Origin of the sequence: Pseudomonas sp. 5P_3.1_Bac2 (genome assembly GCF_025465995.1) — a bacterium.
GTDB lineage: Bacteria > Pseudomonadota > Gammaproteobacteria > Pseudomonadales > Pseudomonadaceae > Aquipseudomonas.
This window is the reverse complement of the sequence record NZ_JANLNY010000022.1, coordinates 1-57671: the sequence shown is the minus strand read 5'-3', so window position 1 is coordinate 57671 and position 57671 is coordinate 1. Positions and strand designations below refer to the sequence as shown.

The following is a 57671-nucleotide window of genomic DNA, read 5'->3' as shown; positions in this document are numbered from 1 at the left end:
TGCCGGAATCTTGCGAGTGCAGGTGGCGCAGGCCAAGCAAAGCCAGTTGCTCGCCGCCCTCACGGCATTGCAAGAGCAGGGCCTGCGCATTCAATTGGCGCCGGCGGGTACTGCCCCCGTAAGCGCCTGCCGCAGCATTCGTCTGGAGCTGGTGGGCAATGATCGGCCTGGCATCGTGCGCGACATCACCCGTTTGCTCAGCAGTCAGGGCGTCAACCTGGAAAGCCTGACCACCGAGGTGATTCCTGCGCCCATGAGTGGTGAGTTGTTGTTCCAAGCTCAGGCCCTGTTGGCCGTACCCGAGAGCCTGGCGTTGGAGCAGTTGCAAAGCCATCTGGAAACCCTGGCCGATGACCTGATGGTGGAGCTCAAGCTGCAAGTGGATGACTGACCCCGCTGCGTGCTTGGTCACGGCGGCGCCGCGTGCTTGGATAAGCCCCGGCGGTTATCCCAGTTATATGTGGATAAGACTGTGCGCGGTATGGGGAGCTACAGCTACAGCCCTAGAGCCCCAAGGCTTAGGCGGGGTTGATTAAAAAACCAGCAGCGCCCAGCGGGTTACGCACAAAGGCCGGGGATGCTTCTGTGGATAAACCCTGAGCATATGCCTGGAGCCCATGAACACTGGCCTCTGCCGCCTGTTGTGCAATAAATGAGCAGTTGCCGGGCGTTCGCCGGCAGTTTGGCGCTGCCATCCGCTCACCTTGGAGCTGGCCTGTAACGCAGCGCAGTTATCCCCCTCTGGTGTGGATAATCCTGTGCGCAGGATGGGGAGCTAGTATTCACACCTTAGTGCGGCGTGGCTTAGCGGGCTTTGGTTAAAAAACCAGCAGTGTCTGCAGCGTTACGCACAAACGGCGGGGATGCCTCTGTGGATAAGCCTTGAGCAAGTCGCCGCAGGCCAGTGCCTGCAAGCGCTGGGTAAAGTTGGTTGTTTTTTGTGCAGTGTTGCCAGGGGAGTGCTTGTGCTTTGTCTTGTTGTTTGGTTGTCGACTTAGGCGGAGGCGCACGCCCCAGGGTTTATCCACGCCCGGTGTGGATAATGCTGTGCGCAATCTGCGCAGTGATTAAGCCAGCCTTAGTCTGCCGTGCGCTGCAGGATATCGTTTAAAAAACAAACAGTTGCGTGAGATTACGCACAATGGCCGGGGATGCCTCTGTGGATAAGCCTTGGGCAACTGGCTACAGGCCAGTGACCGCAAGGCTTGCGTAAGGTTGGCTAATTTTTAAGCAGTTTTTTGCTTGCTCAGCGAACGCCAGGCATCGACGCTATAAATCAGCAAACCAGCCCAAATGCAGATAAAGGCCGCCAGCTTGCTGGGGTCAAAGTGCTCGTTAAACAGGAAGATTGCCTGGAGCAGCACTAAGGTCGGCGCCAGGTACTGCAAAAAGCCTAGCGTGGTGTAGGGCAGGTGGCGCGCGGCGGTGTTAAAACACACCAACGGGATCAGCGTGATCGGCCCGGCCGCGATCAACCATAGCGCTTGTGGCGTCTGCCAGAAATCCGCCTGCACGCTCTGTGCGGCCGGATGCCAGAGCAGCCAGCCGATGGCTATTGGCAGCAGTAACCAAGTCTCCACCACCAAGCCCGGCAGCGCCGCCACTGGTGCTTGTTTGCGGATAATGCCGTAGAAGCCAAAGGTCAGCGCCAGGGTCAGTGAGACCCAGGGCAGGCTGCCCATCTGCCACACCTGTTGCAGCACCCCTAGCGCTGCCAGCAACACCGCCAGCCACTGCAAGCGGCGCAGACGCTCGCCGAGCAGCAACATGCCGAGCAGCACATTGACCAGCGGGTTGATGTAGTAACCCAGGCTCGCCTCCAACATGCGTCCGCTGTTCACCGCCCACACATAGATCAGCCAGTTACTGGCGATCAGTGCGCCGCTTAGGCTCAAAATGGCCAGGCGTTTGGGATTGGCGCGCAGCTGCGTCCACCAGCCGGGATGCTTCCACACCAGCAACAGCAGGCCACCGAACAACGCCGCCCAGAACACGCGATGGACGACGATCTCCAGTGCCGGTACGGCGGTGAGCAACTTAAAGTAGAGGGGGAACAAGCCCCAAAGGATGTAGGCGGTTAAGCCCAACAGATACCCGCGACGCGGGTTAACAGTGGTCATGAAAATCCTTGCAGCCAGTAGATTCAAGTTCGACCGCCAACAGACACCCGCGTCGGCGGCTAAGGCACAGTGGATAACGCTGTCGGAGCAGATTTACGACCGGTGCGCGTTGCACGAGTTGCGTCCAGCGCGGCAGCGGCTGCTTTAGCTGAATAAGCGCAGCGGCTCTTCATCGAGGGCGGCCAGTTGTTCGCGCAGAATCAAAATCTGCTCACCCCAATAACGCTCACTGCCAAACCAAGGGAAGCTCATGGGAAACGCCGGATCGTCCCAGCGTCGTGCCAGCCAGGCGCTGTAGTGGAGCAGGCGCAGGCTGCGCAGGCCTTCGATCAGCACCAGCTCGCGCGGGTTAAAGTCGTGGAACTCCTGATAGCCCTCGATCAGTTCGGCCAACTGGCTCATGCGCTCATGCCGCTCGCCGGCCAACATCATCCACAGGTCTTGCACCGCCGGGCCCATGCGGCAGTCGTCGAGGTCGACCATATGGAAGCTGTCATCGCGACACAGCAAGTTGCCCGGATGGCAGTCGCCGTGCAGGCGAATGGGCGTAACCGGATTGGCGGCAAACAGGCTGTTGAGGCGCGCGAGCAAGTCCCGGGCGACCGACTCATAGGCCGGCAACAGGCTCTGCGGAATAAACTTGCCATCGAGCAGCGTGGCCAGGGATTGCTCGCCGAAGTTGCTGACTTGCAGGGTCTCGCGATGGGCGAAGGGCTTTAGCGAGCCGACCCCATGCAAGCGCCCCAGCAACTGGCCGAGGCGATACAGCTGATCAAAGTTGCCCGGCTCCGGCGCCCGTCCACCGCGGCGTGGGAACAGGGCAAAGCGAAAGCCCTGGTACTCGAACAGCGTCTCGCCATCGCGACTCAGTGGCGCCACCACCGGCACCTCACATTCGGCCAGCTCCGCGCTGAAGCTATGTTCTTCGCGAATCGCCGCATCGCTCCAACGCTGTGGCCGGTAGAACTTAGCAATCAGTGGTGTTTCATCTTCGATACCGACTTGATACACGCGGTTTTCGTAGCTGTTCAGCGCAAGCACACGAGCATCGCTCAGGTAGCCGAGGCTCTCGACAGCATCCAGCACGAGGTCTGGGGTGAGGGCGGCAAAGGGATGAGACATGCGAGTGCTCCAATCAATTAGCGACACAGTGTAGCGCTTAGGCTGTGGACAAATCTGGCGGCTGCGCGCACAGGGCCATTTTCCTAGCGCCCAGGCCGGCGTCAAACTCCGCGCGGGTTGTCTTTGCCGGCTGCGTTGACGGTTGATTAAGCGCCCGGTGAGGGGGTGCGCGCCAGGCAATAGACATCCACCCGCGCGGCACCGCTGCGCTTAAGCAGCAAGGCCAAGCTCTGCGCGGTGGCGCCGGTGGTCAGCACATCATCGAGCAGGGCGATATGGCGGTTCTTCACCTGGCTGGCGGCGCTCAGGGCAAAGGCGCCGCGTAGGTTGCGTTTGCGCGTGGCCGCATCCAGTTGCTGCTGCGCCGGGGTTTCCACCAGCCGCGTTAGCCAGTGCTGATGCAGGGTGATGCCGAGCTGGGGAGCCAGCCAGCGCCCCAGCAACTCGGCCTGGTTAAAACCGCGCTGGCGCTGACGTAGTGGGGCCAGGGGCACGGGCAGCAGAGTATCGGGCTTGCTTAAGCCCTGACTGAACCGCTGGTGCAGGTGCTCGCGCAACAACTGCGCCAGTAAATGGCCCAGCGGCAGTTTGGCCTGATGCTTAAAGCGGCTGATCAAGCTGTCCACTGGAAAGGCATAACGCCACGGCGCGATTACCTGATCGAAACTCGGTGGCTGTTTCTGGCAGGTGCCGCAGCGGAGTCCCGGACGGCTCAAGGGCAGGGCGCACTGCACGCAGTGTGGGCCGAGCCACGGCAATTCGGCGAAGCAGGCCGGGCAAATGGCGGCGCCATCCACCGCGCAGCTTTGCCCGCAAAGCAAACAATGCACAGGCAACTGGAGCCACTGCGGCAGGCGAGGCAGGGCAAATAGCGACATAACGGCTCATCCATGAGGCGTGTAGTGCGCAGAGCCTAGGCTAATCTGCGTCATAAATCAGTTGATCAATAAATGATCAGATGTAAACCTTAAATAAAAATAGGGTTGACAGTGGGGTTGGCCTGCTTATGATTTGCCCAGCCTGAAGGCCCAGCGAGTGCTGGGTTAATCACGATAAAAACACGCCCCCCGAGCGTTGAAGGAATCCGCCATGAGCGCCACCGCCAATCTGCAAACCCGCCACGACTGGTCCCTCGCCGAGGTCAAAGCGCTCTTTGAGCAACCCTTCAACGATCTGCTGTTTCAAGCGCAGACCGTGCATCGCAGTCACTTCGATGCCAATCGCGTGCAGGTCTCGACCTTGCTCTCGATCAAAACCGGGGCCTGCCCGGAAGATTGCAAATACTGCCCGCAGTCCGGCCACTACAACACCGGCCTGGATAAGCAAAAACTGCTGGAAGTGCAGAAGGTTCTCGACGCTGCCGCCGAAGCCAAGGCTATCGGCTCCACACGTTTCTGCATGGGCGCGGCGTGGAAGCATCCTTCCGCCAAGGACATGCCTTACGTGCTGAAAATGGTCGAGGGCGTCAAAGCCTTGGGCCTGGAAACCTGCATGACTCTGGGCAAGCTCGATCAAGAGCAAACCCGCGCCTTGGCTGAAGCGGGTCTGGACTACTACAACCACAACCTGGACACCTCGCCGGAGTTTTACGGCAGCATCATCACCACCCGCACCTATGCCGAGCGTCTGCAAACCTTGGCCTATGTGCGCGATGCCGGGATGAAGATTTGCTCCGGCGGCATTCTCGGTATGGGCGAGTCGCTGGACGACCGCGCCGGCCTGTTGATTCAACTGGCTAACCTGCCGGAGCACCCGGAGTCAGTGCCGATCAACATGCTGGTCAAGGTGCAGGGCACGCCTTTGGCGAATGCCGAGGATGTCGATCCGTTCGACTTTATCCGCATGCTCGCCGTGGCGCGGATCATGATGCCCAAGTCGCACGTACGCCTGTCCGCTGGCCGCGAGGCAATGAACGAGCAGATGCAGGCACTGGCGTTTTTTGCCGGCGCCAACTCGATCTTCTACGGCGAGAAATTGCTGACCACGGTTAACCCGCAAGCCAGCAAAGACATGCAGCTGTTCGCGCGCCTCGGCATCAAGCCCGAAGAGCGCCAGGAGCATGCCGATGAAGTGCATCAGGCCGCCATCGAGCAAGCCTTGGTCGAGCAGCGCGACTCCAAGCTGTTCTACAACGCTGCGCAGTGAGGGCGGCCGCGCCGCTCTAGTCAGGTTCTTGAGGCTGGCCAACCCTAGGTTGCGCCAGCGGGTTATCCGATGAGTTTTGATCTTGCCAGCCGCTTGGCCGAACGCCGCGCCGCCCAGCTGTATCGTCAGCGCCCGCTGCTGCAAAGCGCTCAGGGCGCTGAGGTGGTGGTGGATGGCAAGCGCCTCACGGCGTTCTGTTCCAACGACTATTTAGGTTTGGCCAATCACCCCCAGGTGATCGAAGCCTGGCAGGCCGGCGCGGCACGTTGGGGCGTCGGTGGTGGCGCGTCGCACTTGGTGATCGGCCATAGCCAGCCCCATCACGAATTAGAAGAAGCGCTGGCGCAGTTCACCGGCCGCCCCCGGGCGCTGCTGTTTACCACCGGTTATATGGCCAATATGGGCGTGGTCACGGCGCTAGTCGGCCAGGGCGACAGCGTGCTGCAAGACCGCCTTAACCACGCCTCCTTATTGGATGCCGGTCTGCTCAGCGGCGCGCGCTTCTCGCGCTATCTGCATAACGATGCCAGCAGCCTCAATAACCGATTAAGCAAGGCCTCAGGCAATCGCCTGGTGGTGACTGATGGCGTATTTAGCATGGACGGCGACCTCGCCGACTTGCCCGCTCTGTGCGCGGAAGCCAAGCGCGCCGACGCCTGGGTGATGGTCGATGACGCCCATGGCTTTGGCACCTTGGGCGCGACTGGCGCAGGTATCGTCGAGCACTATGGCCTTGGTCAGGATGAGGTGCAGGTGTTGGTCGGCACCCTTGGCAAAGCCTTCGGCACCGCCGGCGCTTTTGTCGCCGGCAGCGAGGAGTTGATCGAGACGCTGGTGCAGTTCGCCCGGCCTTATATCTACACCACCAGCCAACCGCCGGCGCTAGCCTGCGCCACGCTGAAAAGCTTGCAGTTGTTGCGCACTGAGCACTGGCGCCGCGAGCATCTGGCCCAGTTGATTGCGCGCTTTCGCCAAGGCGCGGCGGAGATTGGCTTGCAGTTAATGGACAGCCCAACGCCGATCCAGCCGATTTTAATTGGCGACAGTGGCCGCGCCTTGCGCCTGTCGCAGCTGCTGCGTGAGCGCGGCTTGCTGGTCACCGCGATTCGCCCGCCTACCGTGCCAGCTGGCACCGCGCGCCTGCGCGTGACCTTATCTGCGGCCCATAGTCTGGAACAGCTCGAGCGGCTGCTGAGTGCCTTGGCCGAATGCTGGGCGTTGTTGGCTCGGGAGCGCGATCAGCATGACTAAGCTGGTTGTACTACCCGGTTGGGGCTTGGCCACCGCGCCGCTGCAACCCTTAGCTGCGGCGCTGCTGGCGCGAGGCATTGAGGTGCAGGTGGCGGCACTGCCATTAGTTGCTGAACACTCGCTTGAGGGCTATCTCGGCGCGCTGGATCAGCAGCTCCCGGACGACGTCTGGCTGGCCGGTTGGTCCTTGGGCGGTATGCTCGCCACGGCTTTGGCGGCGCGTCGTGGTGCGCGCTGCGCCGGGCTGATCAGCTTGGCCAGCAACCTGCGCTTTGTCGCCAGCCAAGATTGGCCCAGCGCCATGCCGGCCAGCACCTTCGCCGCCTTTGTTGAAGGCTGCGCAGCAGATCCTGGCGCCACCTTAAAACGCTTCGCCTTACTCTGTGCCCAAGGCGCGGCTAATGCTCGGCAACTGTCGCGCGAGTTACTGGCAAACGTGGCGGCCACGTCTGCGCCAGAACTGTTGGCGGGCTTGGAACTGTTGGCGGCGCTGGATAATCGCGAGGCATTAGCCTCATTTAGCGGGGCGCAGCTGCATCTGCTGGCGGGCGCTGACGGCTTAGTTCCCGCCGCTGCCTGGGCAGCGATTCAGCACCTGGCAGCGCAAGCACCGGGGCAGACGCAGGTGGAGTTGATCGAGTCGCTCAGCCATGCCTTGTGCCTTGAGCAGCCACAGTTAATCGCCCAGCGGATGGCGCAGTTTATCGATGAGGTCGGCCATGACTGATCTGAGCCACGGCCACAGCCCTCTGCCGAATAAACGCGATGTGGCGGCGTCGTTTTCCCGCGCAGCCGGCAGTTACGACAGCGTCGCAGCGTTTCAGCGTGATGTCGGCCAGCAACTGCTGACGCGCTTGCCGGCGCAACTGCAAGCGCCGCGTTGGCTTGATCTGGGCTGCGGCACCGGCCATTTCAGCCGTGCCTTGGCGGAGCGATTCCCCGGCAGCAGGGGCGTGGCCGTGGATATCGCCGAAGGTATGCTGCGCCACGCCCGACCTCTGGCCGGCGCTGAATATTTTGTCGCCGGCGATGCCGAGCGTTTACCGCTGCGGGAGCAGTCCTGCGACCTGCTGTTTTCCAGCCTGGCGCTGCAATGGTGTGGCGACTTTGCCGCGGTGTTGCGCGAGGCTAAGCGTGTTCTGCGCCCGGGTGGAGTCATGGCGTTCAGCAGTCTATGTGTCGGCACCTTGCAGGAGCTGCGCGACAGTTGGCAGGCCGTGGATGGCTTGGTCCACGTTAATCGCTTCCGTGAATTCGCCCGTTACCAGCAACTCTGCGCGGCCAGCGGCTTGCGCACGCACAGTCTGGAGCAGCAGGCCCATGCCCTGCATTATGCGGATCTGCGCAGCCTGACCCATGAGCTAAAAGCCTTGGGGGCGCACAACCTCAATCCTGGACGCCCCGGAGGCCTGACCGGACGGGCGCGGATGCAGGCGTTGCTGGCGGCTTACGAACAATTTCGCCAACCGGCCGGCCTGCCTGCGACCTATCAGGTGGTCTACGGCGTACTGGTTAAGGACTGATTATGCGCGCAGCGTTTTTTCTCACCGGCACCGACACCGAAATCGGCAAAACCACCATCGCCGCCGGCCTCCTGCATGCGGCGCGGCAAGCCGGGTTATCCACTGCTGCGGCTAAGCCCGTGGCATCCGGTTGCCAACTGACGGCGCAAGGCTTGCGCAACGATGATGCCCTGGCGCTGTTGGGCGAGTGCACGCTGGCGTTGCGCTACGAAGAGGTCAACCCGGTGGCCTTTGCTCCGCCCATCGCCCCCCATTTGGCGGCAAGGGATATAGGGGTAAACCTTGACGTGGCCAGCCTGCTGGCGCCAGTCCAGGCGATAGTGGCTAAACAGGCGGATTTCACCCTCGTCGAGGGCGCCGGTGGTTGGCGTGTGCCGCTAGCCGGGCAGCAGACGCTGGCCGACTTGGCCATCGCCTTAAAGCTGCCGGTGATTCTGGTGGTGGGGGTGCGTTTAGGTTGCATCAATCATGCACTGCTGAGCGCCGAAGCCATTGCCCGCGATGGTCTGCACTTGGCGGGCTGGGTGGCTAACCTGGTCGATCCGCACAGCTCGCGGGTGGAGGATAACCTCGCCACGTTAGGCGAACGTTTGCCTGCTCTTTGCTTGGGTTTTGTACCGCACTTGGCTTCGCCCAGCCCGGCTGAAGTGGCCGGGTATTTGGATCTGACCCCTCTGCTTAGTCGCTAATAGCTATAAGTAGCGCCTCTCAAATCGCCTTTGCTTCGTACGTGGTGCGGCTAATATCTGCTTAAATGAGTTTAAGTTGCCTTCATTTTTCTCGGTGTCTGGCCATGCAAATTACACCTAGTGCATTCAACTCAGGTCTTAGCGCGCTGCAATCGGGCCAGCGCCAGGTGGATCAGGCGGCCTCGGCGATTGCCGCTAGCAGCCTCTCTGGGGGCAATCCAGTAACTGCGGCGGCGCAACCGGCCACTCCCGCCACGGCCAGTCAGAGCAGTGCCAGCCCAAGTGCAGATCGTCCTAGCTTGAGTGAAAGCTTGCTGGCTTTGCGGGTTGGCCAACATGAAGCGCAAGCCGGCGCCAAACTGGTCAAAACTGCTGACGAAGCCCTCGGCACCTTGATCGATACGCGCGCCTGAGCACCTGTAGCGCGCGAACTCAGAGTGGCCGCAGGCCGTTTGAGACGCGGGGCAGGTTGTTATGCAAATCACCAGTACTAATGCTTACTTCAGTCTTCCCGCTAACGGCCAGCGTGCTGCGCGCGCGGGGGAGCAGTCGTCAGCATCGCCGTCCACCGCGTCTAACTCCGTAGACGACTCCTCCGCATCTGCTGCTAAGTATGATCAGCGCCGACTTAGCGCTTCTGATGCCGAGCAACGCATCGTGCAAGCCGAGCAGGAGGAAATCCGCCACCTCAGCCGGCGTGATCAAGAAGTGCGTGCCCACGAGCAGGCCCATGCCGCAGTCGGTGCTAATCACGCCGGCGCACCCAGCTATAGCTACACCTATGGCCCAGACGGTAAGCGCTATGCCACTGAGGGCGAAGTCAGCATCAGCACTGCGAAAGTAGCCGGTGACCCGGCCGCCACCTTGCGCAAAATGGCCAAGGTATTGGCGGCGGCCTTAGCGCCGGCAGAGCCTTCCGCGCAAGACCGGCAAGTCGCCGCCCAAGCACAACTGCTGATGAGTCAGGCCCAGTTGGAGGTGCTGCAATTGCAGCGCGAACAGCGGCCAAACGGCGCCGCCGAGCAGACCGCCAAGGCACCTGAACGCGGCGCGGCACGCGCTGCGCCGCTCGAAACTTATCAATCCCTGAGTCGGCTTGCGCCACCGGAGCAGACGATTAATTTGCAGGTCTAGGTGGCATTGTCGGCGCTTGACAAGGAATGGCCATAAACGTATGTTTCAAACGCCTGTTTGACTGCCTCAAGCGTTTAACGGCGCTTGAGTATCGGGACTCAACCCGAATAACGGCCGGACTCCCGGCCACTTACATTCCAAGAATTCACCGCAGAGGTTAACCGCTATGCCTGATTACAAGGCCCCCTTGCGCGATATCCGTTTCGTTCGTGACGAGCTGCTTGGCTACCCAGAGCATTATCAGAGCCTGCCGGGTTGCCAAGATGCGACGCCGGACATGGTTGATGCCATCCTTGAGGAAGGCGCGAAGTTCTGCGAGCAAGTCATTGCTCCGCTGAACCGTGTTGGTGATCTGGAAGGTTGTAAGTGGTCGCCTGAAGGGGTAACAACTCCGACTGGCTTTAAAGCAGCCTACGACAAGTTCGTTGAAGGCGGCTGGCCGAGCCTGGCCCACGACGTTGATCACGGCGGCCAAGGCCTGCCGGAGTCCCTCGGCATCGCCATGAGCGAAATGGTCGGTCAGGCCAACTGGTCTTGGGGTATGTACCCAGGCCTGTCCCACGGTGCGATGAACACCATCGCGGCCCACGGTACCGAAGAGCAAAAGCACGCTTACCTGACCAAGCTGGTGACTGGTGAGTGGACCGGCACCATGTGCTTGACCGAACCGCATTGCGGTACTGACTTGGGCATGCTGCGCACCAAGGCCGAGCCTCAAGCCGACGGCAGCTACAAAGTCTCCGGGACTAAGATCTTTATCTCCGCGGGTGAGCACGACATGTCGGGCAACATTGTCCACATCGTGTTGGCTCGTCTGCCGGATGCCCCGCAAGGCACCAAAGGCATCTCGCTGTTCATCGTGCCGAAGTTCCTCCCAGACGCCCAAGGCGAAGCTGGCGCACGCAACGCCGTGACCTGTGGCTCGATCGAACACAAGATGGGCATCCACGGTAACGCCACGTGCGTGATGAACTTTGACGGCGCCACCGGTTACCTGATCGGTCCAGCCAACAAAGGTCTGAACTGCATGTTCACCTTTATGAACACCGCTCGCGTCGGCACCTCCCTGCAGGGGCTGGCCCACGCCGAAATCGGTTTCCAAGGCGGCCTGAAATACGCTCGCGAACGTCTGCAAATGCGTTCCCTAACTGGCCCGAAAGCGCCGGACAAACCAGCTGACCCGCTGATCGTGCACCCAGACGTGCGCCGCATGTTGCTGACCATGAAGGCCTTCTCTGAAGGCAGCCGTGCGCTGATCTACTACGCGGCCAAGCAAGTCGACATCGTGCGCTACAGCCAGAACGAAGAAGAGAAAAAAGCCGCTGACGCGATGCTGGCCTTCCTTACTCCGATCGCCAAAGCCTTCATCACTGAAGTGGGCTTTGAAGCCGCTAACCACGGCGTACAAATCTATGGCGGCCACGGCTTTATCGCTGAGTGGGGCATGGAGCAAAACGTACGTGACGCGCGTATTTCCATGCTGTACGAAGGCACCACCGGCATCCAGGCGCTGGACCTGCTGGGCCGTAAAGTGCTGCTGACTCAAGGCGAAGCGCTGAAAGGCTTCACCAAGATCGTGCACAAGTTCGTCCAAGCCAACGAAGGCAACGAGGCGATCAAGGATCTGGTTGGCCAGCTGGCACAGATCAACAAAGAGTGGGGCGAGCTGACCATGAAAGTGGGTATGGCTGCCATGAAAGACCGTGAAGAAGTCGGTGCCGCTTCGGTGGATTACCTGATGTATTCCGGTTACGCCTGCCTGGCTTACTTCTGGGCTGATATCGCTCGTCTGGCTGCTGAGAAATTGGCTGCTGGCACAGGCGACGCAGCCTTCTACAAAGCCAAGCTGCAGACTGCGCAGTTCTACTTCGCACGTATCCTGCCGCGTACCCGCGCTCATGCGGTGACCATGCTGTCCGGTGCGAACAACCTGATGAACATGGCTGTTGAAGACTTCGACCTGGGCTACTAAGTCCTCGCGTCGATGAAAAAACCGCTGCCTTGGCAGCGGTTTTTTTTCGCCTGAAGAAAAGTACTCAGGGCGAGTTTCAGGCGTTTTTTGATCGGCAGAAGAGCGACGTTTTATTGATACTAATATTGTCTTTATGGTCACTAAACGACCCTATGTGTCTGCTCAGTATTTGGAGTAGACTCCGGCTAATCTCGTATACCTGCCGGTTCGTTTGAGGAATTACAGCAATGGCTGACTACAAAGCTCCCTTGCGCGATATGCGCTTCGTACTGAATGAAGTGTTTGCAGTTTCTAAGTTGTGGGCCCAATTACCGGGCCTGGCCGAAGTGGTTGATGAAGACACCGCGGCGGCAATCCTTGAAGAAGCTGGCAAGGTAACTGGTGGCACCATTGCCCCGCTGAACCGCAGTGGCGATGAGCAAGGCTGCAGCTGGGACAACGGCGTGGTGAGCACCCCGGCCGGCTTCCTGCAAGCCTACAAAACCTATGCCGAAGGTGGCTGGGTCGGGGTTGGTGGCGATCCGCAGTTTGGCGGCATGGGCATGCCTAAGGCGATCTCGGCGCAGGTCGAGGAAATGGTCAACTCGGCCAACCTGTCCTTCGGCCTGTACCCGATGCTGACTGCTGGCGCTTGCTTGTCGATCAACGCCCATGCCAGCGAAGAACTCAAAGAGCGCTATCTGCCCAACATGTACGCCGGCGTTTGGGCAGGCTCCATGTGCCTGACCGAACCCCATGCCGGGACCGACTTGGGGATCATCCGCACTAAGGCCGAACCACAAGCCGACGGCAGTTACAAAATCAGCGGCACCAAGATCTTTATCACCGGCGGTGAGCATGATCTGACCGAGAACATCATTCACCTGGTATTGGCCAAACTGCCGGACGCGCCAGCGGGGCCGAAAGGTATCTCGCTGTTCCTGGTGCCGAAGGTATTGGTCAATGCCGATGGTTCGCTGGGCGAGAAGAACTCCCTGTCCTGCGGCTCCATCGAGCACAAAATGGGCATCAAGGCCTCGGCCACTTGCGTGATGAACTTCGACGGCGCCACCGGCTGGATCGTCGATGCACCGAACAAAGGTCTGGCGGCCATGTTCACCATGATGAACTACGAGCGTCTGGGGGTTGGCATCCAGGGGTTGTCGCTGGGCGAGCGCTCCTATCAAAGCGCTGTGGAATACGCCCGTGAGCGTATTCAAAGCCGTGCGCCGACTGGTCCAGTGGCAAAAGACAAAGCCGCTGACCCCATCATCGTGCATCCAGACGTACGCCGTATGCTGCTCACCATGAAAGCGCTGAACGAAGGCGGCCGGGCCTTCTCCAGCTACGTGGCGATGCAGTTGGATACCGCCAAGTACAGTGAAGACCCGACTACCCGTAAGCGCGCCGAGGAATTAGTCGCGCTGCTGACGCCAGTGGCCAAAGCCTTCCTCACGGACATGGCGCTGGAAACCACCGTGCATGGCCAGCAGATTTTCGGCGGCCACGGCTATATCCGCGAGTGGGGTCAGGAGCAGTTGGTGCGCGACTGCCGCATCACGCAAATCTACGAAGGCACCAATGGCATCCAGGCTCTGGACTTGGTGGGGCGTAAGGTGATTGGCAGCGGCGGCGCGTTCTATAAGCACTTTGCCGATGAGATCAAAGCTTTTACCGATAGCGCAGATACTGAGCTGGCCGAGTTTGTTGAGCCGCTCAAAGCCGCTATCGCCAACCTGGAACAGATGACTGCCGATCTGCTCGAGCGGGCCAAGGTCAACCCTAACGAAGCCGGCGCCGCCTCGGTGGAATACCTGCAAGTGTTTGGCTACACCGCCTATGCCTATATGTGGGCACTGATGGCGCGTACGGCTTTGGCTAAACAAGCCGAGGATGACTTCTACGTGAGCAAGTTGGGCACTGCGCGCTTCTTCTTCGCCCGCATCCTGCCGCGTATTCATTCGCTGACGGCAGCGGTGAAGGCCGGTAGTGAAAGTCTGTACCTGCTCGACGCGGCGCAGTTCTAAGCCGGCGTCCGCTAAAAATAACCCCGGCCAGTGCCGGGGTTATTTTTTTCTCTGAGAACTGAGCGCAGGCTCAGTCGCTGATCTGTTCGTTAACCAAGCTTGGGTTATCGATAAAGCGATTGCGCGTGCCTTGCAGATTGGCGATGCGATCGTTACGGGCACGCTCTTCGGCATCCGGCGGATCGAGCTCATGCCACTTCTTGTACATCTGCACTGGGCCAACGATGGGCAGGTCGTATTCGACATGCATATAGAAGATTGCCCGGGCGATATTGCCCTTGGCTTCATCACGCGGCTCAACTTCCTGGAAGCTGGTTTTCATCTCGCAATTGATGTCGGCGAACTTGCTCGGCACGTTGTCATCCAGCTCACCGAAATGGGTGTTGCGCCGCGCTAACTCTACGCGGGCGAGCTCCGGGTAGTAGTTATGCAGGTCGGCAGCCATATAGGTGTAGCGCGGGTTCATGATCATGCATTGGCGATCCGTGACGCAGCGCAGTGAGCTTTTCAGTTGTTTGCTGCTGTAGATCAAGCTGGCGACCAGTTGGCTGCTGGGCCCGCTAAAGGCTTGGCCGCAGTAGAGGGTGTTGCCACCTTGGGGATAGATCTGCTGCCAGAACAGCTCGGTGGCGGCTTTGGGGTCGTCCAATTGACTCTGGCCGTTAGCCAGAACGGATGGGCTGAAGCTGGCTGCTAGACAGCCGATGACCAGTAGCATTGAGCGCATCAGTGGCTCCATTGATCCCGTTGGCGAGATCTGTTGTTTTTGTGTTTGGCAGCGAGTCTAACAATAGTCACGGAACAATACCAAGCGGGGCTGGGGCTGGCTTTTTTCGTGTAAGCCAATGCTTACATTGCGTGCTGCAGATTCCCCATAGCGCTAGGTTGTCTGAGTCTTTAATCTCTCTTCCTAAGGACGTCGCGCAGGAAGCGCCTTGTACAAAATGGACACGTGGGATAGCCGCCAGGATGGCAGCAGACCAAGGATGTCAGCTCACAGTCTGCAAAGACCCCGCACTGCGGGGTTTTCTTTTTTCTGGCGTTCGCCAAACTCTTTCCAGTCCAGTCCAGTCCAGTCCAGTCCAGTCCAGTCCAGTCTAAATATTCTCGTAGAGAGTCTGTGCCTCGGTCAGTGGCATTAAGTGCCGCTAGTCTTCGCCGTTAAGCTGGCAAACCAGGCCAAGCTTTCATCCCATAAGCTTTGTGCTGCCGGGCGGAAGTAGCCCATATGGCCGATATTGCCCAAGCCGCGCTTGGCATCGATGTCGCGGGCTTGATAGGGCGCGTTGCGGTAAGCGGCCATGAAAGCATCACGTGAAGCCGGAGGCGCCCACAGATCATCCAAGGCATTGCTGGCGACAATGGGGGTGCTGACTTGGCCAAAGCGCTCGGCCAAACCTTGCATGTCAGGGTCTTGAAAGAAGTAGCGGGGGTAGCGGCACCAGCGCTTCCACTGCTTATACACGCCCATGGGTAGGTCCTCGCCCATGCCCAGTTTGCTCCAGGCCAGATAGCCCTTGCTGCGGGTCAGGATCGGCGCCACCACATGCCACATACCCAACACTTTGATTTGCTCAGCCTTGGGCATCCAGCCATGCCAGCCGGCGCCGGTGCCGAAGGTGTAGAAACCGGCGACCTGCTGATGGTTGGGGAGCAGGCCAAAGGCATGGCCGCCGAACGAGTGGCCGATCATATACAGCGGCAGCGCAGGATCTTTGTGCAGGTCCACGGCGGCGGCTAGGTCGAAGTGCGCCCAGTCCAAATAGTCCATGACAAAGCCGCGCAGCTCGGCGGGCTTGGATTTGCCGATGCCCCGGTAATCGAGGGTCAGGGTGCTGTAGCCTTGGCTCGCGGCATATTCGGCGAAGCGTCGGTAGAAGCCCTGCGGCACCCCAGTGGCACCAGCGATCAGCAGGTGCGCAACAGGTGCGGGTGCGCGGTACAAGGTGGCGCTTAACGGGTAGCCATCAAGTGCGTTTAGCGACAGCGATTCGGTCTGGATCATGGGCGAGCTCCGGTGGTTTTGCGCGGCTCAGTGAGATCGAACAAGGCTTGCGCGGCGGCTTGCAGCGGTGCGCTGGAGCCGGCGACGCGAGCTTGCAGTAGGCCGCCTTCATATAGCGCGACAAATAACGCGGCGAGGTTATGCGCCTGGGCGCTGGAGTAGTGCTGTTGCTCGAGCTGGCTGGCCAGCGCCTGACGCAAGGCGGCAAAGCTACGTGCTAAGGCGGCGCGAATTTCACTGTCGCTGGCGCTGCTTTCCAGGGCGATGGTGGCTAGCGGGCAGCCGCGCTCAAACTGGCTATTTTCCAACTGCCCCAGCGCGCCATTGAGCCAATGCTGCAAGGCGCTAAAGGGATGCTCGTGCTGGCTGAACAGGTGGGCGAAGAGCTTGTCGAGTTGGCTGCTGATGTAGTCAATAGCCGCCACGGCGAGCTGATTCTTGCCGCCAGGAAAGTGGTGGTACAGGCTGCCTTTGGGCAGGCCGCTGAGCTCGAGGATTTCACTCACGCCAACGCCGCGCAGGCCTTTGCGCTGAAGAGCATCGGCCATGGCGTGGATCAGCTTGTCGCGAGTGCTTAGGGTTTTCATGCGGACTATTTAGACCGTTCGGTCTAGCTGAGCCAAGTGGCATTCTGGTCAATGCTGGGGTGTTTGCGGCCAGTCCGGGCTTTTTTGCGCTGCTGGCCATGTGCGGGGCTGCGCGTTGTGCGTTGATGGTTTTCGGCTACTATCGGTTTTTCTGCGCGCATTAAGGAATGCCCATGTCTGTTTCGAGCATGATTTTTCTGGCGGTTGTGGTGCTGCTCGCGTTCTACCTGATCAGCATCTTTAACAACTTGGTGAGTCTGCGTAACCGCTACAAAAATGCCTTCGCCCAGATCGAAGTGCAGCTTAAGCGCCGCTATGACCTGATCCCCAATCTGGTTGAAGTGGCCAAAGGTTATATGGCCCATGAGCGCGAGACATTAGACGCTGTGATCAGTGCGCGTAATGCCGCGGTGGCTGGCTTGAAAGCCGCTGCCGCGCAGCCCGGCGATGCGCAAAGCATGGCGCAGTTGGGCACTGGCGAAAACCAGCTGAACGCGGCCATGGGCCGTTTGAATGTCACCGTCGAGGCTTATCCGGACCTCAAAGCCTCAGCCAATATGCAGCAGCTCAGTGAAGAGCTGAGCAGCACTGAGAACAAGTTGGCGTTTGCCCGGCAGGCCTATAACGATGCGGTGATGGCCTACAACACGTTCAAGCAAAGCTTCCCGCCGGTGCTGTTTGCCGCCACTTTTGGCCATGGTCCTGACGCCGGCATGTTGGAGTTTGCTGACAGCGCTGCGATCCAAGAAGCGCCCAAGGTTTCCTTCTGAGTTAAGGCGCGTTAATGGACTTCTTCGAGCATCAGGCGCGGGCCCGTCGCAGTAGCGCCTTGCTGGTGATTCTGCTGGTGTTGGCGGTGCTTAGCCTGATTGCCATCACCAGCCTGGTGATTGGCTTTATTTTGCAGCCGCACACCGCCCTCGACACTGCGCCAACGCTGCTGTACATGCCGTGGCCGGTGATTGGCCTGGTCAGTGCCGTGGTGATTAGCGTGGTGTGCTTGGGCAGCTTGTTTAAATGGCTGGAGCTGCGCAGCGGCGGTGCAGCCATTGCTCAGCGTTTGGGTGGCCGCCCAGTCAACACGGCGCCACAGGATCTCGGTGAGCAGCGCGTGCTCAATGTGGTGGAGGAAATGGCATTGGCCTCGGGCATGCCGGTGCCCATCGTGTATGTGCTGGATGATCCGGCGATCAATGCCTTTGCTGCCGGCCTCAGCCCTCAGGATGCGGTGATTGGCATTACCCGTGGTGCGCTCAACCAGCTCAATCGTGATGAGCTGCAAGGGGTGATCGCCCACGAGTTCAGCCACATCCTGCATGGCGACATGCGCCTTAATACCCAGCTGGTCGCAGCGCTCAATGGCATCTTGTTATTGGGCTTGCTGGGCGGCTTTGTGCTGCGCCATCTGCCGCGCAGTCGGGGCTCGTCGAGGGACGGCAAGCTTGTCGCCCCGATCTTTATGATCGGTCTGGCGTTATGGGTGTTGGGCTACACCGGGACCTTCTTTGGCCGGTTGATTCGCGCCGCAGTGAGTCGTCAGCGCGAGTACCTGGCTGATGCCTCGGCGGTGCAGTACACCCGTTATCCCGATGGCATCGCCGGCGCGCTGCAGCGCATCGCCAGCTCGACCACCGGCTCCGAATTACATGCCAGCCACGCCGAGGAGTTCAGCCACCTGTACTTTGCCCCGGGCGTCAGTAGCTGGTTTTCCAGTTTGTTTGCCACCCACCCACCGCTGGAAAAACGTATCCAGCGAATTTTGCCGAACTGGGATGGCAGTCTTAAGCCGCAGCGCGCACCTCGTGCTGAGCCTCAGCCAACGGTTGTGCAAGCCCCAGCCCAAGCCGCTTCGGTCTTGGCCATGGGCGCGGCGATCGAAGCCATCGGCAGTCCGCAGCCGAGCCATTTAGCCCAAGCGCAGAGCCACCTTAACCAGCTGCCGACGCTGTTGAAGCAGGCGGCGCATAACAGTCAGGACGCGCAGTGCGTGCTGTACGCCTTGCTCTTGGATGCCCAGGCGCAGGCGGCCGATAAACAACTGCGTAGCTTGCAGTTGCGCCTCGACGCTGGCCGTTATGAGCAGTTGCTGCAGTTGCGTGAGCCGGTTCAGCAGTTAGCAACACAGCTGCGCATGCCTTTGCTTGATCTGCTCTTGCCCAGCCTTAAATCCCTGGCCAGTGATCAGCGCAAGGACATGCTGGACAACCTCAAGCTGCTGATTCGCAGTGATGCCCATGTGTCGGTCTATGAGTGGGCGCTGCTGCGGATCGTCGAGCGCTATTTGCGCCCGTTACCCGCCACCTATGGCCGCCAAACGCTGGCTGCACTGAGCGAAGACAGCACCGTGTTGTTGTCTTTGCTCGCGCGGGTTGGCGCCAGTGATGAGCTCAGCGCGCAAGCCGCGTTTGATCGTGGGGCACGGAGTTTGGCTTTGCCCAAGGCCTTTATGCTCAGCGAGGCGCAGTGCAATCTGCGCGCCCTGGAGGCGGCACTCAAGCGCCTGAATCAGCTTAATCCTTTGGATAAGCCTCAGTTGCTCAAGGCGATGGCGTTGGTGATTGAGCACGATGCTCAGGTGACGGCGGCGGAGGCTGAGTTGCTGCGGGCGCTGGCCGATATTCTCGACTGCCCGATGCCGCCTTTGTTACGCCCTAATCCTTAACGGCTAAGACTTGAACAGTCCCGTGACCTAGCGCGCAACGCGCCAGGCCACGGGCGATCTGGCTTTATTGGAGCGGCTTGGCCTGCGGGAAGCTCCAGCTGCCATCGAGGATCGTCGCTTGTGGGCGGTACAGGCGCACCATGTAGTTCCAGCCTGCTACGGTCGGCAAGCAGTTCGACACTTTGCCGTCGCAACCACCAAACTGCACATCCACGGTACCATCCGCGCCTTTTTTCGCGGTGATGTTGTTCAGGGTGTAGGCGTTTTGTTTGTTGGGGGCGTAATAGCCTTGCGCGTTGTACACGCTGATCGACCAGAAGCCATCCACCGGAACGTCTTTCACGCTTAAACGGTAAATGGTTTTACCGTCGTTTTTTTCCGGCGTGACGTTGAGGTAAGTGGCTTCAGTTTGCGGGTTACCGCCCCAGCCCGAGGCCGAACCGATCAGGTGGCGGATGGGGTTAATGTCGGTCTTTTTCCCGAACATGCCATTGGTGTCAGGCAGGGACGCATTGAGACTCAGCAGTGCATCGCGCACATTCTTCTGGCTGGCTTGATCCCACTGTGGAATCTCAAACTTACCGCTGCCGTTAGGCTGCTTGGCGCTGATGCCATCTTGCAGGGCGTGGGCCTGTTTCAGGTCGGCCGCATCGGCAGGGTTAGCAAAGGTGCGCACCGCCATAACCACATAGCGGGTGCCGATGGTGTCTTTATCGAAGGTGTAGGTGCCAGCCTTATAAATCACGTTAGGCGTGAAGTGGTCTTCGTTGATCACCTGCATCGACATAAAGCGTTTGCCAGGATCGGGCAGGGTGATGGTCACCGGGCCGGCATCCAGGTCAAACACGGCCGAGGAGTACAGGGTGTCGCGGTTCAGGCGAATCACATTCTGCTTATCAACTGGAGCCATTTCGCGGGTGTGATTGAACTTGCCGAAGCCGTTATCTTTGGCTATCGCGGCAAAATACAGATCGCTCTCCGCGCGGACAAAATTATCCGTGGTCACCTGCACGGTCTCCAGGGCTTGAGCACCGGCGCTAAGCGCAAGGGCCAGGCCGGCAGTGATCAGGCTGATGGAAAATTTCATGGGTAAGCTCCCTTATTTAGTCGGTTCGAGTGGCGGTTGTTGCCATTCGCGGTTCAACGCTTCGGGCTTGGGCCAATACAGGCGCAAGGTGGTCCAGAACGGGCCATTGGGTGCCGGCAGCCAGTTCGACTCTTTGTCTTTACCGGGCGATTGGTGCTGCACATAGAGGGTCAGACCACCATCAGCGTCGCGCTTGAGTTGCGGCAACATGGCCGAGTTGATCAGGTAGCGATTGAGCGGGTTGGCCACCAGCAGGCTGGCCGGCAACTCGTACATGGTCAGCGACCAGAAGGCATTCACAGGCGGCAAGGCATCGGCTGCGAAGTGCAAGGTGTAGCTGTTTTTCGCGCCATCCAGTGGCTTGCCCTTGGCGTCGACGAAATAGGTGGGGTACAGCGCTTCTTCCTTGGAGTTGCCGTAGATGCCGAACGCTGCCGAGGCCATGCGCGCGATGTAGTCATCGCCTAAAAACTCACGGCTGCCGAAACCATCGGCTGCGGTGCGTTTGCCGGTGTCCACTTGCGTTGTTTTGAACTGCGCCAGAGCCTTCCAGGCATCCGCCATACCGGCGCTGATGGCTTCACGTATTGGCGTGGCGAGCTTGTCGGCGACAAAGGGCTTGCCGGCCACCACGCCGATTTTGCTCAGGCGCTCGCGCAGCGCCACTTCGCTTTGCGGTGCTGGAGCAAACTGCAGGACGAAGTTCAGGGTATCGAAGAACTTCAGCGAGCTGCGCTCTTCTTCAGGGGTTGGCGGTTGCTTGAAGGTTATCGCAGGGGCCGCTTTCGGCGCAGCTTGACCGAGGAAGCTGGACAGCGGTTGGACCTTGTAACCCGCCTGGACTTGTTTGACGGCCTCGATATCGTCCGGGCCTTTGAGTTGGGTACGGTACAGGACAAAAGCAAAGTCCGTTTCAGCGCGGATCACTTGCTTGATGCCTGCCGGCGTTGGTCCTTGCCAATTAGGCCCGGCCAACAGGAAGTTACCGGCTTCATTACCTGTGGCGCGGCTGCCAACGTAGGCGAAGTTGTAAGTGTAGAGGTCGATAAATTGCAGCGAGTAATAACGCCCGTCTTCCACTTTGGGGACGGAGATCACCAAAGGCTCACTGCGCAGATCCGCGCCCAGTTGTGAGTAAGGCGTGTCCGAGTTCGGCGTTTGGATGGCCTTGTCGTCAGGGGTGAAGACTCGATCGACGTTGTTCAGTTGATTCCACGGCGCTTTAAATTCGGCGCCGGTTTTATCAACAAAGTAGGAGTGCAGTACGCGGTAGTTATCCACCAGTGGGAAGCCGTAAATCGTTGCCTCTTTGGCAATCTCCCGCGCTTGTTCGGCGGTCACTGCGCTTTGCGCATGGGCGGCTATGGGGCTGAGTGTGCTAAGAGCCATGCCCAGTGCCGCAGGAAGTGCGAGGGCCTTGCACAGTGTGCTGTACGCCATGGCGAGAAGTCCTTGATCAGGGTTGCAAATAGCCTGGGCGTCGATCGTCCAGGCGGTTATGAGGAGGCGCAGGTCTGCGCCCAGTGCTTAGAAGCGCAGCACCAGGCCGACCGTGGGGCCGCGTTGAACCACGTCATAAACGAAGTCATCTTTCTCGTATTCCACGCCGAGGGCGCGATAGCCCAGTACGGCCGAGACGCTGTCGCTGACGTCGTAGCCGAGCATGGCGGCGACGTCCCAATCGAGGTCAGCCGCACCGCCGCCGGCTAAGGCCCAGCCGCTGAGGTAAAAGTCATTGCCGAGGATGAATTTGCCGCGAAAACCGGCCAGTGCATCGACCCAGGTGTCGCTGTCGGTGGCCGAGCGATCACCGGCAAGGCCGCCCTTAAAGGACATTTTTGAGCGGGCATCCCACACGCGTACGCCGCCGACTAAGTCGAGGGTGCCGCGGCTGCCTTGGGCGATGGCGTACCCACCGCCGACTAAGCCGGCAAAGGTCTCAGACTTGAGGTTGACGTGGTCAACCAAGACCCCGCGTGGGCTTGAGGCGCTGCTGGAAACCTTGGTGTAGACGATATCGGCAAACAGGCTAAAACGGTTTTTGCGCGCCTCAGCGATGCCCATAAAGGAGAAGTCGAGGTCGCTGAGAATATTGTCGAAACTGGTATCGGTGTGCACCTTGGGTAGGCCGAATTGGCCGACATCGCCGCTTATGCCCGCAGCCCAGAAGTAGGGGCTAAAGGCGAACTTCCAGTCATCTTGAGTGCTGTCCTCGGCCGCTTGCGTGGTGATGGCGGCGCTACTGAAGGCTGCCAGTAATAACCCGCGAGTGAGATAAGTGTGCATGGTGGTGTCCTGTGTCGGTGCCAACCTAAAAAATCCGTTTCCCCTGCGCGCGAAAGAGCTAATCGAAGATTAATTAATCCGCGGCTTTATTTGACGCATTACTGCAATAGGCCGTTGAGGCAGTGTTATAGGCTGATCGCGAAGCTGATAATTGCTGTTGTAGAACAATTATTAGCGTGCAGGACGCCCCGGCAATAATCCCAATAGCCTAACTGGGTATTAATCTTTGTTGGTTTCATTTTATTTAATGGGTGTAAACACTTTAGCTGGCAAAGGTGAATCTGCCGAGCCTTTATGTGGATAAAATGTGCAGCAGTTCATAGCCGGGATCGTATAGCCTGATTTGCTCTGTAATGGCCTAGATAGAGCGCTTCGTGTGGGTTTTTGTTCAGGTGGGAGCGTATTAATAAAAAAACGGGGCGCTTTGGGCGCCCCGTTTTGGGAGGTTTACTAGTAATTAAGTGTTAGCTGCTATTAGAGCGACAGTGCTTATTTCTTAAAAACTTAATCGAACCCCTACGGTTAAGTTGCGACCGGGTTGCAGCACATCATCCTTAATAAATGAGCTGTGGTTGCGCGCTTTAATATCGAACAAGTTGTCGCCTTTAAGGAATAGCTTGTAGTCGGTGCTTTCAAGTTTGCCGCTGTAACTTAAGCCTGCGCCGAGCATGTTGTAGCCCGATGTGGAGGTTTCGTAGTCGGCGACATCTTCCTGATGCTGCACGCGGTAAAACTCCACTTCGCCATCGATGGCCTGGGTGAACTGCTGGTTGACCCGCACGCCGAGACGATCGGCCGGAATCCGTGGCAGGTTGCCGTCGCCCTTGAGTTTGCCGCGCACATGGTCGCCAAACAGGGTGACATCAGTTCGCTCGGTGAGGGCATAACTGATCGAACCTTCGGCGCCGGTGAGCACCGCGTCTTTTTGCCGGTACTCGATTTCACGGTAACCCGAGCCGACGTCATTGCCGGTGTCTGCGGCGTAGATAAAGTCGCTGACTTGGTTACGGAACAGGCTCAAGGTGAAGGTGGTGCGTCCAACGAATTTGCGCAGGGTCAGCTCGACGTTATGCGAGGTTTCTTTGTCCAGGCCGGCATCGCCTAGCTCGATAGTCCGAGTGGCGGCGTGCGGGCCGTTGGCATAGAGCTCTTCGGCGGTGGGCAAGCGTTGCGAACGCGAAAGCGACAGCCCCAGGCTGTACTCGGGGGCGAAGGTCCATACCGCGCCGGCGGAGACCGAGGTGCCGTTGTGGCTGGTGTCTTTCGCGCCGGTGGCGTCGATGTCTTGCCACTCGTGGCGCAGGCCCAGCTCATAGCGCCAGTTGTCGAGGGTGTATTCCTCGAGCAGGAATACCGCGTGGTTGTTGGTCAGGGTTGGCGGCACGTAGGCTTCTTCGCCGGAGGCTTGGAAATCGCGGCGCTGGGTTTGCCCACCGACCACGCCGTGCCAGCCCCACAGCGGCTCGTGAGTCAGTTCCAGGCGAGCGTCGGTGGCGTCGTTTTTAAACGCGGTACTGACTTCACCCCCTTCGATTTCATCGTGGGTGTATTTGCTATGGCCGACGCGCAGCTTGGCCAGCTCAAAGCCTGGTAACGGGTCGTTTAATTCGCCACGCAGATCCCAGCGCTTTTGCTTCATTTTGATATACGGCACGCCTTCCTCGCCGTGTTCGTGTTCGGCGTGCTCATGACCCTCTTCGTCATGCTCGTGCTCGTCGTGGTCATGCTCATCATGCTCGTCACCGTCGCCATGCTCATGACCGACGCAGTGCCAGTCGCGCGGACCGTGGGTGTGGCAGTCGGCGTGGTTGTGGGCGAGCAGGCCGTAGCGCAGGTTTTGCTCACCGTAGGACGCGCCGATATAGCCACGTTCGCCAATAAAGCTGGCGCCGAGGCTGTAGTTGTCTGTGTCGTTGTAGGAGCCGTGCTGTTTGCTCGGCGAGCCGGGGATTTTGTACTCATCGTCCTGGCGCTTGCTGCCCTCGGCGCGCACGGCAAAATTGCCGGTCCCGGCGGTCACGCCAAAGACTCCGGCACCTTGGTTGGAGACGGTATTGGCGCGCAGTTCGAGATCACCTTCGTAGCCTTTTTCCGGCACGTAGGTGGGGATCTTTTTATCCAGCACGTTGACCACGCCGCCAATTGCACCGCCGCCATACAGCAGGGTGGCCGGGCCCTTGAGCACTTCAATGCGATCGGCCAGCAGCGGGTCGCTGGTGATGGCATGGTCAGGGCTGATGGTCGAGGCGTCGAGCACATCGATGCCGTCGCTGAGTACTTTGACCCGCGCCCCGTCGAGGCCGCGAATCACCGGGCGGCTGGCGCCGGCACCAAAGCTGCTGGAATGCACGCCAGGTAAACCATTGAGGGTTTCGCCGAGGGTCGATTGACGGCGCATGACCAGTTCATCGCCTTCTAGCACTTCCGCGGGGCTGGTCATTTCTTGCGCCGAATTATTCAAGGCGCTGCTGCTTATGACCGAGGTGCCGAGTTGCAGCGGCTCTGGGCGGTCTTCAGCCAAGACGTAAGAACTGGGCAGTAAGGCCAAGGCGATGGCCATGGTGAGGGGGTGACGGCCTGTCATATTGCTCCTTTGAGGCTATAACATTACGTTTTTATGGTTAAAATTGTGCGGCGTTCACCGGCTGTGGGTTGTTGCGCGCACGCGCTAGAGCGGTTGGCGGCTCTCGGCGACTCAGCTTTTGCTGGGGGTTTTGGCAAAACCGGCAAAGCGTTTCTGGAAGCCGGCAATACGCCCTTCGGATTTATTCTGGCGTTGCTGGCCGGTATAGATCGGGTGCGACGCGCTGGAGATATCCAGACTGACATAGGGGTAGCTAACCCCGTCGCTGTGTACATAGCTGCGCTCAGTGGCGGCAGTGGAGCCAATCAGGAAGAACACATTGGCCGACGTGTCGTGAAACAGCACTGGGCGGTAGTGCGGATGGATGTCTGCTTTCATCTTTGCCACCATATAGAATGTTATAAAGTAACAATATCCCATAGGTGAGAATTCTTTGCAATACGTGCGCCGGGTCATGCCGCGCTTACGCACTTGGCTGACGCCGCAAGGAAGTGGGTAAAGCCAGTGTTTTGGCCTGCCCAGCTATACGGGATGTGCCTGTGGCGGTCTAGGCTCAAGCTCACCGATCACGCATAGGGAATTGTCATGGGCAAGATATTGTTAGGCGTTGTACTCGCTGCTTTGGCTTATCTGTTGTTCTGGCCTACTGCACTGCAGCCGGTGGCTTGGCAGCCGGCGCCAGTGCCAGCGTTGGAGGGTATTTGGGCGCCCAACACGCGCCTGGATAGCGCTGAGCTTGAGCAAGACCACATCCCCGGGCCGGATACTGTGGTTGAGGATGAGCAAGGCTGGCGCTACAGCGGCCTGGAGGACGGACGCATTGTCCGCTGGCATGAGGGTGAGCCTGCGCAAACCTTTATCCAGCTCGATGGCCGCCCGGTGGGGCTGAATTTTGGTCCTGACGGCAGCCTGTATGCCGCTGATGAGCTTAAGGGCTATGTCTGGCATATCAGCGCTGACGGTAAGCAGGCCGAGAAGATTGTGCAGAGTACGGCGCAGCTTAAATTCAGCTTTATCGATGACATCTATATCGCCCAAGACGGCCGGGTGTTCTTTACCGAAGCCTCGAGTCGCTGGAACTTAGCGCAGAACAAGCAGGCGCTGCTGGAGCACAGCGGTGATGGCGCTGTGTATGTGCGTTATCCCGATGGCCGCATAGAGCTGGTGCTGGATAAGCTGGAGTTTGCTAACGGGGTGATTTTGTCGCCCGATGAGAGCTACCTGTTGGTGGCTGAAACCGGCGCCTATCGTATTACCCGTTTGTGGCTGACTGGGCCGCGCAAAGGTCAGCGGGAGGCGCTGCTGGATAACCTGCCGGCGTTCCCTGGCGACCTGTCGATTGCCCCGGACGGCACTTACTGGGCGTCGTTCTTCACCCCGCGCAAGGCGCTGCTGGATAAGCTGGCACCTTGGCCTTTTGCGCGCAAAGTCTTGTCCCGCTTGCCGCAGGCGTGGCTGCCGAAGCCTGTGCCGTATCCGGCGGTGTTTCGCTTCGATGGTAACGGCAAGGTCTTGGAAAGTTTGACTGCCACCCCAGGCATCGATCTGCCCAGCTTTAGCAGTGTGGTGCAAAGCGGCGATACCTTGCTGATGGGCACGCCTGGCGGCGTGGGCGAGATCGACGCAGCGAGGGCTTATCGTTTAAGGCTGCATTAATACAAAGCGACCGATTGTCGTGACCCCCTAAAGAATCCCGTTCTCCCGCCGTTGCTTTGGCTATGGGCTGCTACCTTCAAATAAATGAGCGTGCAGCCCTACCGGCAAGCGCTCATGCGATAGCCGGATTGCCTTTACGCTGAAGTAATACGGGGGTGGTCATGAACAAAGCATGCGTTTCGAGTTGCTTGGCTGTCGTTTTAGGAGGACCTCTGGGCGTTGCCTTGGTCAGTGATGCGGTAGCGGCTACTACTGGAGTGATTCATTTCACTGGGGAAATCGTTGAAGGAGCCTGCGCGCTGACCCTGCAACACAATCAGCTCCAAGCTCAATGCCAACGCAGCGGGCAAACTGCTACAGCGACCCACTCCGTGCAGCAAATCGCAACGAGTGCGCAGCCCTTACCCGCGTCCTTAGGTACCAGTCGGCTCGAGTGGGTGGACTCATCCAACAAGCTGGCGGTGGTCACTGTCAGTTATTTCTTAAAGTCCTACAGCCCAATTTCTGTGCAAGCTGCTTAGATCAATCAGTGCAGGGCGGTGCCGCGTCACTTGCCGTCAGTGCCCTGCTGCGGGTGGTCATGGTCGCGACCTGCAGATCAGTGACAAGAGTGCTTTGGGATACTCGCCTTGGCACCCCCTTCCATAAGCCCGCCCAGTCGGACATGGCCACGATGGCTGGATAAAACCGGCAGCACGGGGCAACCGGCTGCCTGGCGTACTCAGCTAGCGCTGATTCCGTTGGCTTAAGAACTACTTCATACGGCACAGGACTGGCGAATGCTGCGGCAGCGTTGTCGGGCAAACAAGTCAGGCGGTTGTGAGCGCCGCGCTTGGGGTTACAACGCAGACCTGCACCTTGGGCAATAGCCGCCGTAACCGACTCAGGCCGATTACCGATCAACAGTGGTTTTTATTCCGGGCCTAGGCTGGGAAAATTGCTGGATTGTTGACTGCGCGGACAGGTTGCTTCTCAGGCACCGGTTTGGCGTCAGTGCTTCTTACCTACAAACGGAACCCTGCCATGAAAAAATTGATTAATGCCGTCAACACCGTGGTCGAGGACATGCTCGAAGGTGTGGTGCTGGCCAACCAAGGGCTGGTTTTGCTGGACGGTGAAAACGTCGTGGTGCGGCAGGACTTCCAGGCGCTTAAAGCGGCGCACAAAGTGGCGATTATCTCCGGCGGTGGTGCGGGGCATGAACCGGCCCATGCCGGTTATGTCGGCCAGGGCATGCTCACTGCGGCGGTGGCCGGGCCGGTGTTTACTTCGCCGAGTGTGGACGCCGTGCTGAGCGCGATCATGACCGTTGCCGGTCCCGCCGGCGTGTTGCTGATTATCAAAAGCTACACCGGCGATCGTTTGAATTTTGGCCTGGCGGCTGAGATCGCCCGCACCCAAGGGGTCAAGGTGGAAGTGGTGGTGGTCGGTGACGATGTGGCCTTAGACGACGCCGGCCGCGCAGTCGGGCGCCGGGGGATTGCCGGCACGGTGTTTATCCACAAGGTCGCGGGGGCGGCGGCAGAGGCGGGGTTGTCGCTGGAGGAGGTGCAGCGGGAGGCCGAGCAGGCCGCCGCAGGTTTATTCAGCATGGGCTTGGGCCTGAGCAGTTGCACCGTGCCGGCGGCCGGCAAGCCGGGTTTTGTCCTGGGCGAGGATGAAGTGGAATACGGCCTGGGCATTCATGGTGAAAGTGGCGTGCGTCGCGAAACTATCCAGAGTGCTGACGTGATGGTGCAGGCCCTGCTGGAACGCATCCTCGAACAGGGCCAGTTCAAGGCCGGCGAGCGCGCGGTGTTGATGGTGAATAACCTCGGCGGCACGGCGGCGCAGGAGCTGGATATCGTCGCGCGCCGCGCTTTGCTCGGCTGCCAAGCCCATGGCGTGAAGGTCGAGGCGGTGCTGGTCGGCACCTTCCTGACGGCACTGGAAATGGCCGGTTGCTCGCTGTCGTTACTGCGTGCCGATGATGGGCGTTTGGCCCGCTTGCAGGCTGCCACCAGTGCCACAGCGTGGCCTGGCATGACGGTGCCGAATCGCCAGTTGGTGCGTCAGCCATGCATCAATGTTGCAGCGGCCAGCGCCGAGCAGGGGGCGAGCTGGTCGGCGGCGCAGGCGGCGCGCTTTAAGGCGGTAATCAGCCGCATTACCAGCGCTCTGCGTGAGCAGGAGCAGAAACTCACTGAGTTGGACTCGGTGGTCGGCGACGGCGATATCGGCATCAGCTTGGCCCGTGGCTCGCTCGCCATTGAGGAGGCTTTGGACGGTTTGGATCTGGAGCGTCCGGCGGTGGCTCTGCAGCAGATATCGGCCATTTTGCGCCGCGCCTTGGGCGGTACTTCCGGCCCGCTGTATGCGGTATTTGTGCTGCGTGCCGGGGCCAGCCTGGCCGGTGCGCGCAACCCTGCCACCGTCACCAGCTGGAGTGAGGCCTTTAGTGCGGGTTGCGACGGCATCGTGAAGCTCGGGGGTGCCGGTATGGGGGATCGCACCATGCTCGATGCGTTACTGCCGGTGGCGGCAGTGCTTAAGGCAGGTGCCGCCGATGCATCGGCCTTAAGCGCCGCGCAAGCGGCTCAAGCCGCGGCGAGTAAAGGCGCGGCAGCGACCCGCGATATGCTGCCGCTCAAAGGCCGTTCTTCCTATATCGGGCAGCGGGCCCTGGGTCATGTTGATCCCGGTGCTTATGCGGTAACCATCTGGATGGACGCTATTGTCCAAGCGCTCAGCGCCTAATTGATAGGTTGATAACAAGCCGCGCATTGGCGCGGCTTTTTTATGTTCAGAGTTTGTCTGTGTAAGTTAGACGATTGATCTTGGGGTGGATTGCTATGCTCGGTTTTAAATGATGTTTTGCAGTTTTTTGTTTGGCTGTTTTAGTTGTTTAAGAGTTTTGCCTTTGATATTGGCTGAACGCAGCGGCGAGTGCTGATTATGTTTGGGTTGGCTTGCTGCTGGTGCTGCTCAGGCCTGAGGCTGCAAGGCCTGGGTGCTGGCTTTAGGGTGGGGTATTAATTGTAAATGCAGTAGGTATTAAATAAAAATAAGTGCGGTTTAACTTTTAATTAATGATTGATCGTTGATATCTGACTTGTCCTAAGAAGATTCTCAATTGAGATTTATCTAAAACTTAAGCTGTTACTCTTATCGCCTATCTCAATATCCAACTAATCACCACTGTTCTCAATCCGATAGAACAGGGCGCGGCTGTTTGCGGCGTTTATTGATGAGGGTTTATTGCCGTTATGCCGATATGCGTACAGTTAGCTGATGACCATCCCTTAACTCTGATTGGGATGCACACGTTGTTGCAGGCGCAATCGCGTTTACAGGTGGTCGCGCAGGCCTACGGGGTGGAGGAATTGCTGAGTAATTTGCAGCAGCAGCCCTGCGATATTTTGCTCACCGATTTCATGATGCCCGGCGAGCAGGTCGATGGCCTGGGGTTGATTCGCCGCCTGCGCAATCAATATCCGCAGATGGCCATTGTGGTCGTGACCATGTTGGATAACCCGGCGCTGCTGGCCAGCGTGCTCAAGTTGGGCATTCAGGGTTTGGTCAGCAAGCGCGGGCTGCTCAATGACTTGCCCAAGGCCATTACCGCCAACCGCCGCACGCCTTTTGTCTCGCCGTCGTTGCAGCACTTGCTGGATGTAAGCACGGCGCTGTGCGGTAAATCCTTGCATGAGCCGACCCAACTCAGCCCCCGCGAAGTGGAGGTACTGCGCTTGTATGGCAGCGGCATGACCGTCAATAGCATCGCCCAGCGCCTGTGCCGCAGTAAGCAAACCATCAGTGCGCAAAAGACCAGCGCCATGCGCAAGCTCGGCCTGGATACCGCCGCCAGCTTGTTTTTGTACATCCAGGAAAACGGTCTGGCCTAAGTGTGGGGGCTGGCAGGGAGTTGTGTATGTTGATCCACCCAGGCTTTAAGCCAGGCGTTTGGCTGGCGAGCTTGTGCCTGTTGCTGCTGGCGCAATTCAGTTGGGCTGATGCGCCGCCACCACCGGCGCCCAATCCTTCTCTGGATCGTCTGCTCAGCATGCGTGACAGCCTGGCCCGGCGCACCTTACGGGTGGCGCGGATTGTGTCTTCGTCGGCCAACCTGGAGCGCTTGGATAACCGTATTTTGCGCAGCCTGTCTGAGCAGTATTTGCAGCGCATCATGGCCCAGCTCAACTTGCAGTTTGAGTATGTCGATGTGCCGTCGCCCAAGGCGGCGGTGGTGGCCCTCAGCGAACAGCGGGTGGATCTGCTGGTGCGTGCCACGGGCTTTGAAAATGCCAACCCGGACATCCTCTTAAGCCAGGCTTACTTGCCAATCAACCCGATTATCGTCGGGCGCAGCCAAGATCAGTCGCAGCCCCTCGACTTACGGGGCCGGCAGGTTCTGGTGCTGGAAGATTATCTGCCCATCGAGCGCGTGCAGCAGGCCTACCCTAAGGCCCAGGTGCGGGAGGTGAGCAATACTCCGGAGGCCTTCGAGCTGTTGGTGGACAAGCAGGCCGATGTATTTATCGGGGATCAGCTGCGCGCTAATTTTTACCTGCAAACCCGCACCGATTTACACCTGCAAAACAAGTTCTCCGCGCATCTGCCACAAACCGGTTTTGCCTTTGCCGTGCACCGTGATGACGCGGTGTTGTTGGCTCTGCTGAATTACGGGTTGCGCAGCATTCCGGAGATGGAAAAGCTGCGCATCAATCAACAGGTGTGCCACGGCCCGTACCCCTGTCTGGCCTCGGAGAATTTTATTCTGAGCGCGCAAGAGTTGGCCTGGCTCAAGCAGCATCGGCAGATCACGGTGTTGCTCGATGATGTGCCGGGTTATCTCTACCGCAATGGCAAAGGTGAGTGGACCGGCCTGAGCCTTAAGCTGCTGCGCAAGCTGGGCAGCACCTTTGGCATGAAGATCCATATGCAGGCCAGTCGCAGTGCCGATGATGATTTGCTGCAACTGGCCAAGGGCACGGCGAACCTGAGTGGTCGCCAGTTCTCCAGCCGTTATGCCAACCAAGAACTGCACCTGACGCTGCCCTTTGGCAGTCGCAACTGGACCTTTCTGGTTCGGGAGGGCGACAGCTCGCCCAACTCCCTGGAGGTCATGGGCGGGCGCAAATTGGCGCTGTCCCGTGAGCATCCGCTATACGCGCATTTGCATACCCTGTACCCGAATATCCAGCTGGTGCGCAGCGAGAATTTCCGCCATTCCATGAGCCTGGTGCTGAATCGGCAGGTCGATGCCACCTTGGTTTCCTCCGTCACCACGCGCAACGCACCGGAGCCAGGGTTGCAGTACGGCTGGACGATCAAGGCCACGCCCACGCCCCATCAGTTTGCGGTGGCGGCCGCAGATAAACCCTTACAGAGCATCCTTAACAAACTGCTGGAGTCGATGTCGCGCAATCCGCAAAGCGATATTCAGGTGATTGCCGAGCGCCCGCTCAGTAATTTTTGGCAATGGGCGGTGGAGAATGCCTGGCATGTTGGTTTAGCGGTGTTGTTAATCTTGGCTTTGTCGATGTTGTGGAACTGGCGCCTGAAGATTCAGGTAAAGCGGCGTATCTGCGCCCAGACCCAGTTGCAGGATAAATTGGCCTTCCAGTTTTCCCTGCTCAATGGCCTGCCCACGCCGGTTTATGTGCGAGATTTGGAGGGGCGCTTAACCGCCTGCAACCGCGCCTATGAAGCGTTCTTTTGCACGGCTCAGGAGTTGATTGAGGGTTTGCTGCCCAGTGAGCAAAGCAGCCTGCCCAAGGGCTTTGCTCTGGGCCTGGAGGCTGAGCATCAACTGCTGTTGCACGACCATCAGCCGCGCTTTATCGACACCACGTTGATCTGCAAGGGCCAGGAGCATCATCTGTATCTGTGGTTGGTGCCGTTCTATAACGCCCGCGGGCAGCTGCAAGGCTCCCTCGGCGGGTGGCTGGATATCACCACGCGCAAGCAGTTGGAGCTGGAGCTGCGCGAGGCCAAGCAAGAGGCGCAAACCGCCAGTGCGGCCAAGAGTGAGTTTCTCGCCTCTATGAGCCATGAGCTGCGCACGCCGCTCAATGCCTTGGTTGGCCTGCTGGAGTTGGAAACAAGCGGGCGCACGGATGCTTCGGTCAACCTGCGCATCGCGCAGCAGTCGGCCATGGCGATGATCGATCTGATCGGCAATATTCTCGACCTCGATAAGATCGAAAGCCGGCAGATGCAGTTGGCTTTAGAGCCCACCGATTTAGCCGCGCTGCTGGGCAATAGCCTGGCGCTGTTTAACGCCCAAGCCAAGGATAAGGGCCTGTACATACGCCTCGCTTACCAAGCTCCGCTGCAGCGTTGGTATGCCCTTGATGCCCTGCGGGTTCAGCAGATTGTGCATAACTTACTGAGCAATGCGCTGCGCTTTACCGAGCAGGGCGGCATCGAGCTGCGCGTGCGCGAGGAGCCGCTGGCCGGCGACCGCAGTCTGCTGACCCTCAGCGTTTGCGACACTGGCATCGGCATTGCGCAGGCGCTACAGGGGCAAATCTTCGAGCCCTATCGCCAGGCCTCCGCGCAAACGGCGCAGTGCTATGGCGGCTCGGGCTTGGGCCTGACCATCTGCAAACAACTGACCGAGTTAATGGGCGGGCGTATCTGGTTGGAGAGCGTGCCGGGCCAGGGCTGTTGCGTGCATGTCGCGCTGCCTCTGCGTTGGCAGCTGGCGGCGCAGTTACAAGCCCAGGTACCCGACTTGCCTGCGGCGCCGAGCCAGGCGTTACGGGTGTTGGTGGTGGATGACGTATCCACCAATGGCTTGGTGCTCAGCTTGCAGTTAGAGCGGTTGGGCCATCAGGCCAAGCACCTGTGCAGTGGCGCCGAGGCGTTGCTGGAGTTGCAGAAACAGACCTACGACGTGCTGATCAGCGACTGCAATATGCCGAGCATGGATGGCTATGCCCTGACTCGCGCGGTGCGCGCCCAAGAGTTGGCGCTAGCGCAAAAGCCGCACCTGATCGTTGGCTACACCGCCAGCGCTTTATGCAACGAGGCCAGCCAGTGTTACGACGCGGGCATGGATGATCTGATGATCAAGCCGGTGACCCTGGCGCGCTTGCATGAGGTGTTGAGTGTTTTGCTGGCCACGGAGCCGCGTGAGCTTGAGGCTCAGGCTGACAGTTTTAACTTGGCCCATTTGCTCGATACGGATCAGGACAGCGAGACCATACGGCAACGTATCCTGTGCGAATTACAGGTCAATCTTGAGCAGGAGATCAGCCAATTTGCCGCGCTGAACCTGCCTGCCCATCCTGAGCAAATCGATAGCGTCAGCCACCGCTTAGCCGGTATGGCCTGCATGATCGATGCGCTGGAATTGGCCGGCGCCTGCAACGCCCTGCGCCAAACCATTGGCCAGCCGGCGACCTATATCGCCGCCGCCGAGCAAGCGTTGTTGCGCAGCCTGCAACGCATCCAACAGGACGTGCACCGCCAGCTGGACAGCTTGGCCGAGCCCGCCGCCTAACCTCCAGCCCCTAGTCTGATGCGATCTCGCAGGTGAGGGTGGTTCGATAAGTTGGGTGTTTCGATACGTAGGGTGGTGCGATACGTAGGGTGGTGCGATACGTAGGGTGGTTTAGCCGCGCAGCGGCGTAAGCCACCACAGCCACGATGCCGAATAAGCCACGCAATCGAGCCGATTTTGCTCCCCGGATTACGCCCACGTTGTGGGCTAATCCAGGCTACGGTTCCACGGTTCACGCCCTCACTCGTAGATGATTGGATGGGTAGGGTGGCGATAAGTAGGGTGGTTCGATGAGTTGGGTGGTTCGATACGTAGGGTGGTTTAGCCGCGCAGCGGCGTAAACCACCACAACCACGATGCCGGATAAGCCGCGCAATCGAGCCGATTTCGTTTCCCGGATTACGCCCACGTTGTGGGCTAATCCAGGCTACGGTTCCGCGGTTCACGCCTTCACTCGTAGATGATTGGATGACCAGGGTGGCGATACGTACGGTGGTTTAGCCGCGCAGCGGCGTAAGCCACCACAACCACGATGCCAGATAAGCAGCACGGTCCAGCCGATTTTGATCCCCGGATTACGCCCACGTTGTGGGCTAATCCAGGCTACGGTTCCCGGTTCCACGCTCTGCAGCCATCCCCGGTCAGTCATTTTGTTTTAACTCTCGTACTCGTCCCATGGGGTGAGTGGGAGGGGCGCTTTAGCCTTAGCGGGTCCCCAATAACTTGCTCGTCAACCTGGCGCGCGCTGCGGGACTTTGCCTCTACATTGAGAACTTAAGGCTATTGCAATGATTACCCTCTCCCGAACCCAGAAACTGCTCAAGCTGCCTCTGGTGCTGGCCGTCAGCGCTGCGGCGCTCAGCTCCATGCAAGTGTCCGCCCACGGTTATGTTGAGTCGCCCAAGTCGCGCTCGTTTATGTGTAACGCCGAAGGCGGCGTGCTGAATGCGAACTGCGGATCGGTGCAATACGAGCCACAAAGTGTGGAGTATGTGGGCCGCGCCAATGGCGCCAGCGGCAACCACTACCCCAGCGCTAGTCAAGCGTGCACCGGTGACTTCACCAAGTGCGGCCCCGCCGACGGCACCATCGCTGCCGGTGGCCACAGCAGCTTCGCCGCGCTGAACGAGCAGACCGCCACGCGCTGGACTAAAACCACCATCAAGCCCGGCCCGAACACCTTCACCTGGCTCTACAAAGCGGCCCACTCCACCCGCTATTGGCAGTTCTATATCACCAAAAAAGACTGGAACCCGAACCAGCCACTGACCCGTGATTCGTTTGAGCTCAAACCGCTGCTCGATGAGCCATGGCCAGCCCTGAATGCGCCGACCAATGCCGGCGGCAAGACCAAGCACACGGTGAATATCCCGTCTGATCGCAGCGGCTATCACGTCGTCTTGGCCACCTGGAAGGTGCACGACACGGACGCCACCTTCTACCAGGTGATCGACCTCAATATCGATAACGGCGCCGTTCCAGCTTCGCCTTGGACCACCGTCGGCGCCGTCAATCCAGAGCCGCTGAAAGTCGGTGACAAGGTCAAAACCCGGGTCTTCAGCACCAGCAATGAGCTGCCTAGCAAGCAAGTAGTGCTGGATATCAACAGCGCTAACCTGGCTAAAGCCGACGTCTGGCCCCACGAGTTGGCGGTCAAGGTCAATGCGGCGAAGCAAGGCTATCTGATGGGCCAGCTCAACCCGCAAAACGAAGTGGTGCCGGTGTATGGCAAGAACGACATCGTGGTCAGCAAGGGCAGCAACATCAACAGCGTCATCATCGAGAAAGTTCAGGCGATGGTGCCGGGAGAATTAACCCTCAGCGGGATTCAACCGCAGTACACCTTGCGTGACGGCAAAGCTGATGTGCATTTCAGCGCCATCGTTAAAGGTGAGGGTTACAAAGTTAAGGCCACTGTGCACAACAACAAGAATGAAACAGTGGCCTTCCAAGAAGCGCCACCGGGCAACAACCCGCACTTCGCCTTTAACCTGACGAATCAAAAAGCAGGCGATTTCAGTGTGTCGGTAGTGGCTACCAAGCAGGACGATCTGCTCCAGCAAAGTGCCAACTTCAAGCTGGTGGCGGAAGATACCGGCGGCAACACGGGTGGTGAGCCAGGCGCAGGCCAAGGCACTTACGACTTCGTATTCCCGCAGTCGATCAGCTCCTACAAGGCCGGCACCATCGTCTTGCAGCCCCGCGACGGTCACCGTTACCAGTGCAAACCGTTCCCGTACAACGGCTACTGCGTGCAGTGGAGCAAAACCGCCACGGCCTTTGAGCCGGGTATAGGCCACAGCTGGCAGATGGCCTGGAACCGTCTGTAGTACTCCCTAGTTCCCCTCCTAGTGAACCTTGGCATGGCGTCATGGGCTCTGCACGGCAAGTGTCTGCGCAGCGGTGAGGCTTAGTTAAAGATCGGTTTGGAATGCTCATCGAGCACGCGTAACTCGAGTGTGAGCCCCGTGCGTTCCTCACCGATTTTGGCCCCGCCTGACCGTCGCTCGACAACCTGTCGTACCGAGCCCGCGCCATGCCCTTTTTTTCCGGTATTGCTATGCCTACACGTCCTTATTCAAGGCTGCATGTGCTGCTGCACTGGGTCTTCGCGGTAATCATTATCTGGGCCACGGTCAGTGGTTTTGCCAATGCCCTGTATCGCTTGCCTCCGGCAGCGGTGGATGCCATCAACTTTATCAATGTGTCGCTCACCAGCGTGCTGATTCCGCTGTTGGGACTAAGAATTCTGTGCGCCTTGGATCATTCCACGGTGGCCCATAGCGGCAACCGCGCCATGCGCTTGCTGGCCAAGGGTGGGCATCTGGCCCTGTATGTGGTCACGGCCGTCACTCTGCTCACCGGCGTGCTGATGATGGAGCGGCCGATCAATGTGTTTGGCCTGCTGTATATCCAGCAGCCGCTGCATGACCCCGTGCTGACCAGCTTCTTCAACACCCAGCATAAAAACGCCTGCATCGTTCTGGGCTTTTTGGTCAGCGGGCATGTCGCTGCGGTGCTGCTGCATACCCTGTCCGGGACGCCGATTTTGCGGCGTATGAGTCTGTGACTGGGCTGCGGCGCCATGGCCCGCGTCTGCTCATAGCAGGCGCGATTATGCTCGGTTTGTTGTGGCTGGCGTGGTTGGCTATCGATGCCCGTCAGCAGTTGCTGCTGCTCAGTCAGCCAGCCCTGATCAGCCCGGCGGTGAGTACCCCAATCCCCAGGCCAAGCCCAGACCCCACGGCCATCGCCGGGATGTTTGGGCTACAGCCGCAAGTGGTCAATGACAGCGTCGTTGAAGTGCCGCTCACGCTCTTAGCCAGCTTGGTCGCCGTGGATGGCCAAGGTTCCCGCGCCTTGATTCAAGACCCAGACGGCCAGCGTTTTTATCAGCAGGGCGAAACCCTGCCCGGCGGCGCCGTATTGCAGCAGATCAGCGCCGGGCAAGTGCTGCTCCAGCGCTTCGGCCAAAGCCACAGTTTGCCTCTGCAAAACGCCCCCAGCAGCCATCTGCTGCAAGCGCAGCCTGCTACCGGCCAGCGCGTCAATCACCAGGCGTTAAGCCTCCTCGTGCAACCTTAAAGATGACTTCTTACTCATGAAACGAGCATTTATTGCCGGCTCTGTGCTGGCCTTAAGCACCATGTGGGGCGCCGTTCAGGCTGCCGATAAACAGGCGCACGAGCAGCAATGGACGCTGAACATGAAGGACGCCGAGCTGCGCGATCTGGTCAATGAGGTCGGCCAGATCACCGGCAAGACGATGATTCTCGACCCCAAGCTCAGCGGCAAAGTGACGGTGCAATCCAACACCGCCATGGACCAGCAGGGCATCTACTCGCTGTTTCTCAGCGTGTTACGCAGCCAGGGCTTTGCCGCCATGGATCAGGGCGACAAGGTGCTGATCCTGCCGGTGGCCGAGGCTAAAACCAAAGCCTATGTGCCGGCCAAAGGCGGTACCGATGAGTTCATCACGGAGGTGGTCGAGCTGCATCACAGCAATGCCAGCGAAGTGGCCGCCGCGGTACGCCCGCTGGTGGCCGCCGATGCCTATATGGCGCCGTCGATCACCTCCAATGCCCTGGTGGTTTCCGACAGCGCCAACAACGTCGCGCGTGTGCGGCAGTTGATTCAAGCCCTGGATAGCGCCGGCAGCCGCCAGTTCAATATCCTCCAGCTGCGCCACGCTTGGGCGGCGGATATCGCCAAAACGGTCAGCGACAGCATCACCAGCAGTGGCAGTGAAAGCAGCGCCAGCAAGGCGATTGCAGATCCGCGCAGCAACAGCGTGATTTTAGTCGGCCCGTCTTCCGTGCGCGCGCAGATGCAGCGCTTGGCGCAGCGCTTGGACGTACCGAATAACGTCGCCGAAAATGCCCGCGTACGCAGGCTAAACCACAGCGACGCGAAGAAGCTGGAAACCCTGCTCAGCGGCATCGGCAAACGCATGGAGTCGGCTGGTCGCGGCGCCGCCAGTGGCAGCGAAGGCCAGGACAGTCAGGTGCTGGTCAGCGCCGATGAAAGCCAGAACGCGCTGGTGCTGATGGCCTCGCCGGCGCAGCTGGCGACCTTCGAGGCGATTATCACCGAGCTGGATCGTCCCCGCGCCCAGGTGTTGGTGGAGGCGGCGATCGTGGAGGTCAGTGGCGACATCAACGAGGCCTTGGGCGTGCAGTGGGCCGGCGCCGATGGCAAGTGGGCCGGGGTCACCAACTTTGGCAGCGCGGGCTTAAGCATCGGCACCTTGTTGGAAAACCTGCACAACGATAAGCGTCCGCCATTGCCCGACGGCACCCTGATCGGCATCGGCAGCAGCAACTTCGGTGCGCTGATCTCGGCGTTGTCCAGCGACTCCAACAACAACCTGCTGTCCACCCCCAGCCTGCTGACTCTGGATAACGAAGAGGCGGAGATTCTGGTGGGGCAAAACGTGCCGTTCCAGACCGGCTCCTACACCACCGACACGGCCGGGGCGAGCAATCCCTTCACCACGGTGGAGCGCAAGGATGTGGGGATTAACCTCAAGGTCACGCCCCATATCAACGAAGGCGACTTTCTGCGCCTGGAGGTCGAGCAAGAAAGCTCCGAACTGGCCGCCGCTCCTGCGGGCATCAGTAGCAGCGATTTGATCACCAACAAACGCTCGGTGAAGAGCACCATCCTGGCCAACGATGGACAGATCATCGTGCTCGGTGGGCTGATCAAGGACAACCTCAAGGTGCAGGTCAGCAAGGTGCCGCTGCTCGGCGATATTCCCTGGCTGGGCAGGCTGTTTCGCAGCACCAAAGAGGTCACCGAAAAGACCAACCTGATGGTGTTCTTGCGCCCAACCTTGCTGCGCGATACGGCCAAGGCCGGGCAGGTCAGCCAGGATAAATACCGCAAGCTGCGCTCCCTGCCCATGGGCGAGGGCAAAGGCAGCGCGCTGCCGGCTGATGCGCAGCAGATGTTTGATGCTGGCCAAAAAGCTCAGCAAGCCCCGATCGATATCCGCTCCGCTCCGGTCAAAAAACCGTGAGCCAGTCGCCGCGTTTGCCCTTTGCCTATGCCCGCCGCCATGGCGTGATCCTCGAGCAGCAAGGTGCGCTCAGCCAGCTGTATTGCCGCGCCGATGTGCCGTGCAGCGTGCTGGCCGAGGTGCGCCGCAGCAACGGTGCTCCGCTGCGCGCCGAGGTGTTGGATGAGGCGGCCTTCGCCTTGCGTTTGGCCGCCCATTACCGCGACGGGCAGAACGCCGCGCAGCAGGTGGCCGATGGTTTGGGGGAGCAGTTTGATGATGAGTTTGATCTGGGCAGCCTGGCCGAGCAGCTACCGAAAACCACCGATTTGCTGGAGCAAGAGGGCGATGCGCCGATCATTCGGTTGATCAACGCCATCTTAAGTGAGGCCGTCAAAAGCCAAGCCTCCGATGTGCACCTGGAAACCTTCGAGGAGCATTTATCGGTGCGCCTGCGCATCGACGGTTTGCTGCGTGAAGTACTGCGTCCAAGGCGTGAGCTGGCCAGCTTGTTGGTGTCGCGAATCAAGGTCATGGCCAAGCTGGATATTGCCGAAAAACGCATCCCCCAGGATGGCCGGATCGCCCTGCGTTTGGCCGGCCATGAGGTGGATGTGCGGGTGTCGACCTTGCCTTCCAGCCATGGCGAGCGGGTGGTGATGCGCTTGCTCGATAAACAGGCCGGCAGTCTCGATCTCGACCGTTTAGGGCTTAACCCCCAAGTACGTGAGCGCTTGCGCGAGGCGCTGCATAAACCCCACGGCATTCTGTTGGTCACCGGCCCGACTGGCTCGGGTAAGACCACCACCCTGTATGCCGGTCTGGCCAGTTTGAACAGCCTGGAGCGCAATATCCTGACCATCGAAGACCCGGTGGAATATCACTTAAGCGGCATCGGCCAAACCCAGGTCAACAGCAAGGTCGATATGACCTTCGCCCGCGGTCTGCGCGCGATTTTGCGCCAGGACCCGGACGTGGTCATGGTCGGTGAAATCCGCGACCGCGAAACCGCCGAGATCGCCGTGCAGGCCTCGCTCACCGGCCACTTGGTGCTGTCGACCCTGCACACCAATAGCGCTATCGGCGCGGTCACCCGCTTGGTCGATATGGGCATCGAGCCGTTCCTGCTCTGCACCTCGCTGCTGGGTGTCTTGGCCCAGCGCTTGGTGCGCCTGCTCTGTCCACAGTGCAAAGAGTCGCATCAGGCCGATGCGCTGGCGTGTCAGCGTTTAGGGGTGGCGGCTGAGCAAGCCCCACCGCTGTATCGCGCGGTGGGTTGCAGCCATTGTCAGCACACCGGCTATCGCGGGCGGCGGGGGATTTATGAGCTGGTGCTGCTGGATGATTCGCTGCGTCAGTTGATCCACAGCGGCGCCGGCGAGCATGAGTTGCTGGCCTACGCGCGGCAGCACAGCCCGAGCCTGTTCAATGACGGGCAGGCCATGGTCCTGCAAGGTGCCACCAGCCTCGATGAATTGCTGCGCGTGACCCAGGAGCAGTAAATGGCCGCCTATGACTACCTGGCCATGGACGCCAGCGGCAAAAAAATCAGTGGCGTGCTCGAGGCCGACAGTGAACGCCACGCCCGCCAGCTGTTACGCGAGCGGCAACTGCTGGCGCTCAAGGTCAGTACGGGCAAGGCGCGATTAAGCCTGGGCAGCCGCACCGGCAAAACCTCCAACCAGCGTTTAACCACCGCTGAGCTGGCCATGCTCACCCGGCAGATGGCGACGCTGGTGCAGGCGGCGTTGCCGCTGGAAGAAGTGCTCGCCGCCGTGGCCGCCCAGTGCGACAAACAAGCGCTGCAAAGCATGTTGCTGGCGGTGCGCGCGCGGGTGCTCGAAGGCTACTCGCTGGCCATCGCCCTGGCGGATTATCCCAAGGCCTTTCCTGAGCTGTACCGCGCCACGGTGGCGGCGGGGGAGCGCAGCGGCCACTTGGATCAGGTGCTGCTCAACTTGGCCGACTACAGCGAGGCCAGCCAAGCGGCGCGGCAGAAGATCCAACTGGCCATGCTCTATCCCTGCATCCTGTTGGTGGCGGCGCTGGCCATCGTCGGCTTTCTGCTGGGGTTCGTGGTGCCGGATGTGATCAAGGTGTTTATCGACAGCGGCCAAGAACTGCCCCTGCTGACCCGCGCCCTGGTCGCCAGCAGTGCCTTTGTACAGAGTTACGGCGCGCTGCTGGTGCTGTTCTTTGCCGCGCTGTTGCTGACGGTAAAAACCCTGCTGAGCCAAGCCAAATACCGCCAGCGTTGGCATGCCTTGCTGCTGCGCTTGCCGCTGCTTAAAGGTCTGGTGCGTGCCAGCAGTTGCACGCGCTTTGTCAGCACCCTGGCCATTCTTGGCCGCAGTGGTGTGCCGCTGCTGGATGCCCTGGGGATCGCCAGCGAGGTGGTGGCGAATCAGCAGATTCGGACCGGTCTGAAGGACATTGTGCGTGCGGTCAGCGAAGGTGTGAGCCTGACCCGGGCGCTGGAACTCAATGGCAGCTTCCCGCCGATGATGCTCTACATGATCGCCAGCGGTGAGCGCTCCGGCGAGCTGGACAACATGCTCGAGCGCGCCGCCCAACAACAAGAACAACAACTGGCTAACCGCATCGCGGTGCTGATGGGCCTGCTGGAGCCGGCCATGCTGGTGTTTATGGGCGCGTCGGTGTTGGTCATCGTGCTGGCGATCCTGATGCCGATCCTCAGCCTCAACCAATTGATTAGCTGAATGAGGAAGGCCACAACGTGAACAGGGCAAAGCGACAACAGGGCTTCACCATGATCGAAATCATGGTGGTAGTGGTGATCTTGGGCGTGCTCGCGGCGTTAGTCGTACCGCAGATTATGAGCCGCCCCGATCAGGCCAAAGCCAGTGCCGCACAGACCGATCTCAAGGCCATTGGCATGGCTTTGGATATCTACAAACTGGATAACCACCAGTATCCCAGCAACGCGCAAAACCTCGCCGCGCTGGTCAGCAAACCCAGCGGCCATCCGCCGGCACGTAACTGGAACTCCGACGGTTACCTCAAGCGTTTGCCCATGGACCCCTGGGGCAACGCCTACCAATACCGCATGCCCGCCAGTCACGGGCAGGGCTATGACCTCTACAGCTTTGGCGCCGATGGCAAAAGCGGTGGTGAGGGTCTGAATGCCGATATCGGCAACTGGGATCAATAAGTGCGCACTCAGCGGCAGCGGGGTTTCACCTTGCTCGAAGTGTTGGTGACGCTGCTGCTGATTGCCGTGAGCTGTGCCGTGGTGGGCCTGGTGGCGCCGGATTCCGCCGCCCGCGAGGCGCGCCATGAGGCACAGCGCCTGCAAGCATTGCTGCAATTATTGCGTGAGCAAGCCGTGCTGAATTTCCACGACTACGGCCTGCGCATCGACAGCGATGGCTATGCGGTGTGGCAGCTGGATGATGCCGGGCAGTGGCAGCGCAGTGCTGAATTTACCGCGCATCAGCTACCCAGGCGCCTCAGTCTGCGTGTGCAGATCGAAGAGGCCGACCGCAGCCTGCCCACCAGCGGGAGCTTGCCGCAAATTCACTTGCTGTCCAGTGATCAGAGCAGCGCTTACAGCCTGATTATTCAGGCCGAGGGCAAGCCTCTGCTGCGCCTGTTTAGCGATGGCATCGCCGATGCCGAGCTGGCTGCCGATGAATGAGCGCGGCTTTACCCTGCTTGAGGTGATGGTCGCGGTGGCGATCTTTGCCACCTTGTCGCTGGCCTTGTTTAGCGCCATGCAGCATGTCACCGCCAACACCGCGAGCCTGAGCGAACGCACCCAGGCCATGTGGCTTGCCGATAACCGCATCAATGAACTGCGCGCCGGCATGCGTGCGCTGGAGCCGCGCAGCAGCCAGGAGCAGGTGCAGTTTGGCGAGCGGCAGTGGTGGTTGTTCTGCACCGTTCAGGCCACGCCCAATCCGGCGTTGTGGCAGGTGCAGGTGCGCGTTTCGGCGCAGCCCTCTTTGGCCGCTGCCCAGCGTTACAGCCGCGCCGAATTATTCGCCCTGATCGAGAGACAGCCATGAGTCAGCGTGGCTTTACCTTGCTGGAGGTGATCGTCGCCATCGCCATTTTTAGCTTGCTCGGTCTGGCCACCTATCAACTGCTCGACCGGGTGCTGCGCAGCGATCAGCGCCTGAGTCAGCACGAACAACAGCTGCGCCAATTGCAGCGGGCCTTCAGTGTGCTGGAGCGCGACTTACAGCAAGCGCGCCGTCAGCCGCTGCTGGACGACCCCAGCCACACGCAAGCACTGATCAGCCGGCCCAGCGGCTTTAGTCTGGTCCGCGGCGGCTGGCGCAATCCGCTGCAAGCGCCGCGCAGCGAGCAACTGCAAGTTAGTCACCATTGGCAGGATGGCCTCTGGTTGCGCGAGGCCCAAGGCATGGCGCCGGCCAGCGAGCAAAGCAGCCAGCAGCAATTGCTTATGGGCGTGCAACTGCACAGCCTGCGTTTTATCGATGGCACTGGCGCCAGCCATGAGTATTGGCCGGCCGGCAATGAGGCGATGAGCCTGCCAGCCGCTATCGAGATTGAACTGGATGCCCCGGGCTTTGCCCAGATGCGTCGGGTTATCGCCTTGCCCGGCACGCTGGATCGCGAAGAGTCAGAAGATGAGTAGGCACCGTCCGCAACAGGGCGTGGCCCTGCTCAGCGTGTTGCTGATTTGCGTCTTGGTGACCCTGATCGTCAGCACCATGCTCGCCCGGCAGCGCCTAAGCCTGCACAGCAGCGCCAACCTGCAGCAGCAACAGCAGCTGTGGCAGCTGGCCCTAAGTGGCGAGGCTTGGGCGCGTCAGCAACTGCTGTGGTCGCTGCGTGAGGAGGGCGCCTTGCAGGTGACTCATCTGCAGCAGCGCTGGGCGCAAGCCGCGCCTGAGTTGCAGGTGGGCGGCGGGGTGATCCGCGTGCAACTGAGCGACCTCAGCGCGCGCTTTAACCTCAATAGTCTGCTCGATAACAACCCGACTCAGCGTTCGCGCTATCAACGCTTATTGGCCCAGCAAGGCATTAAAACCCACGATCCCAGCCTGCTGTTGCAACAGCAGGGCTTGGCTGATGTAACCGAGTTGCAGCAGTTGCCGCAGGCCAGCCCCGCGCTGCTCCTGCTACTTGAACCGCTGGTGGTGGCGATGCCGCGCAGCAGCCTGAATATCAACACGGCGCCGGCGCAGTTACTGGCCTGTATCGAGGGCATTGATGCCGTCACGGCACGCACCTTGGCCAGTAGCCGGCCGCGTCAGGGCTATCCCAACTTAGCGGCGTTTCTGGCCAATCCCATGCTGCAGGGGCGTGACATCCAACCCCAGGGCCTGACGGTGAGCAGCCGGCAGTTTCGCGCCACTGTCGATGTGCTCTGGCAGAGCCGCCGCCTGCGCCTGATCAGTGATTTGCAGGTGCTGGATAACCAGCAAGTGCGAGTGCGTCAGCGCAGCTTGCAACCCAGTCCGGCCCATCCATCCATCGCCCCTTGAATCCCCTGAGAAACCCATCATGAGTGACTGGTTATACCTTGCCCCCAACGGCCGTGAGTGCGCGTGGTGGGGCGCCGCTGGCGAGTTAGCCCAGGGCGATTTGGCGCAAGCCGCCGTGGCCTTAGCGCAGCGCCCTGTGCACCTGCTGCTGCCGATGGAGTGGGCCAGCTACCACCTTGTGCAGTTGCCGCCGCGCAGTGGCCGCTGGCTGCGCCAGGCCCTGGCCAGCGCCTTGGAAGAACAGTTGGTGGATGACGTGGCGCAGCTGCATCTGGCCTTGGCACCGCTGCAAGCACAGCAGGCCAGCGGTGTCTTGGCGATCAAGCGGCAGCTGTTAACTGATTGTCTCAACCAGTTGCAAGGGCTGGGCCTGCAACCTAAGCGGGTGCATCTGGACGCCGATTGCCTGGGCCAGCAGCAACCGCGTGCACTGTTTTGCCAAGGTCGCTGGTTGCTTGGCGGCAGTGCGCCGCTGCGCCTGGCCCTGACCGTGGATGAGCTGCATGACTTGCAGCCGCTGCTGCCAGATGACCTGCACTGGCAGGGCGAGCCGCCCGCCAGTTTGCCAGCCGGTAGTCGCCAGCATTGGCAAGCTCTGGCACAGCCTTGGTTGCAGCTAAGCCAGGGCGCGGCGCAAGCGATTGATCTGCGCCAGGCCGAGTTTGCTCTGCGGGCACCGCGTAAGTCGCTGTGGCACCTGAGCGCGGCGATTCTGATTGCCGCAGGCAGTGCCCAGTGCCTGCAGTATTTGGCTTTGGACACCTACATCAATCAGCAGACCGAGCAATTACAGCAAGCCACTGCGCAGTTGTGGCAGCAGCGCTTTAGCGAGTCCATGGACAATCTGGACTTGGCCGCGCTCATCGAGGCCAAACAACAAAACCTGCTGCAACCCAGCGGCATAGCCCTGCGTCTGTCGCAACTGGCCCAGCAGTGGAGCAGCAGCCACGGCGCTTTGGCCCGGGTGCAGCGTTTGGATTACCAGCCAGACGAAGGCTGGAGCTTGCAGGTCAGCGCGCCGGCCTTTGCCGATCTGCAACTGCTGCGCGAAGGGCTGCTGGCGCAGGGGCTGGATATCAGCATCGAGTCTTCCGTGCGCGCCGCCGATGGGGTCAGCGCGCGTTTTCAGATCAAGGAATAAACATGCCGTCTCTTCCCCTTAAAGCCTTGTGGCACAACCCTAAGCTACGTGCTTATCGCGCCCGTGCCGGCAGTCAGTGGCAAGCCTTGGCCAAGCGCGAGCAACTGGCGTTGCAGGGCTTGGCCGGCTTTTTACTGTTGTGCAGCACTTACAGTTTGCTCTGGCAACCGCTGCAGCAAGGGCTGTATGCGGCCCAGCAAAATTGGCGCAATGCCAGCCTGCAACACAGTCAGTTGTTGCAGTTACCGCTGGATGCCAGCGAGGCGCAGGAGGGGGTTTCTGCCAGTAACCTGCCGAGCGTGGTGGCCCGCTCTGGCCAGCAGGCCGGGTTAAATTTGCAGCGCATGGATCGTGAGGCGCCGGGGCGGTTAAGTCTGGCTTTGGAAGGTCATCTGGGCAGTCTGATCACCTGGCTGGATCAGTTGGAACAACAGCAGGTGCAGGTGTTGTCGTTGTCTCTGGAAGTCAGCCCTGAAGGTGTCGCCAACGTCCAGTTACAGGTGCAAGCGCCATAGTGCTGGTGAACTAAGAGCCGGGAGGCTGGCGCTGATCCGTCTCGCGGCGCCATGGTTTGCATGCCCCGGCAAGCTTAGGCTGTGGCCATCGCTGACCACAGCCTAAGGCTTACTCCCGCGCTTTGGCTCGGCGTGGCTTGCTGCGGCGCAGGCGGCGCCAGGCCAACACCACGCCGCTGCTGGCAATCACCAGGCTGCCTAAGCTAAAGGCAATCATCAGCCCTTCACGCAGCCGTGGGCGTTGCAGCAGCGCCTGCCCATCCCAACTGTGCAGCAGGTTAAACAGCCAGCGGCCGCTGCGCTGCGCCTGATCATGGCTGGCCACCAGCTCGCCGCTGGCCGGGTCGAGGTACAGCCAAGACTGCGCCGCATCGTTAAAGCGCAAACGCAGCACCGGCAGTGGTCGCGGCATGCCGCCGAGCATGCTGTGCTCGGCGCGGGCGAAGTAATGGAAGTCGTACTGGGTTTGCCAGTTGTCTTTAAGCCTGAGGCCATTGGCCAACGGCTGGGCCGCCGCGAGCAGACGCTCACGGCTAAAGCTCAGCAGCGGCTTGCCATTACCTTCGATAATCCGGCTGTCGCCGCTGGCATCACGGGCCAGCAGATAGGTCTCGCCCGCCAGGCGCCGCCACTCCAGCTCCACGGCGGCGAACTCGCCGTTTTGCTGCAGCGAGGTTAAGGCCTGGGCCACGCTGACCGGCGCTTCGCTGGCACGCAGCGGGCTTTGCCCCAGTGCGTTGAGGTCGATCTTCGATTGGTTCAGGGTCAGCCCCCAGGGGCGCATCGACATCAACCCGCTAAACACCCACAGCACCAGCACCAGGCCAAACAGCAAACCGCCAATATGGTGCCAGCGCAGCCAGCCGCCTTTGTACGGGCTGTGCGAGCCGTTGCGATAGGTGCTGCGCCAGCGCAGGCGCAACACCCCGACCAGCATGCCGAGCACCGCCATCAGCGTGCCGAGCAGTGACAGACCAATCACCAACACCCGCCAGCCGTTCTCAAAGCCAAAACCACCGCGCAGCGGATACAACCAGTGCAGCCAGGCACCGACCCAGTTCCACACCCGCTCCTCATGGCTGGCATCGCGCACCAGCTCGCCGGTGCGCCCCGACAGGTACAGCCAGGTGCCGGCACCATCCTCGGCGCGCACCAAATGCAGCGGGCGGTCGTCGTCGAGGGCACGGGAATGGCTCCACATGTCCTCATCCAACACCCGCTGATAATGCAGCGGTATGCCCGGCAGATACTGCTGGGCGTTGGCCAGAGCCCAGGCCTGATCGACCTGCATGATCTGCTCGCCGGTGCGCGCATTTACGGCAAAACGGCGGCCATCGAGCTGCTCCATCAGGTAGTGCGGCTGGCCGCCTAAGCTGGTCAGGCGCAGGCTTTTTAACGGCCGGTGAATCCAGTTCGACGGCAGATCCTGGCAGCAATCAGCAGACAGCCTCGGCAGATGGCTTAAGCGCTCGCTGGGCGTCAGCTTGGGGTAGCCGACATACAGCATGACCACCCCAGACACCAACCACAGCGCCATAAACAGGCAGCCGATAATCCCTAACCAGCGATGCCACAGGTACAGCTGGCGCTTAATGCTCATCAGTAACTCCACTGCACCGCGAGTTCGAGACTGCGCGGCTCACCTAAGTAGTATTGCAAGTTGCTCTGGTGGATGTAGTTGGCATACACCTCATCGGTGAGGTTGCGCAGGCGCGCACTCAGTTGCAGGTTTTTGTTCATCTGGTAGGTGCTCGACAGACCGTACAGGGTGTACGACGGCAGCCACATGGTGTTGGCCGTGTCGGCATACACCGAGGCCACGTAGCGTGCATCGGCGCCGACCTGCCAGCCCGGCGCGAGGTCATAGGTCAGCCACAGGTTGGCGGTTTTGTCGGGGATGTTCACCGGATTTTTGCCTTTGCGCGAATACACCACGCCGCCGACGCTCTCGTTGAACTCGTCGTATTCGGCATTCACCCAGGCGAAGTTAGCCGCCGCCAACAGCTTCGGCGTGACTTTGAACGAGGCCGCCAACTCGATGCCGGTGGAGGTCTGCTGCCCGGCCTGCTCGGTGGTGTTCGGCGTGGTCGAGGAGGGCACCGAGATGTTCTTGCGCACAATTTGGTACGCCGCCGCCGTGGCGGTGCCGCGCCCGTCGAGGAAGTCGAACTTGGTGCCGACCTCTACCTGGCGCCCGGTGCTGATATCCAAGTCGCCGACCTGGGCGATCGACGCACTGGTCAGCGCGCCGCCCGGTGGCTCGGCCGAAGTGCTGTACTGGCTGTAGACGCTAAAGGTCGGGGTGAAGGCATAGACCAAACCCAAGCGCCCGGTGACGGTATCCCAGCGGCGGTCGAGTTTTTTGCCTGAGGCATGCTCGGTCACATCGAAGTCGATATGGTCGTAACGCAGCGCGCTGATCAGCGCCAGTTGCTCGGTGAGCTGGGTGCGGTTCTCGACAAACCCCGAGCTGGTGTTGGTCCAGGTGCTGCGGCCTTTGCTGCGCGGCGCATCCATGCCGTTGATGTCGCCCCAATGCCCCGGAGCAAAACCATCCGGATTGACCGTATCGAACGGCGCGGAGATCGACAGCGGATAGTTGGTTTGCTGGTTGCGGCTATAGTCCAGGCCATAGGCCCAGTCGCTGGCCAAACCAAACAGCTCGCCTTGCTGGGTCAGCTCCAAACGGTTGCCGTTGACCTCCTGATCATGCCGCTGGCGATAGGCCCCGGAGCGCACCACGCCGCTGTTGTCGGCGCTGTAGCGATACACCTCCAGGTTGCGGTAATCACGCTCACCGTTGTAGTGGTAGAAGGTGTTGCGCAGTTGCAGGCTGTCGCTGATCTGGTAGTCGGTGATCGAGCGCAACCAGCGGGTGCGCTGCTCGTAACGACCGTCTTCAACGTTGTAGTTGTTAAAGCGGTTGTGCTTGTCGATATGCAGCTCACCGCTTTGCGGGCGCAAGGTCGGCGTGCCCCAGTACGGGCTGTCTTCTTTTTCTTCGAGGTACTCGATGGCCAGGGTGTGCGAGAGCCGCTCGTTGATGTCGCTGAGCAGCGAGAAGGCCAGGTTGCCGGCACCGTTCTCTTGCCGGTCGATATAGCCATTGCTCTGCGTGCGGCTGTAGTCCAGGCGCGCGTAGTGGCGCGGGCCGTCACCGTCGTTCAACGCCTGATTGATGCCGATGGCGGTTTCCATGCTGTCGTAGCGACCGTAGCTGACCCGCCCTTCGATGCTGTCTTTATCGCGGCTGGCGAGCTTCGTGATCATATTCAGGCTGCCGCCCACGGCGCCGCTGCCGTTTAAGAACGACGACGGCCCGCCGAGCAACTCCACCCGATCATAAATCCACGCGCCTATCGGCCGTGCGGCGGCGCCGTATTGCAGGTTGATGCCGTTAAACATCTGGCTGATTTGCGAGCCGCTAAAACCGCGATACGACACATAGCCGCCCAAGCCCGGCGGTGCCGAGGCATTCACCCCCGGCAAGGCATTGGCTGCATCTTGGAAGGTACGGGCGCCGATTCGCTCCATCATGGCGCGGTCGGCCACGCTGATCGACGCCGGGTTTTCCCGCGCACTGAGGTTCAGGCGTGAGCCGCTGGCAATCGGTTGGTCGAGGTCCAGCTGCGTGCCTTCGACGCTTTCAGCGGTGGCGCTAATGGTGCTGGCAGGCAGGGTTTCATCCTGCGCCCATGCGCAGGTCACGCTGCTAATCAGCAGCGCCAGAGTAGTCAGGCGAAACATAAAGGGCTTCCTAGCTAGGAATGGGCAAACGCTCGCCGCCAGAAGTTATTAGGCGTTGCGGCGAGGCACTGTCACAGCGAGAGAAGCACTTGGGGGGAAGCGCGGGGATTGGCCAGGGGCCAGCGGTCACGGGGGCTGCGCCGGGCATGCAAGGGCGGTAGCGGCCTGGCTGACTCACCCGCGAGCAGGGCCAACAGACCAAACAGCGCGGCCAGCAATACGGCGCTAAACAGGCTGCTGAGTGCGCAACCATCGCCCATGGACGAAGCCATCAGCATGCTGGAATGGTCGCTTAAATCGCTGGCGCCGCCGTTGTCGTGCAACGAGCAGAATTCGCTGTCCAAACCACTCAGCTGCATGCCTGCCATCTGCCCGTGACCGGTGGCGCACAGCCACGCGCTGAGCAGGATGCTGCAATACAGCATCCAGGCGAGCAGCGGTTTGGTTTTAGGACAGCGGCTAATCGACATGGGCTCAACGTGGTGCAGGTGGGTGGCTGGTGCCCCCACGGCAAATTCGGGGCGCTGATTTTACAGTTTCCGCCCCGTCTATATAGGCCATCTGCCTGAGAATATTCTGAACTTTGGCCGACAAACGCCCAACTCCGGATTAACGGTCAGGTTTGCTCCGAGAATTACCTGAGCCGCCCTTGCTGGGTAAAAGCCTTTGTGCAATGCCTGTTGAATTTTGCCGAATACAGCGCTTGGTCATTTCTGTGCAGCACCAGAGGCGCGCTGGTGCCGCCTCATCTGTCTGCTTTGCCCCCAGCTAGCTGGCCGCCAAACGCTGTTGCTTGCGCTGCTGCTTAACCCGGTACATGGCGTCGTCTGCTTGCTTAATCGCCTCATCGGCACTGAGGCCTTGCGGTCGCAGCGCCACCACGCCCACGCTGGCGCCGGCATAGTCATGCGCCGGCAAATCGCTGCCCAAATTAAATGTGCCGATGGTGGCTTCCGTCAGGCGTTGTTGCAGATGCTCGGCGGCGCTGGCCATCGCGCCGCTGGCGTCAGCCCCAGTGCTGGAGGCCAGGCCGAGGACGATAAACTCGTCACCGCCGGTGCGCCCGATCATATCCCCGGCCCGCAGGCTCTGTTGCAGTTGCTGAGCAATGCCGCGCAAAAACTCATCGCCGGCCAAGTGACCGTGGCGGTCGTTGATCTGCTTAAAACCATCCAGATCAATCACCGCCAGCAGCACGAATTTTTCTTCGCGCTCAGCCAAGGCAAACAGCCGGGTGATCTTGTCCATGATCGCCCGGCGGTTAGCCAAGCCGGTTAAGACATCGGTCAGCGCCAGCTTGGTCAGCTCACCGTTAGCCGCGCGCAATTGCTTGACCAGCAGATCGCGCTCCAGGGAGTAGCTCAGCAGGCCAGACAGCAGCTTAAGCAGCGGTTCAACCTGTATGGACAGCGGTAACTGTTGGGCACTGGCGGCACACACCGTGCCCAGCACCCGGCCATCCTGAGCGTGGATCGGCGAGCTGGCATAGGTGCGAATCCCCAACGCCGCCGCTGCCTCGGAATCGCCCCAGCATTCGCTGACGTTATCGGTAAACAACCGATTCTCCTCCAGCGCCCGCTTACACAAAGTATCGCCCCAAGGCACTTCTAAGCCTTCGGGGATGACCATCTCACCGCTATTAAGCGCGTACTCGACCCGCTGAACTCCCGCCTCGGTATCAATGGTGGTGAGGTACGTCGACTCCATGCCCGTCACTTGCCGAAGCAAACGCAACAACGGCCGCGCCAGCTCCTCCAGTGTGCGGGCTTCAGGCAGGGTTTCACTCAGCAGAGAAAGTATTGAGTCCATAGGGGCAGGCTGCCAAAGCTAAGGTAATAAAAAACTCGCAGGCCTTATCCTTGTGCTTAACCCCATCCGGCATGATTTAACTGAGTGCCGGCAGGGATGACTGGCGAGTCGCTATTGCTAGGTTAGCAAAGGCGATGGGTGATGTGACACGCCGTTGTAGAGCGGTGAGCCGTAGTTATCACCCCAATGCTTGCGCTAGTAGGATGGCGTTAGGGGGTGGGTGGCTTCGTTTATTACGTCATAGATAGCTGAGAAGTACCGTCGGTTACGGCGGTGTTCATCCGTATAACTACGGACTTCTGTATTCCAACTCTGCCCGGCGCGATAAACAGTTTTGCTTTTGGCCGGGGCTACGCGGACGCTAACCGCGGAGCAGAGGATTATTAGTTGCCTGGGAACGCTGCAAGCCTAGTGAAATCGTGTGTGATTTAGCGTAGGTGCAGTTAGCTAAAAGTAACGTCGTATATGGGGTTGAGCGTAATTTAGCGAAATCTGTGAAAGCTGAGCACTGTACCGTTTTTTGTACCGTTCAGACATTAGAAGATAGGCGCTTACACGCGTCGGCATTTCGGGTGTGTTGCCCAAGATAACTATGTCGAAGTGGCAGAGTTGCACGCGAAGATTTTCATCATGCGTGTCGCGGGAAGGAATCTGAGCTTCGCTCTGGTTTATAATGTCGCTCCGTCAGAAGAAGTGGGCCTGATCACTTAAAGGCCCCAGATTAGGTACTTTCTTACTTTATTGAGCCGCGCTGCGATAATTGCTCGTAGTAACTAGCGGCGTATATCTCACTCGACTATTTAGTATAAGTCTTCATCTTCATGGTCGTAATCATAACTTGATGATCGACCAAGTCCGTCAAACGAGTCTTGTTTTGCCAGTCTATTCACTAGTGCTATAAGGTTGCTGCGCTGTTTGGGCGGTCGGCCTTCGATCATTAATAGTAGTGTTTCTTTGTACTTTGAAATGTTCCCTTTCTTATCGTAGATTTCATCAATTAAAAATTGAATATCATGATTAAATGAGTATAGATAAAGTGGTCCTTTCCACCATTCTTTCCCGATCAAGATGGTTATGTCGATGCTTCTATTTCTCTCTATTTCTTTTGCGGCCAAAAGTTCTTGATAGCGAAGATGCTCAAAGCCGTAGTTTTCGCTTCCTGGCTGTTTTATGAGGATGTTGCAAGAGAAAATAAGATCGTCAATTGCGCTTGAGATCTTGGCTGATGGGTATCTGCCTTCAAAGTCGGCAATAAGGAATTTATGCATCTCAGAAATAGAGGTTTCTCGAATCTCGTTTCTATGGAAGCGATATCCTAGCTTTATGCAGCAAGCTTCTAGGAAGCTTTTTTCGTTCTTTGTTCGAATGATTCCTTTGTGGTGATCGTACAAGCCACATAGAAGCTCTATTTTCCTCCAGTATAACTCTGGCTCGTTCTCTGGTATGGGGACGTCGCTGGTGTGAAGACTACAGATAATAGTCGCGAGCAGTGGGTTTTTGGCCACGTCATATAGCTTCTTGTCCTCTATTATTTTTAATAAAGTATCCGCCTGCTTGTCATCACCAATCCATCCGGAAATGAAATTTTCTAGTTGTTTTTTTGTGAATGGAAGAAGGGTGATTCCTAGAAACTCTACTTCTCTTATATATTTAACGCAGTTTCTTGATGAGGTAATAACTTGGACGTGAGATACATTGGATGGGAGCTCTGATAAAGCTTGTATGATCCATGGAGCATGAGTGCTCGCTTCATCTAAGGCGTCGACTATCACAGTGCACTTTTTTGAACTTTGTAATGCGTGTATTAGTGACTTTCTGTTTTCTGTTGATGCCTCTACGCCTCTGTAAGAAAGAAATGCATTAAGTAGAGATTCAAAGGGGTTTTCTTCTGAGATTAAATTGGATCTGGAGTTTTGATCCATTTCGCCGATTTTTTTAGTTATTCTGTTTAATGGCAAGAATAGTGCTATTTGTCCGGTCTGTCGATTCTGATATAGCTTGTCTGCGTACATATGCAGGGTCGTTGTTTTTCCTGCGCCGGCCTCACCATATATTGCTATATTGCAGCCGGAGTCAAAAATAGAGTGCGCAGATATGTCAAGCACGTTTTTATTTGCTGATCCTTGAACTATGCGAAAATGAGCGACGCTTTGGTTGTGATTTGTTGCTATATCGATTGTTCGAAGAAGTGAGTTTATTTCGTCAAGTATTGTTTTTGTTTCACTGCAGGTTAATGATCGTGCGTTTAGTTTCTGAATAAACTCTTCTGCATGGCGAATTTTAGAGTTTATTCTTTTTGTAATTGCAATGGGGTCAATTTTTGCGTTAATGATGGGAGTGGGAATGATTTTTTTGAGGATGAGGAGGAGCTCGTTCTCTGATCTGAAAACTTCGTTTCTAGTGTTATAAAGGAATTGTAGCGTTTCGTGTGCTGCTTTCGGTATTCCTGCTCTAGTCGGGCACTCTATCTCGTTACTGCTCCCTATCTGATCCTTGAATTCTTCTAGCAAAGATAGTGCGAGCGCTACATCGGGAAGGCTGGTGCCTTTCGCCCCTGATGCTTCTTTTATTTTTGAGTAGTAGTCTATTATTTCAGAGATAGTTGAGGTGACTTTCTGCTTTCCATTTGCAATGGATGCTTGCAAATCTTCTGAATGCTTTATTAGCTTAGTGTTTGCTACGCTAATATGAGCATTTAGATCGAATTTGTATTTTTCTTCAATCTCTGTGATTGAGCTGGTTATTATGCCAGGGTCGCCATAATCCTGTAGGGCTGAGTTAAACTTTTTAAGTTCGTCCCATTCACCTTTTGAGTAAGGTGGATATTTAACAATTTGGTGCTCAATTTCGCCTCCGAATACTAGGCAGCTGTCCACCTCTCCAACGAAGAAATTCAAGTCGTTGTAGTATTCTGTGTATCTTTTTTGCTCTTTGATGTGCAGGGCATTGTTTAGTTCTATGTTAAAAATTTCTTCAAGAGCAGGGCTTATGGCTATCTCGGCATCGGGGATTATGTCTCTGGCAAATGAAGGCCAGTGCTTCGCTATGCTAGCAGCTAGATACTCCCCGTCGAGAACTTCTATGTTTGGAAGAGAAAGATTTTCGAACTGCTCTTCAAGGTGTCTGCTATTTACTTGGTATGGCGTGACGAAATAAACTTTGTTAGGTCTACGCTTGCTGCCATCTGATAGTGTAATTGGCTTTTGGATGCATAGATTAAGTTGGTATATGTATTCAGAGAATTTTTCTCTGCTTGCCGTGCTTCTTTTTGATTTGAATTTTTTTGACTGGAAGACATGGATTTCATCTTTCCCTAATGCCGCAGGCATGTGGGCAATAATGTCTTTTCCTTGCTCGTACGCCCCACCGTTGAACTCAATATTTGTGTATCCAATTTTACCTAGCAGGGGCATTAGCACGCTTCTGCTGAAGTCGTCCTCTGGAAGCTTTTGAATGGATTCTAATATGATTTGCTTTTGTTGCATGACTTGTTTTCTACTTGTGGAGTTAAGTGCGATGCTTATTTGGAACTTGCTGCAATAGAGGACAGACCACGATTTCCTGTTCTCAAATGCATTTCAAAGACTCTGCATGGTTCGGCACTTTGGGAAGGCCGAGCATCCCCAAAACTGCTGCCCTGCTTTCGCCCCTGACTTAACTGTGCGGATCAGCAGCTCGCTGCCACATTTCGGGCATTGCCGCTCGGCTGTCGGGTCACGGCGGCGTTTAAGGTTTAGCACATGCTCTCGATGGGTGGCGAGGGTCGGCGCGCGGCGGCCTGTTTGCAGGGCCTGCAACATGGCGCTGACTTCTGTGTCGCTAAACACCGGCTGCTGGAATGATTGGATATAGCGAATAAAGCCGATGCCCTGGGTCACGTTGGCCGGGACTTCGGTTTTAAAGGTGCTGCCGCCGACGAAGGTGATGACTGAGTGCAAATTTTTAGGATCAACGCCAAGCTTGGCTTCCAGGGCTTTAAGGTGCTTGTAGTTCTGCCGCAGCGGGTTCTGGAATTTGAAGGTGCGTTTGTAGAGCTTCTGCGTCCACTGCGCCTGTTTCTCGCTGCCGAAGATCCAGCCGCTCATATTCTTGGTTTCCAGCACAAAGATGCCGTAACGCGAGATAAATACGTGGTCGATCTGCGTGGTGCCGTCCGGGGTATTGAGGGTGACGTTATGCAGGCGGCGGTAGGTGTGTTTATCCAGCTTCAGATGGGCAAACAGCCTCACCAGCAGCTCGCCAATCTGCCCTTTGCCCCAAGGCGACTTGAGCACGCCCAGCAATAGCAGCGCAGGGATAAACCATCCCAGCGTGCCCCAGAGCTGCGCGATAAGTGCGGTGAAATCCATAGCTCACACCTAGGTAGTACAGTCGTACAAATATGCCTCGATACTACCTAATCTTGTTGTGATGGCAAAAAGCTATTTGCAGTATTTACTTTTCGATCGTTTGCTTGTTTGCACGCGCCGCTCTAAGGCGGGCTTATCCGCTTGAGCGGCATTTAGCGTTGGCGTTAGGCATTGGCCAAGAGGGGCAATAGGTTCGGTGCTAAGCCCTGCGGCCGTGCAACAAGCGAGGTATTGCCCTCAGGCAATGGCGGTATCAAGAAGGCTGTAGTTGAAGATGTTTGGACTAAGCGGGCTTGTCAGGGCTGCACTGGGTTTAACGCTCAAATATCTATTTGGCTCATTGGATGAGCCGAATAAGCCGGTTATTCGGCTCACGGTCTATTGAGTAGGGGTGCGGAGATTTGAGGAGGTGGAGGCTTGGTGGGCGTTGCCGTGCAGGCCAGCGCCAGCAGATTAGAGTGACGGCGCCTTGCGGGCGCCGCCCGATTACCGCTTAGGCGCTTGCGCGTTGCTTGGCTAGGGTCATGGCGGTGTCTTCGATCATGTCTTCCTGACCGCCGACCATGCCGCGTCGGCCCATCTCCACGAGGATCTCGCGGGCGGATACGCCGTACTTCTTCTCGGCACGCTTGGCGAACAGCAGGAATGAGCCGTACACGCCGGCATAGCCCATGGTCAGGGCATCGCGGTCGCTGCGGATGGGGAAGTCCATGATGGGGAATACCCGATCCTCCGCCACGTCCTGAATGCCAAACACCGATACCCCGGTTTCGATACCCATGCGGTCGCACACGGCAACCAGCACTTCCATCGGT

Annotated in this window: 46 protein-coding genes and 1 pseudogene (1 of these 47 running past the window's edge); 29 read left to right on the top strand and 18 right to left on the bottom strand. The window is 58.9% G+C overall.

The genetic code is table 11. The features are described 5' to 3' along the window. Positions 1 to 391, top strand: the 3' portion of a protein-coding gene (locus tag NTD81_RS11685) for a glycine cleavage system protein R (RefSeq protein ID WP_262182550.1). The gene continues 128 nt to the left of window position 1, outside the view; only the last 391 of its 519 coding nucleotides appear in the window; the start codon falls outside the window, past its left edge; it ends in the stop codon at positions 389 to 391. A gap of 835 nt (positions 392 to 1226) precedes the next feature. Here the strand turns inward: NTD81_RS11685 and rarD are convergent. From rarD to NTD81_RS11670, 3 genes are all read right to left on the bottom strand, one after another. Continuing rightward, positions 1227 to 2120 (bottom strand): EamA family transporter RarD, encoded by an 894-nt coding sequence (rarD, locus tag NTD81_RS11680; RefSeq protein WP_262182549.1) that lies wholly within the window; start codon positions 2118 to 2120, stop codon positions 1227 to 1229. A gap of 144 nt (positions 2121 to 2264) precedes the next feature. Further along, a complete protein-coding gene (locus NTD81_RS11675) occupies positions 2265 to 3242 on the bottom strand; it encodes a serine/threonine protein kinase (RefSeq protein ID WP_262182547.1) in 978 nt (325 codons plus the stop codon). Positions 3243 to 3388: 146 nt separating this feature from the next. Then, entirely contained in the window at positions 3389 to 4120 is a 732-nt protein-coding gene (locus NTD81_RS11670; protein ID WP_262182544.1) for a ComF family protein, read from the bottom strand. A gap of 211 nt (positions 4121 to 4331) precedes the next feature. On the opposite strand from NTD81_RS11670, the gene bioB reads away from it, so the two are divergent. From bioB to NTD81_RS11625, 9 genes are all read left to right on the top strand, one after another. After that, positions 4332 to 5387 carry a biotin synthase BioB gene (bioB, locus tag NTD81_RS11665; RefSeq protein ID WP_262182542.1) on the top strand — a complete coding sequence of 352 codons (1056 nt, stop codon included), beginning with the start codon at positions 4332 to 4334 and terminating at the stop codon, positions 5385 to 5387. Positions 5388 to 5456: 69 nt separating this feature from the next. Continuing rightward, positions 5457 to 6638 carry an 8-amino-7-oxononanoate synthase gene (gene bioF, locus NTD81_RS11660; RefSeq protein WP_262182541.1) on the top strand — a complete coding sequence of 394 codons (1182 nt, stop codon included), beginning with the start codon at positions 5457 to 5459 and terminating at the stop codon, positions 6636 to 6638. After that, positions 6631 to 7365 carry an alpha/beta fold hydrolase gene (locus NTD81_RS11655; RefSeq protein ID WP_262182540.1) on the top strand — a complete coding sequence of 245 codons (735 nt, stop codon included), beginning with the start codon at positions 6631 to 6633 and terminating at the stop codon, positions 7363 to 7365. The genes bioF and NTD81_RS11655 overlap by 8 nt, the downstream gene beginning before the upstream one ends. Further along, complete coding sequence (gene bioC, locus NTD81_RS11650) at positions 7358 to 8161, top strand: malonyl-ACP O-methyltransferase BioC (RefSeq protein ID WP_262182539.1); 804 nt, start codon at positions 7358 to 7360, stop codon at positions 8159 to 8161. Before NTD81_RS11655 ends, bioC begins: the two co-directional genes overlap by 8 nt. 2 nt (positions 8162 to 8163) lie before the next feature. Continuing rightward, on the top strand, positions 8164 to 8850 hold the full coding sequence (bioD, locus tag NTD81_RS11645) for a dethiobiotin synthase (protein ID WP_262182537.1): 687 nt from the start codon (positions 8164 to 8166) through the stop codon (positions 8848 to 8850). Between the two features lie 104 nt (positions 8851 to 8954). After that, positions 8955 to 9263: a hypothetical protein gene (locus tag NTD81_RS11640; RefSeq protein WP_262182536.1), complete on the top strand. Its 309-nt coding sequence runs from the start codon at positions 8955 to 8957 to the stop codon at positions 9261 to 9263. 61 nt (positions 9264 to 9324) lie between these two features. Continuing rightward, the gene (locus NTD81_RS11635; protein ID WP_262182535.1) at positions 9325 to 9984 is read left to right on the top strand and encodes a putative metalloprotease CJM1_0395 family protein; all 660 of its coding nucleotides are present in this window, start codon (positions 9325 to 9327) and stop codon (positions 9982 to 9984) included. Positions 9985 to 10150: 166 nt separating this feature from the next. After that, entirely contained in the window at positions 10151 to 11956 is a 1806-nt protein-coding gene (locus tag NTD81_RS11630; RefSeq protein ID WP_262182534.1) for a phenylacyl-CoA dehydrogenase, read from the top strand. Positions 11957 to 12183: 227 nt separating this feature from the next. Continuing rightward, positions 12184 to 13962: an acyl-CoA dehydrogenase C-terminal domain-containing protein gene (locus tag NTD81_RS11625; protein WP_262182532.1), complete on the top strand. Its 1779-nt coding sequence runs from the start codon at positions 12184 to 12186 to the stop codon at positions 13960 to 13962. A gap of 70 nt (positions 13963 to 14032) precedes the next feature. On the opposite strand, the gene NTD81_RS11620 is transcribed toward NTD81_RS11625, so the two are convergent. The 3 genes from NTD81_RS11620 to NTD81_RS11610 form a co-directional block, all read right to left on the bottom strand. Then, a complete protein-coding gene (locus NTD81_RS11620) occupies positions 14033 to 14689 on the bottom strand; it encodes an endonuclease (RefSeq protein ID WP_262182530.1) in 657 nt (218 codons plus the stop codon). 411 nt (positions 14690 to 15100) lie between these two features. Continuing rightward, on the bottom strand, positions 15101 to 15967 hold the full coding sequence (locus NTD81_RS11615; RefSeq protein WP_262182528.1) for an alpha/beta fold hydrolase: 867 nt from the start codon (positions 15965 to 15967) through the stop codon (positions 15101 to 15103). Further along, positions 15964 to 16554 carry a TetR/AcrR family transcriptional regulator gene (locus NTD81_RS11610; RefSeq protein ID WP_262182527.1) on the bottom strand — a complete coding sequence of 197 codons (591 nt, stop codon included), beginning with the start codon at positions 16552 to 16554 and terminating at the stop codon, positions 15964 to 15966. The genes NTD81_RS11615 and NTD81_RS11610 overlap by 4 nt, the downstream gene beginning before the upstream one ends. A 173-nt stretch (positions 16555 to 16727) precedes the next feature. Here NTD81_RS11610 and NTD81_RS11605 point away from each other — a divergent pair, with 173 nt between their 5' ends. Together NTD81_RS11605 and NTD81_RS11600 are read left to right on the top strand one after the other, a co-directional pair. Next, the gene (locus NTD81_RS11605) at positions 16728 to 17324 is read left to right on the top strand and encodes a LemA family protein (protein ID WP_262182526.1); all 597 of its coding nucleotides are present in this window, start codon (positions 16728 to 16730) and stop codon (positions 17322 to 17324) included. A 14-nt stretch (positions 17325 to 17338) separates the two neighbouring features. Next, entirely contained in the window at positions 17339 to 19216 is a 1878-nt protein-coding gene (locus NTD81_RS11600; protein WP_262182524.1) for a M48 family metallopeptidase, read from the top strand. A 64-nt stretch (positions 19217 to 19280) separates the two neighbouring features. Here the strand turns inward: NTD81_RS11600 and NTD81_RS11595 are convergent, their stop codons facing one another. The 5 genes from NTD81_RS11595 to NTD81_RS11575 form a co-directional block, all read right to left on the bottom strand. Continuing rightward, entirely contained in the window at positions 19281 to 20303 is a 1023-nt protein-coding gene (locus NTD81_RS11595) for a DUF1254 domain-containing protein (protein ID WP_262182523.1), read from the bottom strand. Positions 20304 to 20315: 12 nt separating this feature from the next. Continuing rightward, the gene (locus NTD81_RS11590) at positions 20316 to 21743 is read right to left on the bottom strand and encodes a DUF1254 domain-containing protein (protein WP_262182522.1); all 1428 of its coding nucleotides are present in this window, start codon (positions 21741 to 21743) and stop codon (positions 20316 to 20318) included. Positions 21744 to 21830: 87 nt separating this feature from the next. Continuing rightward, positions 21831 to 22589, bottom strand: a complete 759-nt coding sequence (locus NTD81_RS11585) for a hypothetical protein (protein ID WP_262182521.1) — start codon at positions 22587 to 22589, stop codon at positions 21831 to 21833. Between the two features lie 496 nt (positions 22590 to 23085). Continuing rightward, a complete protein-coding gene (locus tag NTD81_RS11580) occupies positions 23086 to 25173 on the bottom strand; it encodes a TonB-dependent receptor (protein ID WP_262182518.1) in 2088 nt (695 codons plus the stop codon). A 111-nt stretch (positions 25174 to 25284) separates the two neighbouring features. Further along, positions 25285 to 25551: a type B 50S ribosomal protein L31 gene (locus tag NTD81_RS11575; protein ID WP_262182517.1), complete on the bottom strand. Its 267-nt coding sequence runs from the start codon at positions 25549 to 25551 to the stop codon at positions 25285 to 25287. Positions 25552 to 25758: 207 nt separating this feature from the next. On the opposite strand from NTD81_RS11575, the gene NTD81_RS11570 reads away from it, so the two are divergent. The 17 genes from NTD81_RS11570 to NTD81_RS11490 all read left to right on the top strand — a co-directional run bounded on the left by NTD81_RS11570 (position 25759) and on the right by NTD81_RS11490 (position 46951). Next, positions 25759 to 26829, top strand: a complete 1071-nt coding sequence (locus NTD81_RS11570) for an SMP-30/gluconolactonase/LRE family protein (RefSeq protein WP_262182515.1) — start codon at positions 25759 to 25761, stop codon at positions 26827 to 26829. 1023 nt (positions 26830 to 27852) lie between these two features. Next, positions 27853 to 29565 (top strand): dihydroxyacetone kinase subunit DhaL, encoded by a 1713-nt coding sequence (gene dhaL / locus NTD81_RS11565; RefSeq protein WP_262182514.1) that lies wholly within the window; start codon positions 27853 to 27855, stop codon positions 29563 to 29565. Between the two features lie 509 nt (positions 29566 to 30074). Then, positions 30075 to 30713, top strand: a complete 639-nt coding sequence (locus NTD81_RS11560) for a response regulator transcription factor (RefSeq protein WP_262182512.1) — start codon at positions 30075 to 30077, stop codon at positions 30711 to 30713. A gap of 26 nt (positions 30714 to 30739) precedes the next feature. Continuing rightward, positions 30740 to 34318: an ATP-binding protein gene (locus tag NTD81_RS11555; protein WP_262182510.1), complete on the top strand. Its 3579-nt coding sequence runs from the start codon at positions 30740 to 30742 to the stop codon at positions 34316 to 34318. Between the two features lie 788 nt (positions 34319 to 35106). Beyond that, positions 35107 to 36648, top strand: a complete 1542-nt coding sequence (gene gbpA, locus NTD81_RS11550; protein WP_262182508.1) for an N-acetylglucosamine-binding protein GbpA — start codon at positions 35107 to 35109, stop codon at positions 36646 to 36648. 230 nt (positions 36649 to 36878) lie between these two features. Continuing rightward, a complete protein-coding gene (locus NTD81_RS11545; protein ID WP_262182507.1) occupies positions 36879 to 37388 on the top strand; it encodes a cytochrome b/b6 domain-containing protein in 510 nt (169 codons plus the stop codon). A 47-nt stretch (positions 37389 to 37435) separates the two neighbouring features. Beyond that, on the top strand, positions 37436 to 37903 hold the full coding sequence (locus tag NTD81_RS11540; protein WP_262182506.1) for a type II secretion system protein N: 468 nt from the start codon (positions 37436 to 37438) through the stop codon (positions 37901 to 37903). Positions 37904 to 37919: 16 nt separating this feature from the next. Then, the gene (gene gspD, locus NTD81_RS11535) at positions 37920 to 39839 is read left to right on the top strand and encodes a type II secretion system secretin GspD (protein ID WP_262182505.1); all 1920 of its coding nucleotides are present in this window, start codon (positions 37920 to 37922) and stop codon (positions 39837 to 39839) included. Next, on the top strand, positions 39836 to 41320 hold the full coding sequence (gene gspE, locus NTD81_RS11530) for a type II secretion system ATPase GspE (RefSeq protein ID WP_262182503.1): 1485 nt from the start codon (positions 39836 to 39838) through the stop codon (positions 41318 to 41320). Before gspD ends, gspE begins: the two co-directional genes overlap by 4 nt. Continuing rightward, positions 41321 to 42538: a type II secretion system inner membrane protein GspF gene (gene gspF, locus NTD81_RS11525; RefSeq protein WP_262182502.1), complete on the top strand. Its 1218-nt coding sequence runs from the start codon at positions 41321 to 41323 to the stop codon at positions 42536 to 42538. Positions 42539 to 42555: 17 nt separating this feature from the next. Further along, entirely contained in the window at positions 42556 to 42990 is a 435-nt protein-coding gene (gspG, locus tag NTD81_RS11520; protein WP_262182500.1) for a type II secretion system major pseudopilin GspG, read from the top strand. After that, positions 42991 to 43476, top strand: a complete 486-nt coding sequence (gene gspH / locus NTD81_RS11515) for a type II secretion system minor pseudopilin GspH (protein WP_262182498.1) — start codon at positions 42991 to 42993, stop codon at positions 43474 to 43476. It begins immediately after the preceding gene. Next, positions 43451 to 43846 carry a type II secretion system minor pseudopilin GspI gene (gene gspI, locus NTD81_RS11510; RefSeq protein WP_262182496.1) on the top strand — a complete coding sequence of 132 codons (396 nt, stop codon included), beginning with the start codon at positions 43451 to 43453 and terminating at the stop codon, positions 43844 to 43846. The genes gspH and gspI overlap by 26 nt, the downstream gene beginning before the upstream one ends. Next, positions 43843 to 44442 carry a type II secretion system minor pseudopilin GspJ gene (gspJ, locus tag NTD81_RS11505; RefSeq protein WP_262182494.1) on the top strand — a complete coding sequence of 200 codons (600 nt, stop codon included), beginning with the start codon at positions 43843 to 43845 and terminating at the stop codon, positions 44440 to 44442. The genes gspI and gspJ overlap by 4 nt, the downstream gene beginning before the upstream one ends. Next, complete coding sequence (locus NTD81_RS11500) at positions 44435 to 45295, top strand: general secretion pathway protein GspK (protein WP_262182492.1); 861 nt, start codon at positions 44435 to 44437, stop codon at positions 45293 to 45295. The genes gspJ and NTD81_RS11500 overlap by 8 nt, the downstream gene beginning before the upstream one ends. A 19-nt stretch (positions 45296 to 45314) precedes the next feature. Continuing rightward, positions 45315 to 46436 (top strand): type II secretion system protein GspL, encoded by a 1122-nt coding sequence (gene gspL / locus NTD81_RS11495; RefSeq protein WP_262182491.1) that lies wholly within the window; start codon positions 45315 to 45317, stop codon positions 46434 to 46436. Positions 46437 to 46438: 2 nt separating this feature from the next. Continuing rightward, complete coding sequence (locus NTD81_RS11490; protein WP_262182490.1) at positions 46439 to 46951, top strand: type II secretion system protein M; 513 nt, start codon at positions 46439 to 46441, stop codon at positions 46949 to 46951. A gap of 109 nt (positions 46952 to 47060) precedes the next feature. Here the strand turns inward: NTD81_RS11490 and NTD81_RS11485 are convergent, their stop codons facing one another. The 7 genes and pseudogenes from NTD81_RS11485 to NTD81_RS11455 form a co-directional block, all read right to left on the bottom strand. Continuing rightward, positions 47061 to 48545, bottom strand: a complete 1485-nt coding sequence (locus NTD81_RS11485) for a PepSY domain-containing protein (RefSeq protein WP_262182969.1) — start codon at positions 48543 to 48545, stop codon at positions 47061 to 47063. 5 nt (positions 48546 to 48550) lie between these two features. Then, a complete protein-coding gene (locus NTD81_RS11480) occupies positions 48551 to 50698 on the bottom strand; it encodes a TonB-dependent receptor (protein ID WP_262182489.1) in 2148 nt (715 codons plus the stop codon). A gap of 71 nt (positions 50699 to 50769) precedes the next feature. Next, on the bottom strand, positions 50770 to 51168 hold the full coding sequence (locus NTD81_RS11475) for a DUF2946 family protein (RefSeq protein WP_262182488.1): 399 nt from the start codon (positions 51166 to 51168) through the stop codon (positions 50770 to 50772). A 298-nt stretch (positions 51169 to 51466) separates the two neighbouring features. Continuing rightward, positions 51467 to 52507, bottom strand: a complete 1041-nt coding sequence (locus NTD81_RS11470; RefSeq protein WP_262182487.1) for a GGDEF domain-containing protein — start codon at positions 52505 to 52507, stop codon at positions 51467 to 51469. Positions 52508 to 53307: 800 nt separating this feature from the next. Further along, the gene (locus NTD81_RS11465) at positions 53308 to 55992 is read right to left on the bottom strand and encodes an NACHT domain-containing protein (RefSeq protein WP_262182486.1); all 2685 of its coding nucleotides are present in this window, start codon (positions 55990 to 55992) and stop codon (positions 53308 to 53310) included. Between the two features lie 93 nt (positions 55993 to 56085). Beyond that, entirely contained in the window at positions 56086 to 56856 is a 771-nt protein-coding gene (locus NTD81_RS11460) for a nuclease-related domain-containing protein (protein WP_262182485.1), read from the bottom strand. A 493-nt stretch (positions 56857 to 57349) separates the two neighbouring features. Beyond that, positions 57350 to 57671, bottom strand: a pseudogene (locus tag NTD81_RS11455) (4-hydroxy-2-oxovalerate aldolase); the annotation flags it as partial.

Bases quoted from the DNA above. Each gene is read 5' to 3' on its own strand.
- rarD (WP_262182549.1), bottom strand. From the start codon at position 2,120: ATGACCACTGTTAACCCGCGTCGCGGGTATCTGTTGGGCTTAACCGCC.
- NTD81_RS11675 (WP_262182547.1), bottom strand. From the start codon at position 3,242: ATGTCTCATCCCTTTGCCGCCCTCACCCCAGACCTCGTGCTGGATGCT.
- NTD81_RS11670 (WP_262182544.1), bottom strand. From the start codon at position 4,120: ATGTCGCTATTTGCCCTGCCTCGCCTGCCGCAGTGGCTCCAGTTGCCT.
- bioB (WP_262182542.1), top strand. From the start codon at position 4,332: ATGAGCGCCACCGCCAATCTGCAAACCCGCCACGACTGGTCCCTCGCC.
- bioF (WP_262182541.1), top strand. From the start codon at position 5,457: ATGAGTTTTGATCTTGCCAGCCGCTTGGCCGAACGCCGCGCCGCCCAG.
- NTD81_RS11655 (WP_262182540.1), top strand. From the start codon at position 6,631: ATGACTAAGCTGGTTGTACTACCCGGTTGGGGCTTGGCCACCGCGCCG.
- bioC (WP_262182539.1), top strand. From the start codon at position 7,358: ATGACTGATCTGAGCCACGGCCACAGCCCTCTGCCGAATAAACGCGAT.
- bioD (WP_262182537.1), top strand. From the start codon at position 8,164: ATGCGCGCAGCGTTTTTTCTCACCGGCACCGACACCGAAATCGGCAAA.
- NTD81_RS11640 (WP_262182536.1), top strand. From the start codon at position 8,955: ATGCAAATTACACCTAGTGCATTCAACTCAGGTCTTAGCGCGCTGCAA.
- NTD81_RS11635 (WP_262182535.1), top strand. From the start codon at position 9,325: ATGCAAATCACCAGTACTAATGCTTACTTCAGTCTTCCCGCTAACGGC.
- NTD81_RS11630 (WP_262182534.1), top strand. From the start codon at position 10,151: ATGCCTGATTACAAGGCCCCCTTGCGCGATATCCGTTTCGTTCGTGAC.
- NTD81_RS11625 (WP_262182532.1), top strand. From the start codon at position 12,184: ATGGCTGACTACAAAGCTCCCTTGCGCGATATGCGCTTCGTACTGAAT.
- NTD81_RS11620 (WP_262182530.1), bottom strand. From the start codon at position 14,689: ATGCGCTCAATGCTACTGGTCATCGGCTGTCTAGCAGCCAGCTTCAGC.
- NTD81_RS11615 (WP_262182528.1), bottom strand. From the start codon at position 15,967: ATGATCCAGACCGAATCGCTGTCGCTAAACGCACTTGATGGCTACCCG.
- NTD81_RS11610 (WP_262182527.1), bottom strand. From the start codon at position 16,554: ATGAAAACCCTAAGCACTCGCGACAAGCTGATCCACGCCATGGCCGAT.
- NTD81_RS11605 (WP_262182526.1), top strand. From the start codon at position 16,728: ATGTCTGTTTCGAGCATGATTTTTCTGGCGGTTGTGGTGCTGCTCGCG.
- NTD81_RS11600 (WP_262182524.1), top strand. From the start codon at position 17,339: ATGGACTTCTTCGAGCATCAGGCGCGGGCCCGTCGCAGTAGCGCCTTG.
- NTD81_RS11595 (WP_262182523.1), bottom strand. From the start codon at position 20,303: ATGAAATTTTCCATCAGCCTGATCACTGCCGGCCTGGCCCTTGCGCTT.
- NTD81_RS11590 (WP_262182522.1), bottom strand. From the start codon at position 21,743: ATGGCGTACAGCACACTGTGCAAGGCCCTCGCACTTCCTGCGGCACTG.
- NTD81_RS11585 (WP_262182521.1), bottom strand. From the start codon at position 22,589: ATGCACACTTATCTCACTCGCGGGTTATTACTGGCAGCCTTCAGTAGC.
- NTD81_RS11580 (WP_262182518.1), bottom strand. From the start codon at position 25,173: ATGACAGGCCGTCACCCCCTCACCATGGCCATCGCCTTGGCCTTACTG.
- NTD81_RS11575 (WP_262182517.1), bottom strand. From the start codon at position 25,551: ATGAAAGCAGACATCCATCCGCACTACCGCCCAGTGCTGTTTCACGAC.
- NTD81_RS11570 (WP_262182515.1), top strand. From the start codon at position 25,759: ATGGGCAAGATATTGTTAGGCGTTGTACTCGCTGCTTTGGCTTATCTG.
- dhaL (WP_262182514.1), top strand. From the start codon at position 27,853: ATGAAAAAATTGATTAATGCCGTCAACACCGTGGTCGAGGACATGCTC.
- NTD81_RS11560 (WP_262182512.1), top strand. From the start codon at position 30,075: ATGCCGATATGCGTACAGTTAGCTGATGACCATCCCTTAACTCTGATT.
- NTD81_RS11555 (WP_262182510.1), top strand. From the start codon at position 30,740: ATGTTGATCCACCCAGGCTTTAAGCCAGGCGTTTGGCTGGCGAGCTTG.
- gbpA (WP_262182508.1), top strand. From the start codon at position 35,107: ATGATTACCCTCTCCCGAACCCAGAAACTGCTCAAGCTGCCTCTGGTG.
- NTD81_RS11545 (WP_262182507.1), top strand. From the start codon at position 36,879: ATGCCTACACGTCCTTATTCAAGGCTGCATGTGCTGCTGCACTGGGTC.
- NTD81_RS11540 (WP_262182506.1), top strand. From the start codon at position 37,436: ATGCTCGGTTTGTTGTGGCTGGCGTGGTTGGCTATCGATGCCCGTCAG.
- gspD (WP_262182505.1), top strand. From the start codon at position 37,920: ATGAAACGAGCATTTATTGCCGGCTCTGTGCTGGCCTTAAGCACCATG.
- gspF (WP_262182502.1), top strand. From the start codon at position 41,321: ATGGCCGCCTATGACTACCTGGCCATGGACGCCAGCGGCAAAAAAATC.
- gspI (WP_262182496.1), top strand. From the start codon at position 43,451: ATGCCGAGCTGGCTGCCGATGAATGAGCGCGGCTTTACCCTGCTTGAG.
- gspJ (WP_262182494.1), top strand. From the start codon at position 43,843: ATGAGTCAGCGTGGCTTTACCTTGCTGGAGGTGATCGTCGCCATCGCC.
- NTD81_RS11500 (WP_262182492.1), top strand. From the start codon at position 44,435: ATGAGTAGGCACCGTCCGCAACAGGGCGTGGCCCTGCTCAGCGTGTTG.
- gspL (WP_262182491.1), top strand. From the start codon at position 45,315: ATGAGTGACTGGTTATACCTTGCCCCCAACGGCCGTGAGTGCGCGTGG.
- NTD81_RS11490 (WP_262182490.1), top strand. From the start codon at position 46,439: ATGCCGTCTCTTCCCCTTAAAGCCTTGTGGCACAACCCTAAGCTACGT.
- NTD81_RS11480 (WP_262182489.1), bottom strand. From the start codon at position 50,698: ATGTTTCGCCTGACTACTCTGGCGCTGCTGATTAGCAGCGTGACCTGC.
- NTD81_RS11475 (WP_262182488.1), bottom strand. From the start codon at position 51,168: ATGTCGATTAGCCGCTGTCCTAAAACCAAACCGCTGCTCGCCTGGATG.
- NTD81_RS11470 (WP_262182487.1), bottom strand. From the start codon at position 52,507: ATGGACTCAATACTTTCTCTGCTGAGTGAAACCCTGCCTGAAGCCCGC.
- NTD81_RS11465 (WP_262182486.1), bottom strand. From the start codon at position 55,992: ATGCAACAAAAGCAAATCATATTAGAATCCATTCAAAAGCTTCCAGAG.
- NTD81_RS11460 (WP_262182485.1), bottom strand. From the start codon at position 56,856: ATGGATTTCACCGCACTTATCGCGCAGCTCTGGGGCACGCTGGGATGG.